A 49,763-nucleotide genomic window follows, 5' to 3' on the forward strand; every position below is an offset into this window, starting at 1 on the left:
GCTGAGTGCTCCGCGGCCGTCCGCCGTGCGGAGGGACCGTCAGGTGACGCCGGGCGTCAGGCGGCCGGCGGCCGGGTCGGACCTTCGCCCCGCGGGCCGTCGTCCTTGTGGGCGATCCGGTCAAGGGCGTCCTTGGCCTTGCCGGTGCCCGATTCGATCTTGGCGCTGTACTTGCCCTTGGTCTTCTCGTCGACCAGCTTCGCGGCCTTGTCGACGCCGTGCTCGATCTTCTCCCCGTGCTGCTGCGCGAGATCGGAGACCTTGTCCTTGGCCGGGACGAGCTTGGCCTTCAGTGAATCCAGGAGACCCATGGGTCACCTTCCCTCCGGTGAGTCCGTATGCCGTGCCCTGTCTCCAGGAACTACTTCCGGGCGCCTTCGCCCGCCTTGTTGTCCGCGGCCGCCTCGGCCGACTGCTGCTTCGGGATCTCCACCGACTCGACCGCATCCACGACTGCGGCCGTCTCCGCGGTCTCGCCGGGCCGGACACCCTCCGGCGCCTCGGTCTCGGAGTCCCCGGCGGCGGGCGTGGCCACCTCGGCCTTCTCCGCCTCCTCCGGCGCCTCCGTCAGAGCGACGGCCTGGGCCTCCTCCGTTGACGCCTCGGCAGCTCCCTTGCCCTTACGGCGAAACATTGCAAAAACGCCCATTACCACTCCATAGCGTACTCGTGTGGGAGAAGCCCCGCGGCGCCTGGGGCGCCCCATCGCGCCACCCGGCGCAGCCGGTACGGAAACCGGCGGTCGGAACCTCGCAACTGGCAACGAACCCGGATGCGGGCCGTCACGTCGCTCATTCGGGGACTCGCCGAGAGGTTTGCGAGACTGGGGCGGTGAGAAGTGCAGCTCCCGCCCCGCGGGTCATCGCCGTCGTCGGTCCCACAGCGGCCGGAAAGTCCGATCTGGGTGTATTTCTGGCCCAGCAGCTCGGCGGCGAGGTCGTCAACGCCGACTCGATGCAGCTCTACCGAGGGATGGACATCGGTACCGCCAAGCTGACGCTCGAGGAGCGTGGGGGCATCCCGCACCACCTCCTCGACATCTGGGACGTGACCGAGGCCGCCAGCGTCGCCGAGTACCAGCGCCTCGCGCGCGCGGAGATCGACCGGCTGCTCGCCGCGGGCCGTACCCCCGTCCTGGTCGGCGGCTCCGGCCTGTACGTGCGCGGCGCCATCGACGCCCTCGAGTTCCCGGGCACCGACCCGGCCGTACGGGCCCGTCTGGAGGCGGAGCTGGAGGAGCGGGGCTCCGGCGCGCTGCACCTCCGCCTCGCCGCGGCCGACCCCGAGGCAGGGCGCGCGATCCTGCCCAGCAACGGCCGCCGCATCGTCCGGGCGCTCGAGGTGATCGAGATCACCGGCAAGCCCTTCACGGCCAACCTGCCCGGCCCCGACTCGGTCTACGACACCGTGCAGATCGGCGTCGACGTGGAGCGCCCCGAGCTCGACGAGCGGATCACCACGCGCGTGGACCGGATGTGGGAGGCCGGGCTCGTGGCGGAGGTGCGCACGTTGGAGGCGCAGGGGTTGCGGGAGGGGCGCACGGCCGCACGCGCGCTCGGCTACCAGCAGGTGCTCGCGGCGCTCGCGGGGGAGTGCACCGAGGACGAGGCGCGCGCCGAGACCGTGCGCGCCACCAAGCGCTTCGCGCGCCGTCAGGATTCGTGGTTCCGGCGCGACCCGCGGGTTCACTGGCTGAGCGGGGCGGCGGAACACCGGCGGGAACTCCCGCGAGAGGCGCTGGCGTTGGTCGAACGAGCGGTTACAGCCTGATCACGTGATGGCATCGGGACGCCATGCCCGTCATTCCCGCGGTCTTCGGCGTGCCATCATCGAGCATCGATCGACCAAGTGGAGTCCGAGTGGGAGGGCGCGTGGCGATGGAGGCCGGCCCTCGCGACAGAGAACAGCACGACGCGATCCGGGGCGAAGCCCCGGGTGACGCGCCCGGTTTGAGCCCGGACGGTCCGGACGACGCCGAGGGCACGGCCGTCGAGGTCGACGCCGACGAGGTCGAGGTCGAACTGCGGCCCCAGCCCCGGCTGCGGATCTGGCAGCTCGCCCCCATCGTCGGCCTCGCCGCCGTCGGCTCGCTGATGTTCGCCTTCCCCCTTGCCTTCGGTTCCGGTGAGGGCGGCGCCGTCGTCGCCATGCTCGGACTGCTGATCAGTTCCTGCGCGGCCGGCTGGGGCATGATGGCCGCCCGCAAGGTGGGCCACACCTGGCCGGGTCTTCCGGCCCGCGGCTCCGGCGAGCGGCCGAACTGGCGGGTGATCGCCCTGTACGTGTTCTTCAGCGCGCTCCTCGTCGTGCTGGCCGTCTGGCGCGTGGCCCGCCTCCGCTGACTCCGACGCCCGGGCGCCCCGCGCCCGGCCGCAGTCGCTCCGCGCCCCGGCCGCGGGTCGCTCCGTGTGCCCGGCACGCCGAGGCCCGCTGCGTGGACCGTCGAGGACCTTGTCCGACCCGACCCGTACAGTTGATCCCGTGACCACCACGCAGACCTCGCCGCTCGCATTCCTCAAGGGCCACGGGACCGAGAACGACTTCGTGATCGTCCCCGACGCCGACAACGCCGTCGAGCTGCCCGCCGGGGCCGTCGCGCGGCTGTGCGACCGACGGGCCGGTATCGGTGGCGACGGGCTGCTGCACGTGGTCCGCAGCGCGGCCCACCCCGAGGCCAGGGCCATGGCCGACGAGGCCGAGTGGTTCATGGACTACCGAAATGCGGACGGGTCGGTCGCCGAGATGTGCGGCAACGGCGTCCGCGTCTTCGCCCGCTATCTGCAGCACGCCGGGCACGTCACGGCCGGCGAGGTCGCCGTCGCCACCCGCGGCGGAATCAAGCGGGTCCATCTCGACAAGGACGGCTCCGTCACCGTCGCCATGGGGCGCGCCCGCCTTCCCGAGGACGGCGTCACCGTCACCGTCGACGGCCGCAGCTGGCCCGCCCGCAACGTGAACATGGGCAATCCGCACGCCGTCGCCTTCGTCGACAGCCTCGACCACGCCGGCAATCTGTTCACCGAGCCGCCGTACGCCCCCGCCGAGGTCTACCCGGACGGCGTGAACATCGAGTTCGTCGCCGACCGCGGCCCCCGCCACGTCGCGATGCGCGTGCACGAGCGCGGTGCCGCCGAGACCCGTTCCTGCGGCACGGGCGCGTGCGCCGTCGCCGTGGCCACCGCCCGCCGGGACGGCGCCGACCCCGCCGTGATCGGGACGCCCGTCACGTACACCGTGGACGTCCTCGGCGGCACGCTGATCATCACCGAGCACCCCGACGGCGAGATCGAGATGACCGGCCCGGCCGTCATCGTCGCCGAGGGCACGATCGACCCGTCCTGGCTCGGCGCCGGAGAATTCGAAACAGTCAACGACTGATCCGTCGCTCGAATGGGTGATCCGCTTCACGCTGGGCGAGAGCGAGACTGCGCCGCGTGGTGGGGTCGGTAGCATCAAGCACCGGCCCGGCAGGCATGCCTTGCCCGCCCACCGCCGGTCGACGCCGCCGGAGGTGCCCCATGAGCGCAGAGGCCACCAATCCCGTGAGCGCAGCGGAGGCCACCGGCCCCGACGCTCCCAGCCGCAGGCGCGCCCGTCCGAGGATCGACCTCCGCCGGCTGGGCCGCGCCGCTCTCCTCGGTCCCGCCACCAGGGACCGGCTGCCCGACGCCATCGGGCATGTCGCCGAGGCTCATCGCGCCCACCACCCCGATGCCGACCTCGCCGTGCTGCGCCGGGCGTACGTCCTCGCGGAGCACTCGCACCGCGGGCAGTTCCGCAAGAGCGGCGAGCCGTACATCACCCATCCGCTCGCCGTCACCCTGATCCTCGCCGAACTGGGCGCCGAGACCACGACCTTGACCGCCGCCCTGCTCCACGACACCGTCGAGGACACGGAGGTGACACTCGATCAGGTCCGTGCGCAGTTCGGCGACGAGGTCGCCTATCTCGTCGACGGCGTCACCAAGTTGGAGAAGGTCGACTACGGCGCCGCGGCCGAGCCCGAGACCTTCCGCAAGATGCTCGTCGCCACCGGCAACGACGTCCGGGTCATGTCGATCAAGCTCGCCGACCGGCTCCACAACATGCGCACCCTCGGCGTGATGCGACCCGAGAAGCAGGTCCGGATCGCCAAGGTCACCCGCGACGTCCTCATCCCGCTGGCCGAACGGCTCGGTGTCCAGGCGCTCAAGACCGAGCTGGAGGACCTCGTCTTCGCGATCCTCCACCCCGAGGAGTACGAGGCGACCCGCGCGCTCATCGCCGAGAACACCGGCGCGGGCGACGCGCTCGCCGCCATCGCCGACAGCGTCTCCGCCGTGCTGCGCGACGCCGACATCACCGCCGAAGTCCTCGTCCGGCCACGGCACTTCGTCTCCGTCCATCGTGTCCGCCTCAAGCGCGGTGACCTGCGAGGCAGTGATTTCGGGCGGCTTCTGGTCCTCGTGGGCGAGGACGCCGACTGTTACGCCGTCCTCGGCGAACTCCACACGTGTTTCACCCCGGTGATCTCCGAGTTCAAGGACTTCATCGCCGCCCCCAAGTTCAACCTGTACCAGTCGCTGCACACCGCCGTCGCGGCCCCCGACGGGGCCGTGGCCGAAGTCCTCATCCGTACGCACCAGATGCATCAGGTCGCCGAGGCCGGCGTCGTCGCGCTCGGGAACCCGTACACCCCTCCGACGGGCAGCGACGGCCCCGAGCCGGCCGAGGACGGCGAGCGAGTCGACCCCACCCGCCCCGGCTGGCTCTCCCGGCTCCTCGACTGGCAGCAGGCCACCCCCGACCCCGACACCTTCTGGACCTCGCTGCGCGCGGACCTCGCGGAGGACCAGGAGATCACCGTCTTCCGCGCCGATGGCGGCACCCTCGGCCTGCCCGCCGGGGCGAGCTGTGTCGACGCCGCCTACGCGCAGCACGGCGACGCCGCCCACGGCTGCCTCGGCGCCCGCGTCAACGGGCGTCTGGCGACGCTCAGTACGGTCCTGAACGACGGCGACACCGTCCAGCCGCTGCTCGCCCAGGACACCGCCTCCGGGCCGTCGCCCGAGTGGCTGGAGCACGCCCGTACCCCCGCCGCGCGCATCGCGATCACCGCCTGGCTCCAGGCCCACCCGGAGGCCGTGGGAGCACCCGAGGCCGACCCTCGGCCGCCGGTCTCCTTCACCGCCGACCGGCGCTCGGGCGCCAAGCTCCAGGCCGACCTGCCGGAGGCCACCGCCACCGACGCCGTCGTACGGCCCGCCGGCTGCTGTACCCCCGTACCGCCCGACGAGATCACCGGCTTCCAGGTCCGCGGCGGATCCGTCACCGTCCACCGCACCGGCTGCGCGGTCGTCGACACCATGAGACGGCTCGGGCGCGCTCCCGTCACCGTCCACTGGGGCGACACCGCCGAGTGCCGTGTGACGCTCGTCGCCGAGTCCTTCGGTCGCCCCCGCCTCCTCGCGGACCTCACCGAAGCCATCGCCACCGCGGGCGTCGCGGTCGTCGCCGCGACGATCGAGCCGCCCAGCGAGCAGCGGGTCCGGCACACGTACACCCTGCAGCTCCCCGACGCGGCCGGGCTGCCCGCGCTGATGCGGGCCATGCGGGACGTGCCCGGGGTGTACGACGTCAGCCGCGCCCGGCACCCCGACTCGCACGGAGAGTGACATCGCCGCGCGTGCTGACAGCACAGGGGTGATGTCAGCACAGCCGTGACCCCTTCGAGTGGCGGGCGAGCGCGCCGCACGGGGGAGCGGCGCGGGCACTGGTAGCCGTAGCCCATGCCGCTCACACCCCGAAATCGCTCCCCACGCGCGCGTTGGCTGCGTTCCGCCGTCCTGGTCGCCGCGTCGGCCGGGCTCGTCGCCGCAGCGCTGCCCGCACCCGCGCCCCTCGGGATCGGAGACCCGCTCTTCCCTCACCTCGGCAACCCGGGCTACGACGTCCTCTCGTACGACATCGACCTCACCTATCAGGGCAAGAACACGGAGCCGCTCGCAGCGGTGACCCGGATCGACGCCCTCGCCACCGCCGACCTGGAGCGGATCAACCTCGACTTCACGCACGGCACGGTCGCCTCGGTGACGGTCGACGGCGAACCGGCCGACTTCGTGAGCAGCGGCGAGGACCTGGTGATCACTCCCGCCGAGCCGACCGAGGACGGCGACCCGCTGACCATCGCCGTCACCCACACCAGTGATCCCCGTGGCCCCGCCGACAACGGCGGCTGGGTGCGTACCGGCGACGGTCTCGCCATGGCCAACCAGGCCGACGCCGCTCACCGGGTCTTCCCCTCCAACGACCACCCCGCCGACAAGGCGTACTTCACCTTCCGGATCACGGCCCCCAGTTCGCTCACGGCCGTCGCCAACGGCCTTCCGGTCGACCGGACCACCGAGGGGTCCACCACGACCTGGACCTACCGCACGACCCACCCCATGGCCACGGAGCTCGCGCAGGTCTCCATCGGCCGCACCACCGTCGTCCACCGGACCGGGCCCCACGGGCTCCCCCTGCGGGACGTGGTGCGCACCGCCGACCGCGAGCTCATGGAGCCCTGGCTGAAGCGCACCCCCGGTCACATCGAGTGGATGGAGCGCCAGGTCGGCCCGTATCCCTTGGAGACGTACGGACTCCTGGTGGCCGACGCCGAGACCGGATTCGAGCTGGAGACCCAGACCCTGTCTCTCTTCGAGAGAAGGCTCTTCACCGAGCCCGCGTACCCGGAGTGGTACGTCGACTCGATCATGGTCCATGAGCTGGCCCACCACTGGTTCGGCAACAGCGTCTCGCCCCGTACCTGGTCCGACCTGTGGCTCAACGAAGGGCACGCGAGCTGGTACGAGGCGCTGTACGCCGAGGAGACCGCCAAGCAGTCCCTGGAGCGGCGCATGAAGGCCGCCTACGCGGCCTCCGACGCCTGGCGTGCCGACGGGGGACCGCCCGCCGCCCCCGAGCCGCCCACGCCCGGACAGAAGATCAGCCTTTTCCGGCCCGTCGTCTACGACGGCAGCGCCCTGGTCCTCTACGCCCTGCGCGAGGAGATCGGCAAGGACGCCTTCCAGAGCCTGGAACGCCGCTGGGTCAGCGAGCACGCGGACTCCACCGCCACCACCGCCGACTTCACGGCGCTCGCCTCCGAGATCGCGGGGCGTGACCTCACGTCGTTCTTCGCGGGCTGGCTGTACGCGGAGAAGACCCCGCCGATGCCCGGGCACCCGGACTGGCGCTCCCGCACCTCCGCCGAGGCCCGCGGAGCCGTGAAACCCGGGTGACGGGCCACGGCCGACCGTGTCACCATCGTCAGGTCGACGACGCGGCCGGCCCGGGAATCTTTCCGTGCCGTCACACGTTGTGATCGACGCAACGACTTTCCATCGACGTAAGGATCAAATGACCTCCTCTTCATCCCCTTCCCAGGACGAGCAGAGCTTCGCGGAGACGAGCCGCACCGAGAGCCTTCGGGCCGATGCCCTGATGGAAGAGGACGTCGCCTGGAGCCACGAGATCGACGGAGAGCGGGACGGCGATCAGTTCGACCGCTCCGAGCGCGCGGCCCTGCGGCGCGTGGCGGGCCTCTCCACCGAGCTCGAGGACGTCACCGAGGTCGAGTACCGGCAGCTGCGCCTGGAGCGCGTCGTGCTGGTCGGCGTATGGACCTCGGGGACCGTCCAGGACGCGGAGAACTCCCTGGCGGAGCTCGCGGCCCTCGCCGAGACGGCGGGCGCCCTGGTGCTCGACGGCGTGATCCAGCGCCGTGACAAGCCCGACCCGGCCACCTTCATCGGTTCCGGCAAGGCCCGTGAGCTGCGGGACATCGTGCTCGAATCCGGTGCTGACACCGTCGTCTGCGACGGCGAGCTCAGCCCCGGCCAGCTCATCGCCCTCGAAGACGTCGTCAAGGTGAAGGTGGTCGACCGGACCGCCCTCATCCTGGACATCTTCGCCCAGCACGCCAAGTCCCGAGAGGGCAAGGCGCAGGTCGCGCTCGCGCAGATGCAGTACATGCTGCCGCGACTGCGAGGCTGGGGTCAGTCGCTCTCCCGTCAGATGGGTGGCGGCGGCGGTGGCGGCATGGCCACCCGTGGTCCCGGTGAGACCAAGATCGAGACCGACCGGCGTCGGATCCGCGAGAAGATGGCGAAGATGCGCCGGGAGATCGCCGAGATGAAGACCGGCCGCGACATCAAGCGGCAGGAGCGGCGCCGTCACAAGGTTCCCTCGGTCGCCATCGCCGGTTACACCAACGCAGGCAAGTCCTCGCTCCTCAACCGGCTGACCGGTGCGGGTGTGCTGGTGGAGAACGCCCTGTTCGCCACCCTCGACCCGACCGTGCGCCGGGCCGAGACGCCCAGCGGCCGGGTCTACACCCTGGCCGACACCGTCGGGTTCGTACGGCATCTGCCGCACCACCTGGTCGAGGCGTTCCGCTCCACGATGGAGGAGGTCGGTGACTCCGATCTGATCCTGCACGTGGTCGACGGTTCGCACCCGGCTCCGGAGGAGCAGCTCGCCGCGGTGCGCGAGGTGTTCCGTGACGTCGGCGCGGTGAACGTGCCGGAGGTCGTGGTCGTCAACAAGGCGGACGCGGCCGACCCCCTCGTCCTGCAGCGCCTGATGCGGGCCGAGCGCCACGCGATCGCGGTCTCCGCCCGTACGGGCCAGGGCATCGAGGAGCTGCTCGCGCTCATCGACGCCGAACTGCCGCGGCCGCAGGTCGAGATCGAGGCACTCGTGCCGTACACGGAAGGCGGTCTCGTCTCCCGGGTGCATGCCGAGGGTGAGCTGCTCTCCGAGGAGCACACCCCGGAGGGCACGCTGCTCAAGGCGCGTGTGCACGAGGAGCTGGCGGCGTTCCTGACGCCGTACGTACCGGCCGCGCACTGACCGGTTCGCTCACATGTGGAAGGCCCCGCCCCCTCATCGAGGGGGCGGGGCCTTCCGCATGTCGTACGCCGGTGTCCGCCGGCGTGGGCATCAGCGCCGTCGGGTCAGCGGGCGAACTTCTTGCTCACCATCTCGTGCGCGTTCTTCGCGCCGCGGCCCAGCAGCGGTCCCGCCAGCCAGCCGTTGCCGCCGGCCGGGCCGATCGAGGTGTTCGACACCAGCGCGGTCGTCCCGTTGGGCAGCGCGTGGAACCAGCCGCCGCCGGACGAGCCGCCGGTCATCGTGCAGCCGATGCGGTACATGGTCGGCGTGGCGGGTGCCGTGGTGACCCGGGTGGCCCGGTCCAGGCACTTGTGCATGATCAGACCGTTGTACGGCGGCGCCGCCGGGTAGCCCCAGGCTCCCACCGTGCCGGCCTGCGCGGGCGTGGGCGCCGAGAAGTCGATCGGCAGCGCGGCGCCGACGGTCTCCTCCAGGGACTTCTTCCCACGGGCCGGCTGCACGTGCAGCACGGCGTAGTCGTACGGCCAGGCGGCCTGCGACCCGCCGCGCTGGATCCACTCGCCCGAGGTCACGGCCCAGTCGGCCCAGTACTGGCCGTACGGCGCCTCCTCGTGCGGCTTGGCGTTGCGCAGCGCCGCCGGGGACTTGCCGAGGTCGTTGTAGGCGGGGACGAAGGTGATGTTGCGGTACCAACCGCCTCGCTGCCCGGCGTGGACGCAGTGGCCCGCGGTCCACACCATGTTGGACTTCCCGGGCCGGCGCGGGTCCTTCACGATCGTGCCGGAGCAGACCATGTGCCCCTGGGGCGAGTCGAAGAAGATCTTGCCGACCGGCGCTGCGTTGCGGTGGTACGGCGTCTTCTCCCGCTGGGCCTGGACCGGTCGCGGCGTGGGGTCGCTGCCCCCGGAGCCCGCCGTCGTGGCCATCGTCTGGTCCGGGCTCTTCGCGGACTGCATCCGCTGGGAGTCCCAGAGCCCTTCGATCACCGGGTTGACGAAGTCCTCGGCCTCACGGAGCCAGGTGTCCGTGTTCCAGTTCTTCCACTCGCCGTTCTTCCACTTGTCCGGGTCGACGCCGTGCTTCTTCAGCTTGTCGGCGAGATCTTTGGGAAGAGCGGCATCGCCGCCACCGGTGGCGGGAGCGCTCGTCTCCGCCGAGGGCTTGTCGGCCGCCGGTGTCTCGGTGGGGCCGCAGGCGGTGGCGGTCAGCGCGAGCGCCGAGGCCAGCGCGGCGAAGGCCGGTATGAGTCGTGTGGAACGCATGAGTTGAGATCCCCCAGATGATGTTTCCCGCGTCCGGGCGACGCCACGGACCGAAGACCACGGTGGTGTTGCCATGGACGCGTCACTTTCGGTGCACAGTATGCCCGTAGGAAAGGGGCGGGACCCCGCAGGGCCCCGCCCCTCGGCCGCCGCCTAGCGGCCGGCGAACTTCTTGCTGACCTCGTCGTAGATGCCCTTGGCCTCGGCGCCCAGGCGCGGACCGGCCAGCCAGCCGGCCGTCACCGGGCCGATCGAGGTGTTGGACACCAGCGCCGGCTGACCGTCCTTGCCCGTGGCCACCCAGCCGCCACCGGACGAACCACCGGTCATGGTGCAGCCGATGCGGTACATCGTCGGCTGCTCCGCCTTCACCGAGAGACGGCCCGGCTTGTCCTTGCACTGGTACATCTTCTGGCCGTCGAACGGCGGGCCCGCGGGGTAGCCGGTCGCCTGCATGTTCGCGATCTTCGACACCACGGGGGCGTTGAAGTCCACCGGGAGCGCCGAACCGACCGTCTCCTCCAGCGACTTGCCCGTGCTGCCCTTCTCCGGCGTCACATGGATCACCGCGAAGTCGTAGGGAGCGCCCTGACCGCCGGTCGCCGCGCCCTCGGAGATCCACTGCTCGGAGGTCTGGGCCCAGTCGCCCCACCACACGCCGTACGGCGCGACCTGTTCGCGGGTCGCGTTCTCCAGCTGCGCGGTCGGCAGGGCCTTGTCGTTGTACGACGGCACGAAGGCGATGTTGCGGTACCAGCCGCCCTTCTTGCCCGCGTGCACACAGTGGCCGGCCGTCCAGACCATGTTGGACTTGCCGGGGTTGGCCGGGTCCTTCACGACCGTGGCCGAGCACACCATCGAACCCTCGGGGCCGTCGAAGAACACCTTGCCCGCCTCGGGGGCGTTGGAGTGGTACGGCGCCTGCACGCCCTTCGCCCTGACCGGCGCGGGGGTCGGGTCGGTGACACCCTCGTCGCCCGAGATGTCCTCCTCCTCGACCGGCTTGTCGGGCCGCTGCGCGTCCCGCATCCGGTCCGGGTCCCAGAGGTCCTCGATGATCGGGTTGACGTAGTCCTTCGCCTCACGAAGCCACTTGTCGCGGTCCCAGTTCTTCCACTCGCCGTTTCTCCACTTGTCCAGATCGATCCCGTGCTCCTTGAGCCGGTCCTTGAGATCGTCCGGAATCGTGATCTTGTCGCCGGTGGACGGGCTCGCGGAAGCGCTGGGCTTGTCTCCCGCGTTCTCCTCGGTCGGGCCGCAGGCCGTCGCCGTCAGCGTCAACGCCGCGACGGCGGCTGCCGCGGCCAGCAGCGGACGAATCGATCGCATCTCGTGATCCCCCTGGGACTACGTCAACTTGTGCATGAGTGAACTGTGGTGGCGCCGTGACCGGCGCCGATGTGCGCCCCCACTATGCCGGTGCCCGGTGGGACGGCATGCGGCAGGTCCGCGGTTCCGGCCTCCGCCCGGCCGTTGCCGGGTCGTGATCCCCACCGTCTCAAGGATCTTGGGATTCTGCCGTGATCCTTGGCAGCCCTCGTCGTTGGTACGTACGGGGGACACAGAGGAAGCGTTCAGCGACACCGTTCGCGCGGCGGAGCAACGTACCGATGTGCAACGCAACTGTTACAGCGGGAGGACACCGAGCCGTGGCCGTGACCGAACCAGCTCCGGCCGTACCGTCGGCCGCGCAGGCGCACCAGCGGGAGCGGAGAGCGGGTGAAGGGGGCGCACTTGAGGGCATCCTGCGTCGCCAGTCGCTGCGCGAATCGGCGGCGCGCACCTATGCGCGTTCACTGCCGATCGTTCCCGTACGGGCCCGGGGACTGACCATCGAGGGCGCGGACGGCCGGCGCTATCTGGACTGCCTGTCCGGCGCGGGGACCCTGGCCCTCGGGCACAACCACCCGGTGGTCCTCGAAGCCATCAAGAAGGTCCTCGACTCCGGAGCCCCGCTGCACGTCCTCGACCTCGCCACCCCGGTCAAGGACGCCTTCACCACGGAGCTGTTCGCCACGCTGCCGCCCGGACTCGCCCACGACGCGCGCATCCAGTTCTGCGGACCCGCGGGCACGGACGCCGTCGAGGCCGCCCTCAAGCTCGTGCGCACGGCCACCGGCCGCCGTAGCCTGCTCAGCTTCACCGGCGCCTACCACGGCATGACGGCCGGAGCCCTCGACGCCTCCGGGGGAGCGACCGACGTACGAGTCACCCGGCTGCCCTATCCGCAGAACTACCGCTGCCCCTTCGGGGTCGGCGGCGAGCGCGGGGCCGAACTCGCCGCGCGCTGGACGGAGAACCTCCTCGACGACCCCAAGAGCGGGGTCCCCACGCCCGCCGCCATGATCCTCGAACCGGTCCAGGGCGAGGGCGGTGTCATCCCCGCCCCCGACGCCTGGCTGCGCCGGATGCGGGAGATCACCGCGGCCCGCTCCATCCCGCTCATCGCCGACGAGGTCCAGACGGGCGTCGGACGCACCGGCGCCTTCTGGGCCGTGGAGCACAGCGGCATCGTGCCCGACGTCATGGTCCTCTCCAAGGCCATCGGCGGCTCCCTCCCGCTCGCGGTCATCGTCTACAGGTCGGAGCTCGACGCCTGGGAACCCGGCGCCCACGCGGGCACCTTCCGGGGCAACCAGCTCGCCATGGCCGCCGGTGCCGCCACCCTCGCCTACGTACGGGAGAACCGGCTCGCCGACCGCGCGGCCACCCTCGGCGCCCGGATGCTCGGACGGCTCCAGGGCCTGGCCGCGGCCCACCCCTGCATCGGCGATGTGCGCGGCCGGGGGCTGATGATCGGCGTCGAGCTGGTGGACCCGGACGCCACGGATCCAGGCGACTTGGGGGCCACCGCCCCGCCGGCCGACCCCGCGCTCGCCACGGCCGTCCAGCGCGAATGCCTCGACCGCGGGCTCATCGTCGAACTCGGCGGCCGCCACTCGGGCGTCGTACGCCTTCTCCCCCCGCTCACCCTCACCGACGAACAGGCCGAGGCCGTCCTCGACCGCTTCGCCGACGCCCTGGCCGCCGCCGAACGTGCCCACCGCCCGGCGCCGCCCGCCCGCAGCACGCGTCTGCGGAACGACACCGGACCGACCGGACCGTCCCACTGATCCCGGGCCGAACCCGGAAACCCTCACAAGGAAGCCCCCGTGAACGCCAGCCCCGCACCCGAAGCGTCCGACACCGGCAGCGCCGCACGCGGCCCTCTCGCCGTCGAACAGGCCACCGTCCCCCGGCAGCACTCCGGCCCGTACGACCCCCGGCCCACCTCCGCACCGCAAGCGTCCGTCAAGGTCGCCGCGGCCGTGGGGAGTACGGCGCCCCGGGAGGATCACCTCGACGACCCGGACGCACAACGCGCGGCCGACGCGGCGACCATCGAGAACCTGCTGCGCTGCTGGGTACGCGAGAAGAACCTTCCGGCCCCCGAGTCCACGACCCTCCGCATCCCCCTCGATGCCAGCGGCACCGCCCTCCTCGTCCCCGTCCACTACTGGTCGCCGACGGGATGGCACCGCTTCGGGCCCCCCGCCCTCGAAGGACTGCACCCCACCGCTCCCACCGCCGACGCCGTCACCGTCGCCGCACTCATCAGCCGCGAGACCGGCCGCCCCGAAGGAACCGAACTCGTCGGCCGCGTCGCCGACTCGTCCCGCCGCACCGCAGAGTTCATCACCGAGCGGCGCCGTCGCCCCAACCCCGGCCCCGAAGCCGACCTCTTCCTCACCGCCGAGCAGTCCCTGCTGCTCGGCCACCCTCTCCATCCCACCCCGAAGAGCCGCGAAGGGCTCTCCGAGGCCGAGGCCCGGGCCTACTCACCCGAGCTCCACGGTTCCTTCCCGCTGCACTGGATGGCCGTCGACCCCACGGTCCTCGCAGCCGACTCCGCGTGGACCGAACAGGGCCGGCCGGTCACAGCCGCCCAACTCGCCGCCGGCCTCGCCGAGGGTCTCGAACTGCCCGCCGGGACCGTGCCATTGCCCCTGCACCCCTGGCAGGCGCGAGAACTGCCGCACCGCCCCGACGTCGCCGCCCTCCTGGACGCCGGCCTCCTCCATGACCTCGGCCCCCACGGGGCCACCTGGCACCCCACCTCCTCCGTCCGTACCGTGCACCGACCCGGCGCCCGGACGATGCTCAAGCTCTCCCTCGGCGTACGCATCACCAACTCCCGTCGCGAGAACCTCCGCAAGGAACTCCACCGCGGCGTGGAGGTCCACCGGCTGCTCCGAACCGGGCTCGTCGACCAGTGGCAGGCCTCCCACCCCAACTTCGACATCGTCCGCGACCCCGCCTGGCTTGCGGTCGACACCCTGGCCGGCGAGCCGATCCCCGGACTCGACGTCATGGTCCGACACAACCCCTTCACCGCCGGGGACGACGCCGTCTGCATCGCCGCCCTCACCGCCCCGCGCCCCTGGCCCGGCACCACGCGGATGTGCTCCCGACTCGCCGACATCGTCCACCGCCTCGCCGCCCGGACCGGCCGCCCGATCACGGCCGTCGCCGCGGAGTGGTTCCTGCGCTACCTCGACCAGGTCGTCCGCCCGGTGCTCTGGCTCGACGGCCACGCGGGCGTCGCCCTCGAAGCCCACCAGCAGAACACCCTGGTGCTCCTCGACACCGACGGCTGGCCCATCGGCGGCCGCTACCGCGACAACCAGGGCTACTACTTCCGCGAGTCCCGCCGCGACGAGCTGGAGAAGCGACTCCCCGGCATCGGCGCAGCCAGCGACACGTTCGTCTCCGACCAGGTCACCGACGAGCGCTTCGCCTACTACCTCGGCATCAACAACGTCCTCGGCCTCATCGGAGCCTTCGGCGCCCAGCGCCTCGCCGACGAACGCGTGCTGCTCGCAGGCTTCCGCCAGTTCCTCACCTCAGCCACCGGTCTCGGCTCACCGCTGCCGCACCGGCTCCTGGAAGCCGAGACCCTGCGCTGCAAGGCCAACCTCCTCACCCGCCTGCACGGCCTCGACGAACTCGTCGGCCCCGTCGACACCCAGTCCGTCTACGTCGCCATCACCAACCCCCTCCGTTCCTGAGGACACATCCGCCCTCATCCCGACCCCACGCCTACCGCCCCGCCGAAAGCCACGATCCGACCGAACAGCCGAGAGGAGCACCCACCATGTCCCCCACCGATGCGAGCACCGACTCGGGCACCGACCCCGGAGCCGGACCCCGACCACCGGCCGACACGGGCGGCGAGGACACCCTGGACCTGCACCTCGCGGACGAACTCGTCGCCCTGCTCGCCACCCCCGACGGCGCGGCGAGCACGTTCGGCGACCTCCTCGACGACGTCGCCACCTGGGGTGGGGCCACCACCCCCGCCGGCTCCTTCCACCTCGTACCCGTGCGGATCGAACGGGACCTGGCGCTCGTCACCCGCTGGATGAACGACCCGGCCGTGGCCGCCTTCTGGGAGCTCGCCGGCCCGGAAACGGTGACCGAGTCCCACATCCGCACCCAACTCGACGGTGACGGCCGCAGCGTGCCCTGCCTCGGCGTCCTCGACTCCACCCCCATGAGCTACTTCGAGATCTACCGCGCCGACCTCGACCCGCTCGCCCGGCACTATCCCGCCCGGCCTCACGACACCGGCATCCACCTCCTCCTCGGCAGCGTCGCCGACCGCGGCCGCGGAGTCGGCACCACGCTGCTGCGAGCAGTCGCCGATCTCGTACTCGACCACCGACCTCGCTGCACCCGCGTCATCGCAGAACCCGACCTTCGCAACACCCCCTCCGTCTCGGCCTTCCTGAGCGCCGGCTTCCGTCTCTCCGCGGAAGTCGACCTCCCCGACAAACGAGCCGCGCTCATGGTCCGTGACCGCGCCCTTCGTCACGTCCTGTGAACGCCTCCCTGCCTTACATACACCGCTCGACCCACAGCGGTTCCCACCCAGAGGAGTCCCCGTGCCGTCGTCCCCTGTCACCCATGACTCCGCACTGCTCACACCCCCCGAGCTGACTGCCGCGGCCTGGACCAGGGCCTCCGCGCGCCTGCTCGCCAAGACCATCGGCGAGTTCGCGTACGAGGAGATCGTCGAGCCCGTCCCCGTCCCCGCCGACCCCGCGACCGACACCCCCGGCGACCCCGACCGGTACCTCCTGCGGCTCGACAACGGCTCGCCACTGACCTTCGCGGCCCGCCGCGGCGCGTACGGAAGCTGGCGGGTCGCACCCGACTCCCTCGCCCTCGACGGGCAGCCCCTCACCGACCCCCTCGACTTCCTCGTCCGGGCCCGCCGGCTCCTCCGCCTCGACGGCGCCACCCTCGGCCATCTCATCCGCGAGCTCACCACCACCCTCGCCGCCGACGCCCACCTCGACCGGACGGCGCTGACGGCCGACCGGCTGGCCGATCTCGGATACGCCGAACTCGAAGGTCACCAGACCGGCCACCCGTGGCTCGTCCTCAACAAGGGCCGGATCGGCTTCTCCGCGACCGACGCGGCCCGCTGGGCGCCCGAGGCCCGCCGCGCCACCCGGCTCCCCTGGATCGCCGTGAGCACCGACCTCGCCGCCTACCGCGGAGTCCCCGGCCTCGACACCCCTGACCGGCTCTACGCCGGCGAGCTCGGCCCCGGCGTCCGCGAGACGTTCCACAGCACGCTGCGGGCCCGTGGGCTCGACCCCGAGACGTACCTCTTCCTGCCCGTCCACCCCTGGCAGTGGGACGAGATCGTCCTCCCGCTCTACGCCCCCGCCGTCGCCTCCGGAGCCATCGTGCCGCTGCCGGCCGACGGGGACCTTCGGCTGCCGCAGCAGTCCATCCGCACGTTCCTCAATACGAGCCGGCCCGACCGGCACACCGTGAAGCTCCCGCTGTCGGTCCTCAACACCCTCGTCTGGCGCGGTCTCCCCACGGAACGGACCCTCGCCGCCCCGGCCGTCACCTCATGGGTCCACGGGCTGCGGGACGGCGACCCGTTCCTGCGCGACGAGTGCGGGGTGATCCTGCTCGGCGAAGTAGCCTCCGTCACGGTCGAGCACCCTCTCTACGACCGGCTGCCCGAGGTCCCGTACCAGTACAAGGAACTCCTCGGCGCGATCTGGCGCGAACCCCTCAGGCTCCCGCCCGGCGAGCGCGCCCGCACGCTCGCCTCCCTGCTCCACACCGATCCGGACGGCCGGGCGTTCGTCGCCGAACTGGTCGAGCGCTCCGGGCTCGCCCCGAGGACCTGGCTCCAGCGCCTCTTCACGGCCATGCTGCCGCCGCTGCTGCACTTCCTCTACCAGTACGGCACGGTGTTCTCCCCGCACGGCGAGAACGCCATCGTCGTCTACGACGACCAGGACGTCCCCGTACGCCTGGCGATCAAGGACTTCGTCGACGACGTGAACATCAGCGCGCGGCCGCTGCCCGAGCACGACGCGATGCCGGACGACGTCCGGGCCGTCCTGCTCACCGAGGAGCCCGACTTCCTCACCCAGTTCATCCATTCAGGGCTCTTCGTCGGCGTCTTCCGCTACCTGGCCCCTCTGTGCGAGGAACAACTCGCCGTGCCGGAGCGAGACTTCTGGGCGCTGGTGCGCTCCGAGATCCTGCGCCACCAGGCGCGCTTTCCCGAGCTGAAGGAACGGTTCGAGCTCTTCGATCTCCTCACGCCCCGGATCGAGCGACTCTGCCTCAACCGCAACCGTCTGCACCTGGACGGCTACCGCGACCGCCCCGAGCGGCCCCATGCCGCCGTCCACGGGACGGTCCCGAATCCGCTCGCGTGATCCGACTGTCAGTGCCGCGCCGTAGGCTGGACGCGCTATGACGAAGCCATCCCTCCCCGACCTCCTCCACGCCGCAGTCTCCGCCGTCGGCGGTGTGGAGCGCCCCGGCCAGGTCACCATGGCCGAAGCGGTGGCCGAGGCCATCGACGACAGCTCCCACCTCCTCGTCCAGGCCGGCACCGGCACCGGAAAGTCCCTCGGCTATCTGGTGCCTGCGCTGGCGCACGGGGAGCGCGTCGTGGTGGCCACGGCCACCCTCGCGCTCCAGCGCCAGCTGGTCGAGCGTGATCTTCCGCGGACGGTCGACGCACTGCACCCGCAGCTGCGTCGGCGCCCGGAGTTCGCGATGCTCAAGGGGCGGTCGAACTATCTCTGCCTGCACCGCCTCCATGAGGGCGTGCCGCAGGAAGAGGAGGACGGCCTCTTCGATCCCTTCGAGGCCGCCGCCCCCACGAGCAAGCTGGGACAGGACCTGCTGCGGCTCCGCGACTGGTCGGACGAGACGGAGACCGGGGACCGGGACGATCTGACGCCGGGCGTCTCCGACCGGGCCTGGGCGCAGGTGTCGGTCTCCTCCCGGGAGTGCCTGGGCGCGAGCAAGTGCGCGTACGGCGCGGAGTGCTTCGCCGAGGCGGCCCGCGAGCGCGCCAAGCTCGCCGAGGTCGTCGTCACCAACCACGCCCTGCTGGCCATCGACGCCATCGAGGGCGCCCCGGTGCTGCCCCAGCACGAGGTGCTGATCGTCGACGAGGCCCACGAGCTCGTCTCCCGGGTCACCGGCGTCGCCACCGGCGAACTCACCCCCGGCCAGGTCAACCGGGCGGTCCGCCGCTCCGCGAAGCTGGTCGACGAGAAGGTCGCCGATCAGCTCCAGACCGCGGCCGAGGGCTTCGAGCGGCTGATGGAGCTGGCGCTGCCGGGCCGCCTGGAGGAGATTCCGGAAGACCTCGCGTACGCGCTGATGGCGCTGCGCGACGCCTCTCGCGCCGTCATCACGGCGCTGGGCTCCACGCGCGACAAGTCCGTCCAGGACGAGGACGCCGTCCGTAAGCAGGCGATGGCGTCCGTGGAGACCGTTCACGGTGTCGCCGAGCGGATCACGCAGGGCTCCGAGTACGACGTGGTCTGGTACGAGCGCCACGACCGCTTCGGTGCCTCCCTGCGGGTGGCGCCGCTCTCCGTCTCCGGGCTGCTGCGCGAGAAGCTGTTCGCGGACCGGTCCGTGGTGCTCACCTCGGCCACGCTCAAGCTCGGCGGTGACTTCAACGGCGTGGGAGCCTCCCTGGGGCTGGCCCCCGAGGGCACGCAGGGCGATGACATTCCGGTGTGGAAGGGCATCGACGTCGGTTCGCCGTTCGACTACCCCAAGCAGGGCATCCTGTACGTCGCCAAGCATCTGTCCCGCCCCGCGCGGGACGGCGATCGCGTCGACATGCTCGACGAGCTGACGGAGCTGATGCAGGCCGCCGGCGGCCGCACGCTCGGTCTGTTCTCCTCGATGCGCGCCGCCCAGCTGGCCGCCGAGGAGCTGCGCTCCCGTATCCCGGAATTCCCGATCCTGCTCCAGGGCGAGGACACGCTCGGCGAGCTGATCAAGAACTTCTCGGCCGAACCGCAGACCTGTCTCTTCGGCACGCTCTCGCTCTGGCAGGGAGTGGATGTTCCGGGCGCCAGCTGCCAGCTGGTCGTGATGGACAAGATTCCCTTCCCGCGCCCCGACGACCCGCTGATGAGCGCCCGCCAGAAGGCGGTGGAGGACGCCGGGGGCAACGGCTTCATGGCTGTCGCGGCCACGCATGCGGCGCTGCTGATGGCCCAGGGCGCCGGACGTCTCGTGCGGGCGACCGGGGACCGTGGCGTCGTCGCCGTGCTCGATCCGCGGCTCGCCACCGCTCGGTACGGCAGCTACCTGAAGGCTTCACTGCCCGACTTCTGGTACACCACGGACCGTAATCAGGTGCGCAAGTCGCTGGCGGCGATCGACGCCGCGTCCAAGGCGGCGGAGGGCTGAGAGAGCCGACCGGGGCCTGCCCCATCGGCCGGGCCGCGGAAGGGACACAGCAGGGCCCCGGGACCGGCGCAGTGGGTCCCGGGGCCCGGTCGGAGCCGGCGTGGTGGTGTCACACCCGCCGCAGTACCGCGACGACCTTGCCGAGGATCGTGGCCTCGTCACCGGGGATCGGCTGGTACGCCGCGTTGTGTGGCAGCAGCCAGACATGGCCGTCCTCGCGCTTGAAGCGCTTGACCGTGGCCTCGCCGTCGAGCATGGCCGCCACGATGTCGCCGTTCTCCGCGACCGGCTGACGGCGCACGGTGACCCAGTCGCCGTCGCAGATCGCCGCTTCGATCATCGAGTCTCCGACGACCTTCAGGACGAACAGCTCACCGTCGCCGACCAGCTGCCGGGGCAGCGGGAAGACGTCCTCGACGGACTCCTCCGCGAGGATCGGGCCACCGGCGGCGATCCGGCCGACGAGCGGCACGTACGACGCGGCGGGCTTGCCGGTCGTGTCCGTCGGCTGCGTGCTGGGCTGGTCGGAGCCGCGCACCTCGTACGCCCGGGGCCGGTGCGGGTCCCGGCGCAGGAAGCCCTTGCGCTCCAGGGCCATCAGCTGGTGGGCCACGGAGGAGGTGCTGGAGAGGCCGACCGCCTGGCCGATCTCGCGCATCGACGGCGGGTAGCCGCGCCGCTGGACCGAGTCCCGGATGACCTCGATGACCCTCCGCTGGCGGTCCGTGAGGCCCGAGCTGTCCGCCCTGATGCCTGGAGGTCGCCCGGGCAGGGAGCGCGTAGGTCGGCCTGGCTCCCCGTCCCCGTTCATGACTGCGTCATTCATGGCATGCACCGGCTCGAGTCGGCCCTGGGAGCGGTCCTGGGCAGTGATGGTGGCACTGTCTGCGGTGGTGGTCACGTCGGCGGCCCCTCTCGAATGGTCTCCCTGGCTGGCACAACGGTAGTGGCTTTCGAAAGGTTGCGCCAAACACACGTTCGAGTGAAAAATCGCAGATTGCCTTACGTGTACGTGCAGGTGGGTGTATATGCAGACCCCGGTTGCGGTGGCAATTCGGTCATTACGGTAGCGTTCCCCGCCGGGCCGCCTGGGAGCGGGGGTGCCTTCCCAGTGTGGCACCCATGGGGCCGGAATCGGCGGAGACGCGCGCCTCCCGTACCCTCGTGGCCGGTCGCGGGGGCGCCTGGCGTGCGACACGCGCGAAGTGCCGGAAACGCGACCCAACCCCAGATCTAGTGGTTGCATGGCATCAGCCACCTACAAGTTGTGGTCCCCCGTCTGTCGGTGGTGCCCGCATCGCCTATGCTGGGGGTCGCTTCGAGGGGCCTTGACGGGCTCGGCGAGGCTATTCAGTCGTGCCGTGAGGGAGGGTCGGAACCATGCATTGCCCCTTCTGCAGGCACCCCGACAGCCGTGTCGTCGACAGTCGCACCACCGACGACGGGACGTCGATCCGACGCCGCCGCCAGTGCCCCGACTGCTCCCGTCGTTTCACGACGGTTGAGACCGCATCGCTGATGGTGATCAAGCGGTCCGGCGTGACCGAACCCTTCAGCCGTACCAAGGTCATCTCCGGCGTCCGCAAGGCATGCCAGGGGCGACCCGTGACCGAGGACGCCCTCGCCAAGCTCGGCCAGCGGGTCGAGGAGGCGGTGCGCGCCACCGGGAGCGCCGAGCTGACCACCCACGACGTGGGCCTGGCCATCCTCGGCCCCTTGCAGGAGCTCGACCTCGTCGCGTACCTGCGCTTCGCATCCGTTTACAAGGCTTTCGACAGCCTCGACGACTTCGAGGCCGCCATCGCGGAACTCCGTGAGCAGCGGCCTCCCGCAGTGGACTGCGGGACCGGGGCGACCCCAGAGGTCCCCGTTCCCGCCACCGCCGCCGACTGACCGGCGGGCCGGACCAGGGGTCCGGCCGAGGCCGGCCGCGCGCGGCCGAAAAAGACGTGTCACGGGTGCCCGGAGCGGTGCTCGCGACAGCAGACAAGAAGACGGTGCCCTGGGACTATCTGGGCACTTAAAGGTGTTTTGCCCGTATATGGGAGGCGGCATGACAGAGACGGCGAGCGGTCCGGCGCGAGGTTCCCGAGTCAAGGGAGCCAAGGCGAGCAAGGGCCTGCGTATCGAGCGCATCCACACCACCCCGGGCGTGCATCCGTACGACGAGGTGATCTGGGAGCGTCGTGACGTCGTCATGACCAACTGGCGCGACGGCTCGGTCAACTTCGAGCAGCGTGGCGTCGAGTTCCCCGACTTCTGGTCGGTGAACGCGGTCAACATCGTCACCAGCAAGTACTTCCGCGGGGCCGTCGGCACCCCGCAGCGCGAGACCGGTCTCAAGCAGCTCATCGACCGGATCGTGAAGACGTACACCAAGGCCGGCGAGGACTACGGCTACTTCGCCTCGCCCGCCGACGCCGAGATCTTCGAGCACGAGCTGGCGTACGCCCTCCTGCACCAGATCTTCAGCTTCAACTCCCCGGTGTGGTTCAACGTCGGCACGCCGCAGCCCCAGCAGGTCTCCGCCTGCTTCATCCTGTCCGTCGACGACTCCATGGAGTCGATCCTCGACTGGTACAAGGAAGAGGGCATGATCTTCAAGGGCGGCTCCGGCGCCGGCCTGAACCTCTCCCGTATCCGCTCCTCCAAGGAGCTGCTCTCCTCCGGCGGCAACGCCTCCGGCCCGGTCTCCTTCATGCGCGGCGCCGACGCGTCCGCAGGAACGATCAAGTCGGGCGGCGCCACCCGCCGCGCGGCCAAGATGGTCATCCTCGACGTCGACCACCCCGACATCGAGGACTTCATCGAGACCAAGGTCAAGGAGGAGGAGAAGATCCGCGCCCTGCGCGACGCGGGCTTCGACATGGACCTGGGCGGCGACGACATCACGTCCGTCCAGTACCAGAACGCCAACAACTCGGTCCGCGTGAACGACACGTTCATGAAGGCGGTCGAGGACGGCGGCAAGTTCGGCCTGACGTCCCGTATGACCGGCGAGGTCATCGAGGAGGTCGACGCCAAGACGCTGTTCCGCAAGATGGCCGAGGCCGCCTGGGCCTGCGCCGACCCGGGCATCCAGTACGACGACACGATCAACCACTGGCACACCTGCCCCGAGTCCGGCCGTATCAACGGCTCGAACCCGTGCAGCGAGTACATGCACCTGGACAACACGTCCTGCAACCTCGCCTCGCTGAACCTGATGAAGTTCCTCAAGGACGACGGCAAGGGCAACCAGTCGTTCGACTCCGAGCGCTTCGCCAAGGTCGTCGAGCTGGTCATCACGGCGATGGACATCTCCATCTGCTTCGCGGACTTCCCGACCCAGAAGATCGGCGAGAACACCCGCGCCTTCCGTCAGCTCGGCATCGGTTACGCCAACCTCGGCGCCCTGCTCATGGCCACCGGTCACGCGTACGACTCCGACGGCGGCCGCGCCCTGGCGGGTGCCATCACCTCGCTGATGACCGGCACCTCGTACAAGCGCTCCGCCGAGCTCGCCGCGGTCGTCGGCCCGTACGACGGCTACGCCCGGAACGCCGAGCCGCACCAGCGCGTCATGAAGCAGCACGCCGACGCCAACACCGCGGCCGTCCGCATGGACGACCTCGACTCGCCGATCTGGGCCGCCGCCACGGAGGCCTGGCAGGACGTGATCCGCCTCGGCGCCAAGAACGGCTTCCGCAACGCCCAGGCGTCGGTCATCGCCCCGACCGGCACCATCGGTCTCGCGATGTCCTGCGACACCACCGGCCTCGAGCCCGACCTCGCCCTGGTCAAGTTCAAGAAGCTGGTCGGCGGCGGCTCGATGCAGATCGTCAACGGCACCGTCCCGCAGGCCCTGCGCCGCCTGGGTTACCAGGAGGAGCAGATCGAGGCGATCGTCGCCCACATCGCCGAGCACGGCAACGTGATCGACGCCCCCGGCCTGAAGACCGAGCACTACGAGGTCTTCGACTGCGCCATGGGCGAGCGTTCCATCTCCGCGATGGGCCACGTCCGCATGATGGCCGCCATCCAGCCGTGGATCTCCGGCGCCCTCTCCAAGACCGTGAACCTGCCGGAGACGGCCACGGTCGAGGACGTCGAGGAGGTCTACTTCGAGGCCTGGAAGATGGGCGTCAAGGCGCTCGCGATCTACCGCGACAACTGCAAGGTCGGCCAGCCCCTCTCCGCCAAGAAGAAGGAGGAGGAGAAGGTCGAGGTCACCGCGAAGTCCGAGGCGACGATCCGCGAGGCCGTCGAGAAGGTCGTCGAGTACCGCCCGGTCCGCAAGCGCCTCCCCAAGGGCCGCCCGGGGATCACCACCTCCTTCACGGTCGGTGGCGCCGAGGGTTACATGACCGCCAACTCCTACCCGGACGACGGTCTCGGCGAGGTCTTCCTGAAGATGTCCAAGCAGGGTTCGACGCTCGCGGGCATGATGGACGCCTTCTCCATCGCCGTCTCCGTCGGCCTGCAGTACGGCGTCCCGCTGGAGACGTACGTCTCGAAGTTCACCAACATGCGCTTCGAGCCGGCCGGCATGACGGACGACCCGGACGTGCGGATGGCGCAGTCGATCGTCGACTACATCTTCCGCCGCCTGGCGCTGGACTTCCTGCCCTTCGAGACCCGCTCCGCGCTCGGCATCCACTCGGCCGAGGAGCGTCAGCGTCACCTGGAGACGGGGTCCTACGAGCCCACCGACGACGAGATGGACGTCGAGGGCCTGGCCCAGTCAGCCCCGCGCCAGACGGAGACCCTGAAGGCCGTCGCCCCGGCCGCCAAGGCGGAGGTCCCGGCGCCCAAGCAGGCGCACACCTCGGCGGAGCTCGTCGAGATGCAGCTGGGCATCAGCGCGGACGCCCCGCTCTGCTTCTCCTGCGGTACGAAGATGCAGCGGGCGGGCTCCTGCTACATCTGCGAGGGCTGCGGCTCGACCAGCGGCTGCAGCTGAACCGCTGAGCAGTGACTGACGAAGGGGACCGGCCCGTGGCCGGTCCCCTTCGTGGTCGTCCGCATCGGTGCGGACGGCTCAGGAGTGCCGGGCGCCCATCAGCGTCGCGAACGTCTGCGGGTCCGCGTCGAACCCACGTCGAATGGACTTGTACGACCAGCCTTCCGCGCCGTCCCGGGTGAACTCCACGACCGTCACGGCCGTCGCCTCGGCGACGTCCTCGAAGCCGTGCGCGGCGAGGTCCGTGTAGCCCTCGCGGACCCGTACCCCGGTGTTGGCGATGTCGCCGAAGGTCAGTCGGCCGCCGCCCTGCTGTATGGCCACGCCCACCACCACGCGCGCGTACCGGGGCGCGAGGCGGTTCAGCTCCAGGGTCATGGCCTCGTCGTATCCGAAGCCCTGTCCCGTACGGCTGTCACGGCTGAGGGTGATCGTGCCGTCGGGGGAGCGACTGCCGAAGTGCACCAGATAGTCGGGCGAGCCGTAGGGATCGTCCGTCGTGTACACCCCGGCGATGATGTCCAGGTCGTGCGCCGAGGCGCCGATCGGACTCGGATCCCACTTGAGCGTCACCTCGACCTTGCCGACCCCCTTGTTGAGTCCGCTCACCGTGAATCCCCTCTCCGTGTACGACTTGCGTCGCCGGTCAGACCAACTGCCCGTGGTCGCGGGCAGGTTGTTCATGGTGTCATGCGCGGTCGATGGGGTGTGGGGTGCCGAGGAGCCGGCCGTACCTGCGGCAGTGCACTCCTCCGTAGTCTGACGGCGGCCCTGTCCCGCCCCGTACGATGGCGCGGTGCTGGTCAAGTGGATTCGCTGCACCGTGGTGGACCGTAGGGGGTTCGAGCGGGGACAGCGGAAATGGGCGGGGCTGCTCGGTGAGCCGGGATTCCGGGGACAGGGCGGAGGATGGAGCCGGGCACGGCCGGATGTCGCCCATGTCTTCGCCTTCTGGGAGAGCCGCGCGTTCTACGACTCCTTCATGGCGCGCTCGCACGACCGGCTCGCCACCGCGCAGTCGGGCACGTTCAGGAACGCCCAGGTCAAGCTCTTCGACCACCGCTTCGACGTGAAGACGGGATTCGAGCCGAAGTTCACCGACGCCGATGTGGCGAGGGTGGCGCACTGCCGGGTCCACGAGGACCGGGTCGAGCACTTCGCGTTGATGCAGGAGAAGGTGTGGAATCCGGCGATGGCCGGTTCCCCCGGGATGCTGCGCGGCGTGTTCGGCGAGGCGCCGGGCAACGAGTTCGTGGTGCTGTCGATGTGGCGTTCCGCCGCCGAGCACGGCAAGTACCGGGTCGAGCGCGTCGAACGGCTCGGGCTGCGGGCCCAGACCGAGGCCGACGTGGCGGCGCTCAGCGGCGACGTGGTGCAGCTCGAGCCGTCCTGGACGGTCTGATCACTCCCCGGCGGCCTGCTCCTGGCCGCCGGCTTCCGTTCGCCGTACGAACGCGCCCGCGGTGACCGCGGCGACTGCCGCCCGGGCCGCCTGGTCGGCCGTGGCGGTGTCTGGCGGCTCGCGGGTGACGAACAGGCGCAGGAACAGCGGCGCGGAGACGGCGCGGACGACCGCGCCGGCGTCCGTGCCCACGGGCGCCTCGCCACGGGCCGATGCCCGCTCGACGACCGCCTCGCAGCGGGTGAACCGCTCGGTGTAGAAGGCCCGCAGCGCTTCGGCGGCGCGCTCGGACTGGAAGGCGGCGCCGACGAACGCGGTGGGGGCCGCCGCGGCGCCTTGGTCGGCGAAGGCATCGACCACCTCGCGGGCGAGCGCCCGCAGATCGCCGTCGAGGCTTCCGGTGTCGGGGGGCGTCCAGCTGTCCTCGCCCGCGAGGTCGAGGGCGTCCGCGAGCAGCCCTTCGACGCTGCCCCAGCGGCGGTAGAGCGTCGTCTTGTGCACGCCGGAGTGCTCCGCCACGTACTCGACGGTCAGGGCCGGATAGCCGTGCTCGGCCAGGCCCGTGAGAACCGCGTCGCGCACGGCGGCCCGGGTGCGTGCCGTGCGGCCGCCGGGGCGCCTGCTGCCCGGGGCGGGCGCCTGCTCCCCTTCGATCGGTGCATTCAATTGCTACTCCCGTTGCGTTAGTGGGTCGAGTGTGCCACACTCCTCGTAACGCGACTCCGGTTGCGTTTGTTGGCCGGGGGTGCGTGCCGCTCTGTCCCGGCCTGTTCCGTTCGTTCCAGCTCATCACCGGAGGCGCCCTTGCCCACACAGCTCTCTCTGCATGACGTGACCGTGTCCCGCGGCGAACGGCTGCTGCTCGACCGGATCTCGCTCACCGTGCGCCCTGGTGAACGGATCGGGATCGTGGGGGAGAACGGGGCGGGGAAGACCACCCTGCTCCGCCTGCTCGCCGGACTCGAAGCGCCCGACGAGGGCGAGGTCGTCACCGTGGCCGACGGCGGTACGGGACTGCTGGCACAGACACCGCGGCTGTCCGGGGACCACACCGTCGCCGACGCGATCGACGACTCCCTGGCGGAGCTCCGCACCATGGAGCGGCGACTCAGGGAGTTCGAGGCGGAGCTCGGCACCGCCGACGGAAGCGCGCTCGACGCATACGGGGAACTGCTGACCAGGTATGAACTGCGAGGCGGGTACGAAGCGGACGCTCGGGTCGACAAGGCCATGCACGGCCTCGGGCTCGCCACCATAGGCAGGGAACGCCGGCTCGGCAGCCTGTCGGGCGGTGAGCAGGCCCGGCTGGGCATCGCCTGCGCGGTCGCCGCCGCACCCGAGGTGCTGCTTCTCGACGAGCCGACCAACCACCTCGACGAACAGGCCCTCGGCTGGCTGGAGGAGGCACTGTCGGCGCACCGGGGCACCGTCGTGGCCGTCTCCCACGACAGGGTCTTCCTGGAGAGGGTGGCCACCGCCGTCCTCGAGGTGGACGCCGAGCGCCGCACGGTCGTCCGGTACGGCGACGGCTACGCCGGATTCAGGTCCGGGCGGGCGGCCGCGCGACAGCGCTGGGAGCAGGCGTACGAGGAGTGGAGCGAGGAGACGGCGCGGCTCGAGGCGTACGCCACGACCACCGCGCACGGCGTCGCCGCCGGACGCTCCATCAAGGACAACAACAAGATGGCCTACGACCGGGCGGGCGGCCGGGTCCAGGCGTCCGTCTCCGGGCGGGTGCGCAATGCCCAGGAGCGCCTGCGCCGCCTCCGGGCCGAACCGGTGGCCAAGCCTCCGCGCCCGCTCACGTTCGCCGCGCGGCCGGTCGCCGGGGGCGCCCAGGGAGACCTGGTCACGCTGACCGGTGTGCGCGTCGCCGACCCGCTGACCATCGACCGGCTGACCGTACGGGCGGGGGAGAAGCTCCTGATCCACGGAGGCAACGGCGCGGGCAAGTCCACGCTGCTCCGTGTCATGGCGGGATTGGCCGAGCCGGAGGCTGGGGAGGTGCGCCGAAGTGGGCGCATCGGGTACCTCGCCCAGGAGATACCCGCCCACCGGCCGGCGGAGCGGGTCCTCACCGCCTTCGGGCGAGGGCTGGCGCTCACCGAGGACGAGCAGGCCGAACTGCTCCTGTCGTACGGCCTGTTCCGCCCGGCGGACCTCCTGGTGCCCGTCGGCAGCCTCTCCGCGGGGCAGCGTCGCAGACTCGCCCTCGCCCGCCTGCTGGCCCGCCCGGCCGACCTGCTGCTCCTCGACGAGCCGGCCAACCATCTCGCCCTCGGCCTCGTCGAAGAGTTGGAGGAGGCGCTGGAGCAGTGGACCGGGGCTCTGGTCGTGGTCTCCCACGACCGGCAGTCGCGCCGTCGGTTCACCGGCCGGATACGCCGGATGGACTCCGGACGCCTCCTCGGCTGAGCCCGTCCGGAGCGGGCGATCTAGGGTCATGGCATGGCACGACCGCGGCGCATCGTTCTCGTACGGCACGGAGAGTCCGAGGGCAATGCCGACGACACGGTGTACGAACGGGAACCGGACCATGCGCTCAGGCTCACCGAGACCGGTCTACGGCAGGCGGAGGAGACGGGGGAGCGGCTTCGGGAACTCTTCGGGGAGGAGCAGATCAGCGTCTATGTGTCGCCGTACCGCCGGACCCACGAGACGTTCAGGGCCTTCCGCCTCGATCCCGGGCAGGTGCGCGTACGCGAGGAGCCGCGGCTGCGGGAACAGGACTGGGGAAACTGGCAGGACAGGGACGACGTACGGCTGCAGAAGGCGTACCGCGACGCCTACGGCCACTTCTTCTACCGCTTCGCCCAGGGCGAGTCGGGGGCAGATGTGTACGACCGGGTCGGAGCGTTCCTGGAGAGTCTGTACCGCAGCTTCGAGGCGCCCGACCATCCGCCCAACGTGCTGCTGGTGACCCACGGACTGACCATGCGCCTGTTCTGTATGCGCTGGTTCCATTGGACGGTCGCCGATTTCGAGTCCTTGTCCAACCCGGGCAACGCCGAGACGCGGACCCTGCTGCTCGGCGAGGACGGCCGATACCGCCTGGACCGGCCGTTCGAACGCTGGCGTACCCCGGAACCGTACGGCCACACCGGATAGAGTGGCAGGGCGATGACCGCTGACTCCTCTCTCGACCGGCGCTTCGACCGCGCCCTGGCCAGCCTTCGAGGGCTGGCCGTGGGAGACGCCCTGGGCTCCCAGTACTTCGTCCCCGCCAACTATCCGCTGCTCAAACGACGTGAAGTGCCGTCGGGACCGTGGCAGTGGACCGACGACACCGAGATGGCCTGCTCCGTTCTGGCCGTGCTCGCGCACCACAACCGGATCGACCAGGACGCGCTCGCGCAGGCGTTCGCCGAGCACCATGACTTCGACCGGGGCTACGGACCCGCGGTCAACCGGATGCTCCGGCTGATCAGGGAGGGCGGCGACTGGCGTGAGCTGGCCGCGGCGCTCTTCAACGGTCAGGGGTCGTGGGGGAACGGGGCCGCGATGAGGATCGCCCCGCTCGGCGCCTGGTACGCCGACGACCCCGAGCAGGCGACCCATCAGGCCGAGATCTCCGCGTACACCACGCACCAGCACCGCGAGGCCGTGGTCGGCGCGATGGCCGTGGCCGCCGCTGCCGCGCTCGCCGCGGATCCGGCCGGGCCGCCCACCCCCACCGCCCTCCTGGTCGGCGTGATCGCGCTCGTCCCGCGCAGTGCCGTCGGCGCGGGGCTGCGCCGGGCCCGCGACATGCTCGACTACGGCGACGCGGCGACGGTGGCCGCTGTCCTGGGCAGCGGTCGCCGTACCAGCGCGCACGACACCGTGCCGTACGCGCTCTGGTCGGCCGCCCGTGGCCTCGACGACTACGAGCGGGTCTTCTGGACGACCGCGCAGGTGGGCGGCGATGTCGACACCACCTGTGCGATCGCCGGCGGTGTCGTGGCCTCCGCCACGACCGGCATGCCTCCCGCCGCCTGGCTGGACCAGACCGAGGAGCTGCCCGACTGGCTTCCGGCCGCCGTCAGCCCCTGACGACGGTCCGCCCTGCCCGGCGAGGAGCATCCGCCGAGTCGCCGGGCAGGCGGATCTGAAGCCTCGGCCAGGACGAGTGTCACGGTCCTGCCACAGCACCGACTCGCTGGGGTCGAATACCCGAGGGCACGGTTAGAGTCAGCCACTCCCAAGCGCTGATCATGAAGAGAGAGCGCCCACGAGACACCCGGACGCAGGCCCTCCGCCCCCATGGCCCCGTTTGCGGACCGGGTCGGGAGGGGGTCCCGTGTCCGACACATCGTCCGCACCACCACCGAAGGACAGCACTCCTTCACCAGAGGGCAGCGCTCCTCCACCGAAGAGCGGTGCCGCGTCCGAGCCGGCGCCCGCCGCACCGGCGGCCTCGCCCGGCGCCGTACCACCCGTACCACCACAACCCCGCGCCCAGGCGTCCGCCGGGCGGCCGGGAGGGCAGAGGCCCCAGCATCCCTGGGCGCCACCGACGCCTCCGAGCGACAGTTGGTCGACCGGACTGCGTCCCGCCGCGCCGGCCCGGGCCACCACCACGACCCTGGCGGCCATCGCGGCCACCGCGCTTCTCAGCGCCCTGCTGCTCGGCGACGGCCTGGGCCTGAATCTGGTGCTCGTCGCCGTTCCGGCCGTGGCCGCCGCGTCCTTCGCGGCGCGGGCGGCGGGCCGCCGCCTTCGCCCCTGGACGCTGATCTGGGCGATCGGGGGACTCGCCCTCCTCGGCATCCCCGCGCTGCGGGACGCCGGCTGGCCGACCTTCCTCGCGATCGTCACCGCGCTGGTGCTGACCTCCTTCGCCCTGCACGGCGGCCGCGGCTGGCCGAGCATGCTGTTCGGCCCCATCGGTCTGATCGACTCGCTGGGCTCCGGCACCACCTGGGCCTGGCGAGGGCTGCGTGACCGGGCCGATGGTTCCCGCGGCCGATGGGGACCGGTCGTGCGTACGGTCGGAGTGGCCGTCGCCCTTCTCGTCGTCTTCGGCGCGCTGTTCGCGGGCGCCGACGCGGCCTTCGCCGATCTGCTCGGCTCGCTGATCCCCGACTTCTCGCCGGCCCAGGTGCCGTGGCGGCTCTCGTTCTTCCTACTCGGTCTCTTCGGCGCGATCGCCCTCGCCCGTACCGCCGCCGCTCCGCTGCGCTGGGACCGTATGGTCATCCGTCCCGGCCGGGCGCGGGCGCGCATGGAGTGGGCCGCTCCGCTCATCGTCCTGAACCTGCTCTTCGCGGCCTTCAACGCGGTGCAACTCACGGTCCTCTTCGGCGGATACGACAAGGTGCTGGAAGAGACCAGCCTGACCTACTCCCAGTACGCGCGAGAGGGCTTCTGGCAGCTCCTGACGGCCACTCTGCTCACCCTCGTGGTCATCGGGCTCGCCCTGCGGTGGGCGCCGCGCGCGGGGGCCCGCGACCGGACCCTCGTGCGCGCCGTGCTCGGCACCCTGTGTGTCCTCACGCTGGTCGTGGTCGCCTCCGCACTGCGCAGGATGGACCTGTACGTGGACGCGTACGGGCTCACCCGGCTGCGCATCTCGGTGGCCGCGATGGAGATCTGGCTGGGTCTGGCCATCGTGTTGATCATGGCCGCGGGGATCTTCGGCGCGCGCCTGCTGCCGCGGGCGCTGGCGGCGAGTGCCGCGGCGGCCGTGCTGGCCTTCGGCCTGGCCTCGCCCGACGCGATCGTCGCCGAGAACAACGTCGAGCGGTACGACCGCCTCGACAAGATCGATGTCCCCTACCTCGCAGGGCTCTCCGCCGACGCCGTGCCCGCGCTCGATCGGCTGCCCGAGCCGCAACGTTCCTGCGCCCTGATGGACATCGAGAAGCGACTGCGCGCCGACGACGGAGGGTGGTTCGCCACCAGCTGGTCGGAGGCGACGGCCCGCTCGATCCTGGCGGAGCGCGGGGTCGAGCGGTCCTCGGCGGAGTGCGACGGGCCGAGCAGGGAAGAGGACTACGACCCGGACGCGGACGACGATCCGTACAGCATCCCCTGAGTCCGCTCGCCCCTCCATCGGACCAACCACTGGCTCTGCCCCCTCCCCCCGGCGGCGCGCGGGGGGAGGGGGCAGAGCACGAACGTCCCGAGGTGCTCTAGGCGACCGGGCCCGCGGCCTCGGCCTTGCCGCTGAGCGCCTCCAGATCGCTCTTGCGCACCCGGATCACCGCTACCGCCGTGATCAGCGCGAGCGCCACCATGCCGACCGCTGCCGTGAAGGCGGTCGAGATGCCGGAGGTCAGCACTTCGTGGCCCCAGGGGGCCGGCAGCTCCTTCGTCGCCGCGAACTCCGCCTGCTGCTGCGGAGACGCGCCGGCGAGGAAGGACGGCACCTGCTTCTCGGCTTCGTTGCGGCTGGCGGTGCCGAACACCGTGACAAGGATGGAGAGCCCCAGCGAACCACCCACCTGCTGCGTCGCGTTGAGCAGCCCGGATGCCGCGCCGGCCTCGTGCTGCGCCACACCGGAGACGGCGGTGAGTGTGAGGGTCACGAAGTTCAGGCCCATGCCGAAGCCGAACAGCACCATCGGGCCGAGAACACCGCTGACGTACGAACTGTCCGGAGTGATGAACGTCTGCCAGAACAGCCCGAGCCCGGTGATCGCGGAGCCCGCCACCATGAAGGGCTTCGGGCCGAGGACCGGCAGCAGGCGCTGGGAGAGCCCCGCACCCGTCACGATCGCGACCGTCACCGGGAGGAAGGCGAGTCCCGACCGGATCGGGCTGTAGCCCAGGACGTTCTGCACGAAGAGAACGATGAAGAAGAACATCCCGAACATGGCCGCGGCCAGGCTGAGCATGATGACGTAAGTGCCCGAACGGTTGCGGTCGGCGAACATCCGCAGCGGAGTGATGGGCTCCCGCGCCCTCGACTCGACGATCGCGAAGGCCGCGAGCAGGATCACCGCCGCGACGAAGGAGCCGATCGTGAGCGGATCGCGCCAGCCCTCCTCGGATGCACGGATGAAGCCGTACACCAGCGAGGCCATGCCGAGGGTCGAGGTCAGGGCGCCCGCGATGTCGAACCGGCCGGGGTGCCGCTCGGACTCGTTGATGTACCGCGGTGTCAGGAAGGCGATCAGCAGGCCGATCGGCACGTTCACGAACAGGACCCAGCGCCAGTCGAGCCACTCGGTGAGCATGCCGCCGGCCAGCAGACCGATCGCGCCGCCACCGGCGGAGACCGCGGCGAAGACCCCGAGCGCCCGGTTCCGCTCCGGACCTTCGGGGAAGGTCGTCGTGATCAGCGCGAGCGAGGTCGGCGAGGCGATCGCGCCGCCGACGCCCTGGAGCGCCCGTGCGGCGAGGAGATGCCAGGGCTCCTGGGCGAAGCCGCCGAGCAGCGAGGCGAAGGTGAAGAGCAGGATGCCGGCGAGAAAGACGCGGCGGCGACCCAGGATGTCGCCGGCCCTGCCGCCGAGCAGGAGAAGGCCACCGAAGGTGAGCGTGTAGGCGCTGAGAACCCACGACAGATCGGTGGTGGAGAAGGAGAGCGCGTCCTGGATGTGTGGCAGTGCGATGTTCACGATCGTGGCGTCGAGCACGACCATCAGCTGGCAGGCGGCGATCACGGTGAGGGCGATTCCCGGTCGCCCCTGCCGGGCCGAGCCCGGCGTGGTCCGCGTGTCCACTGGAGATGTTGTCACTATGGATCCCCCCACGGAGAATTAGTGAACGCACCCGTTCACTGTCTTCAACGGTAGTGAGTCCCCCTCAGTGAACGCAACCGTTCACTGTGCGCTGCCGGCAGCCTCAATCCGCCCCAAGGAAGAGTCCCCGATGGTTACTTCGCGCTCCGCGGCCGCCGCTCGGTCGCAGGGGGCGTCGCCGCGACGCCGTGGTCCGGTACTGGAACGAGCCATTCTGGAGGCCGCGCTCGATCAGCTGAGTACGGTCGGCTGGAACGGCCTGACCATGGAGGGCGTCGCGGTCGGCGCCCAGACGGGCAAGGCCGCCGTGTACCGGCGCTGGCCGTCGAAGGAGGATCTGGTCGCCGACGCGCTCCAGGCCGGACTGCCGACGCTCGACGAGGCGCCGGACCACGGGAGCGTGCGTGAGGATCTCTACCAGTTGTGCCGGCGGATCCGGGCTGCGATGTACTCGAAGCCCGGATTCGCCCTGCGATCCGTCATTCACGAATGCGACAGCGAGACCGCCGAGCGTCTGCACGGGCTGATCGTGACCGGCGTGATCGAGCCCTCCGCCCGTCTCCTCCGGGAGGTGGTACGGCGGGGGATCCGGCGCGGTGACGTGCGGGCCGACGCCACTGGTGACCTGCTCTTCGACGTCATTCCGGCGATGATGATGTACCGCTCGAAGATGTGCGCCAGCGAATGGACGGACGCCGAGATCGCCGCGATGATCGATCAGATCATGGTGCCGCTCCTTCGCTCGCCGAGCTCGTGAACCGCCTTTCCGTGGCGGCTTCGGACATCCGATGGGAATCCGGGTATCGCGGGCGGTCCCCATCGGCGTAATCTGTCTGGCGCCATGCCGTACGAACCACCCACCCACAGCGTCGAGCGATCGCTCCGAGCCACCACCGGCGCCAAGATCGTTGCCGGGGTCGACGAGGTCGGACGCGGGGCATGGGCCGGCCCGGTCACGGTCTGCGCGGCCGTCACGGGTCTGCGCCGGCCCCCCGAGGGGCTCACCGACTCCAAGCTCATCACCCCCAAGCGCCGAACGGCCCTGGCCGCGGAACTGGAGAAGTGGGTCACCGCCTACGCGCTCGGGCACGCCTCTCCCCAGGAGATCGACGAGCTCGGGATGACCGCGGCGCTCCGGCTGGCGGCCGTGCGCGCGCTGGACGCCCTGCCCGTACGGCCGGACGCGGTGATACTCGACGGCAAGCACGACTACCTCGGCAGCCCGTGGAAGGTGCGCACGGTGATCAAGGGCGACCAGTCCTGCATCGCCGTCGCGGCGGCCTCGGTCATCGCCAAGGTCCGGCGCGACGCGATGATGGCCGAGCTGGAGAGCGAGGCCCAGGAGTGCGCGGTCTTCGGCTTCGGCGCCAACGCGGGCTACCCTTCGCCGGTCCACAAGGCTGCCCTGGAGGAGCGGGGGCCCACCCCGTACCACCGGCTCTCCTGGTCGTATCTCGACGCGCTGCCCCAGTGGCGGCACCTCAAGAAGGTCCGCATCTCCGCCGAGGCGGTCGCACTGGAAAGCGGGGGCCAACTCGGCTTCGACTTCTGAACTTCCCGGCAGCGCCGTCTCGGCAGCCGGGTCGCACGATTGTGCCCACCCGCCGGAGCCTCGCGCACCGGCGTTTGATAGACATCCACCCATGCCTCTCATCCCCGAGGAGCCTCAGATTCACGAGAGTGCCCAGGGTCCCCGCGCCATGGCCGCCGGCCACCCCGCGCCGACCCCTCGTCCCGTACCCGGTCCGCGCTCGGCGGCCTCGCCGCGTCCAGGGCGTCCCGGCCCCGCACCGGCCAGGCCCGCGCCGCCGGCGCAGCGCCCGCACCCCGGTGCCGGGCAGTCCCCGTCACCCCGTCCGGAGAATCGTTCCGAACAGCGGTCCGGCCCGCAGATCCAGCTGATCCCCGCTCCGGTCGACGGCGCGCTCGACGCCGCCGAAGAGGCCGTGGATCTGCTTCTGGATACCGGCCGCCCGCCCGGCGACATCCTCGTCCTCACCACCGGTGAGCAGCACCCGTGGGCGGCGCACGAGCTGTCCTTCGGCGATGCCGCCTACTGGGCCCAGCAGGACGCCCGCGACGACGTGTTCTTCGCGGACGCCGCCGCTGTGGAGCGAGCCGCCGCGCGACCCGTGGTCGTCGTGGCGGTCAACGGCGGAGCCGATGACGCCGCCGCACGCGCCCTGCCCCTGGCGATGGGACGCGCGACCGCGCTGCTCGTCGTCTGCGGTGACCCGCAGCGCATCAACGCCGTGCTCGGCGCGGGTGTCTGAGGCGGAGTACTTCTCGCGGTCCTGACCCGGCTGCCCCGTGCGGGCGGCCGGGCCGTGGTCCCGCGGGTCCCGCGCACCGGCGCGGGGGCCGTCGCGTCAGCGTGCCGCCGTCCTGCGCAGCAGCTCGGAGGCTCCGCCCGCGGTACGCGGAGTCAGGACGCCGAACTCGGAGACGTCGCCCAAGGCGGTCGGACGTGAATCGGAGCCGGGTTGCCGTCCACCGCGGCCCTCGCCGAGCACCTGCCAACCACCGCGGGTCAGCGTGATGTACGCGCCACAGCGCAGCCCGTGGAGCGTGCAGGCATCGCGCAGTCCCCACATCCAGGCGCCGTCCTCCTCGGTCCATCGCTCGTCGCCGTCACGGCAGTAGAGCAGTACGGCCGTCCGCACGGGGGTCCGGCGCCGCAGGTCGTGCGGGATGACCCGGCGCAGATGCGCGAGGAGGGCGTTCCGGAACTCCCAGCCGTCCGCGGGGACGGCGCGACGGGTGAACGACGCACTGGCGGCGAGCCGTTCCTCGTGGTCGAGGACGGCGACGACGGCGGTCGAGGGCGCCGGCCGATGGCGGGTGTGCAGACCGCTCACGACTTCGCGAGGATTGCGGAGCAGCGGGATCCCGGCGGCGGCCCACTCGGACGGTTCCAGTATCCGGGCGAGGCGGCTGGCGGACTCGGACGGCGAGTTGATCGAGGTGGCTGCGGACGGAGCGAATCCGAAGGTCACGGTCCTCCCTTCGGATACGCGCCCGCTGGCGGGCAGGGTCGAGTGAGGGCGCGCCACAGCACAGTCCTTCCGGACCACGTACAAGGGCTGTGCGGGGCGGGGTCTCAATTCTTGCGGGCCTGTGCGCGGGCGGCAACGAGCAATTGAGGCAGCTGACTGGAATGCGCCGGTATGACACTCATATCCCTGCCCAGCCACCCAGTGTTCACTCCCCGTTTCACCCCTGGACGGCAAGCACCAGCGGAAACACGCCTTCCGCTCCCGCCCGGCGCAGCAGCCGGGCCGAGACGGCGAGGGTCCAGCCGCTGTCCGACAGGTCGTCAACCAACAGCACCGGACCACCGGCCGAGGCCAGCCGCTCGGCCAGTGCCGGGGGAACCGTCAGTGCCTGATGGAGCCCCACCACCCGCTGGGCGCTGTTCGTTCGTGAGATCCGCAGATCCTCCGCCTCCGGCACGTACTCGACCGCTCCCAGCAGCGGCATCCTGCCGATCTCCGCGATCCGCCGACCCAGCGAGCCGACCAGGTTCGGCCTGTTGCGCGAGGCGATCGTGACCACGCCGGCGGGCCGGGAGGGAGCGTCCGGCGCACCGGAGGCCCAACCCCCCGGGCCCTTGGCCCAGTCGGCGAGCACGCGGACCACCGCCTGCACCACATCGTCCGGAACCGGACCATCGGGCGCGCGCTCCGAGAACATCGGACGCAGCCGGTTTCCCCAGCCGATGTCCGACAGCCGTCCGAGCGCCCGCCCGGCGGACGACTGCTCGCCCGCCGGGATACGGCCCTTCAGATCGACACCGACCGCCGTGAGTCCGGTCGGCCACATCTTGCGCGGCTCCACGTCCACACCCGGCCGGCCCAGCTCGCCCTTGGCGGCATCGAGCGCGGCATCGGTCACCTTCGGGTCGAACCGGGACCCCGAGCAGTTGTCGCAGCGGCCGCACGGGGCGGCCTCCTCGTCGTCCAACTGGCGTCGCAGGAACTCCATCCGACAGCCCGTCGCCGCCACGTACTCACGCATCGCCTGCTGCTCGGCCGCCCGCTGACGGGCTACCCAGGCATACCGCTCGGAGTCGTACACCCACGGCTGTCCCGTGCTCGTCCAGCCGCCCTTCACCCGGTGCACGGCACCGTCCACGTCCAGGACCTTGAGCATCGTCTCCAGTCGGGTCCGCCGCAGTTCGACCAGGGGCTCAAGAGCCGGCAGGGAGAGCGGTCGCTCCGCATGCGCCAGTACGTCCAGAGTGCGGCGCACCTGCTCCTCCGGCGGGAAGGCGACCGACGCGAAGTACTGCCAGATCGCCTCGTCCTCCTTGCCCGGCAGCAGCAGCACCTCCGCGTGCTCCACCCCGCGCCCGGCACGGCCCACCTGCTGGTAGTACGCGATCGGCGAGGACGGCGAACCGAGGTGCACCACGAAGCCCAGGTCCGGCTTGTCGAACCCCATGCCCAGGGCGGATGTCGCCACCAGCGCCTTGACCCGGTTCGCCTGCAGGTCCTCCTCCGCCTGCTGCCGGTCCGCGTTCTCCGTACGGCCCGTGTACGAGGACACCGTGTGCCCGCACTGGCGGAGATAGGTGGTGACCTCCTCGGCGGCCGCGACCGTGAGCGTGTAGATGATCCCGGATCCGGGAAGATCGCCGAGGTGGTCGGCCAGCCAGGCCAGCCGGTGCGCGGCGTCGGGCAGTTGGACCACACCGAGGCTCAGGCTCTCCCGGTCGAGCGGGCCACGCAGCACCAGCGCGTCCGTCCCCGCTCCCGTTCCGAGCTGCTCGGCGACGTCCGCCGTCACACGGGCGTTGGCCGTCGCCGTCGTGGCGAGCACCGGGACGCCGGCGGGCAGCTCCGCCAGCATCGTGCGCAGACGGCGGTAGTCGGGCCGGAAGTCGTGGCCCCAGTCGGAGATGCAGTGTGCCTCGTCGACCACGAGCAGACCCGTGGCGGCGGCGAGCCGGGGAAGGACCTCGTCGCGGAAGTCCGGGTTGTTGAGCCGCTCGGGGCTGACCAGCAGCACGTCCACCTCGCCGGCGGCCACCTCCCGCTGGACGGTCTCCCACTCCTCCGTGTTCGACGAGTTGATCGTGCGGGCACGGATACCGGCGCGGGCCGCGGCCTCCACCTGGTTGCGCATCAGCGCGAGGAGCGGGGAGACGATCACCGTGGGACCGCTGCCGGCCTCGCGCAGCAGGGACGTCGCCACGAAGTACACCGCGGACTTGCCCCACCCGGTCCGCTGGACCACCAGCGCCCGTCGCTTGTCCGCGACGAGCGCCTCGATGGCCCGCCACTGGTCCTCCCGCAGTCTCGCCGCGCCGGTCGGGTCCCCGACGAGACGGGCGAGTACGGCATCGGCGGTGGTTCGGAGGCCCGCGCGGTCGGCGAGACGGTCTGCGTTGGTCATGCCCCCATGCAACCCGATGGGTAGGACATTGCGCGAACGAGCCGCGAAACCTGTGGACAACCCGGATTCGACGCCCGCCGGGAGTTATCCACAGGGGTTTCGCGGTCGGGGCCGACCGCGAGACCGTCGTGACCATGAACACGAACCCGCACGAATCCCGTGGATCGACCGAATCGCAGCAGATCACCCTGCGCGGCCCAGCCGAACTGGCCGACGCCCTCCCCTTCATGCTGGGCTTCCATCCCACCGACTCCGTCGTCCTCGTGGCCCTCCACGGCGAGCACGGCCGCTTCGGCGGCAGGGTCAGGCTCGGCATCCCGCGCTCGGCGAAGGAGTGGCCCTCGACGGCGGAACACCTCGCGGAGTGCCTCGTCGAGGGCTGCACCCGGCGCGGGACCCGCCCGGACGGCATCGTCGTCTTCCTCTGCCAGGACCCCGCGCCCGGTGAGACCGGCCGCCACGTGATGGAGCGACTGCGTCCCTTCGCCCAGCGGCTGCGTACGGCCTGCGGCGAGCTCGACATTCCCGTCTACGAAGTCCTCTGCATCTCCGACGGTCTCTACTTCTCGTACGTCTGTCCCGACACCCGCTGCTGCCCGCCCGACGGCACTCCGCTCGCCCTGACCGGTACGTCGGTCATGGCGGCATCGGCCGCCTACGCCGGGATCCAGGTGAGGGGATCCCTGCGTGACATGGAGGCGCGGCTCAAGCCGCGGGCGTCGCTCGATGACGAGCGGCAGCGCAAGGCCCTGAACGAGGCCGCGTCCGTGATCGTCCCCAGGATCCTCGACGACCCGCCGGGCCCGGGCAGGGAAGACGTCAGGGACAAGACGCTCACGCTCGCCCGGGAGATGCTGAGGCGGTACGGCGGGCAGTCCGGGGCGACCGAAGGACCGGCACCGGCATCCGTGGCCGACCGGGCGCGCGGCACGGGAGCCATGGAGCGGGACGCGGCCGACGACGCACTGATCGACCCCGACGAGGCCGCGGCACTGATTCTCGGGCTGCAGGACCGTGACACCCGGGACCGGGCCGCCGAGTGGATGGAAGGCCCGGAGGGCGCGGCGGCCCTGCGGCTCTGGGGGGTGCTGGCCCGGCGGTGCGTGGAGCCCTTCGGCGACTACGCGGCGGCGCCGCTGACCCTCGCCGGCTGGGTGGCCTGGTCCACCGGCGACGAACCGGCCGCCCGGGTCGCCCTGGGCCTCGCTCTGGACGCCGATCCCGACTATGTCTTCGCCCGCCTGCTGCACCAGGCATGCAACGACGGGCTCGATCCCGAGTCGCTGCGCAGCTGTCTGCGCCAGGAGCGGGAGTCGAGGGCGGCGGCGGCCGTCGAGGCCCGCGTCGGGGCGCGCCGGGCCAATTCGCGGGGCGCCCGTCCGCAGGCGGCCAGGAAGGGCGGACGCACCGCCGGAACCCGCCCCGGCAAGTCCTCCCCGAAGCCGTCGCGGGACGCCGCGGCCAGGCGCACCGGACAGCGGGGGACGAGGAGCGGCCGATGACGCCCGTGACCAGGCCGCCCGCGGCGGCGTTCAGCTCTGTGGCGGAGCCCGACGACCCGTCCCGCCGACCGCATACCGGCAGTCCGGATCGCACAGAGAGCACCGCACACCACCCATGGCCTCCAGTTCCGTACCGGCCCCCGGACCCCCGGCCGGACCCGCGACCCTCGCCGGCCTCACCCTCCCGGGTGCCCCGCGGCCGAGTGAACTGCCCTCGGTGCACAGCGCGCTCATCTGCGTCGCCCTGCCCGCCCTCGTCATCTGTGCCGACCACGGACAGCTCACCGGACGCGGCCTCGAAGGGGTCTATCTGTCCGGGCGCAGACTCCTCTCCCGCTGTGTGCTGCGGGTGGCCGGACGCGAACCCATCGCGCTCCAGGGCAGGCGAGCCGCCGCCGACCGGGCCGTGTTCCTCGGAGCCCTGCGGACGTCGGGGGACAACGGACCCGACCCCGGGATCACCGTCGAGCGTTCGCGCGGCGCCGACGGAACCGAGCGGATCACTCTGCGCAGCTCCGTCACCCGGCCGTTGCGACTCCCGGTGGAGATCGCTCTCGGGACGGATCTCGCGGATCTGGGCGCGGTGGCGTCCGGGCGGCCGGGGCCCGAAATCTTCCCCAGCGTCCACGGCACCGGAATGCGCTGGACGGCGGACGACGGACGGTACGCGGCCGTCACCGCGGAACCGCCGCCCATGGACGCGCTGGCCGCTGCCGGGCTCCTGCGGTGGGAGATCGAGTTGGGCCCCGGAGCCACCAGCACCATCGAACTCAGGGTGCGCGCGGACCGGGCACCCCGGACCGCCCCCCTCCCGGCGCAGGGCGCGGCGCGGCCCGGCGGCGCCGTCCTCGCCGAGGCTCGTGCCGAGGGGGACGATCCTCGGATCGCGGAGCTGCTGCGGACTTCCGTGGACGATCTGCGGGCCCTCCTCCAACGCGACGCGGCCCACCCGGCGGACGTCCATCTCGCTGCCGGAGTGCCCTGGCGGTGCGGACCCGCCACCTCCGAAGCGCTCTGGGCAGCGCGCATGGCCCTGCCCCTCGGTACCCGGCTCGCCGCCACCACGCTCCGAACGCTGGCCCGGAGCCAGATCGGCGGAACCGGCCCGGTCGCGGGGCGCATCCCCGGCCCCCTCAGGGACGCGGGCCCCTACCTGCCGCCCCGCTGCACCGGCATCGAGGCCACCCTCGCCTTCCCCGCGGCCTTGGCCGAGGCCAGACGATGGGGGCTGCCCGAACAGGACCTCGAAGAACTGCTTCCCGCGGCGGAACGGTGCCTCCAGTGGCTGCGATCCGCCGCCGACCGGCACGGGTTCGTCCCGGACCCGGGGCCCTCCGGTCCCTGGCGGGCCGAGACTCAGGCCCATGCCCACCGAGCGGCCTTGCTCGGCGCCGACCTCCTCGACGCCTGCGGCCGACCGGGCGGGGATGCCTGGCGGGAGTGGGCGAGCACCCTGCGCGGGCGCTTCCGCGCGGAGTTCTGGCTCGACGACAGGTCCGGCGGCAGACCCGCCGCCGCCCGGGCGCCGGGCGGCGGGCCATGGACCCAGCTCGGAGGATGGGCGGCGCACCTCCTCGACACCGGCCTCCTGGGTGGCGGCCGGTACGGGCCAGGCCTGCTGGACCGGGCCGAGACCGAACAGCTGGCCCGGTTGCTCGGCACCCCGGCACTGGACTCCGGTTGGGGGCTGCGCAGCCTCGGTGCCAAGGAACCCGGCCACAACCCCTTCGGGCACAGGGCAGGAGCCGTACGCGTCCATGAAACGGCGGTCGCCGTGGCCGGGCTCGCCGCGGCGGGATACGAAAGGGAGGCCACGTCCCTGCTCCGTGGCGCCCTCGACGCGGCGGAGGCGTTCGGCCACCGCCTGCCCGAGATGTACGCGGGCGACCAGCGGACGGCCGGTGCTGTTCCGGTGCCGCACCCGGCGGCGTGCCGGCCGGCCGCCGTGGCCGCGGCCGCCGGAGTCCATCTGTTGGCGACCCTCGCCGGGATCCGGCCCGACGCGCCGGGCCGGACCGTGGCCCTGCACCCCGTCCGGTCGGCTCCGCTCGGCGCGGTACGACTGTCGGGGCTGCGGGTCGCGGGGGAGCCGTTCACCGTGAGGGTGAGCCGGCTCGGGCTCGGCATGGTCGAGGAGGCCGCCGACGGCCTCCAGCTGGGGGGCTGACCATGCGGGGCGGCAGCGCGAGGGAAGCCTTACGGGAGGGACAAGAAGTCATTGCCGATGCAGCGGAGGGGAGTGTTTATCGTCAGGAAGACGACTATGATCGCGGCATGTCTCCCTACGACCCGTCGGCCTTTCCGCCCTTTGCCGTCACCGTCGATCTGGTCGTGCTCACCGTGCGGCGCCACGCTCTGTGCGCCCTGGTCGTGAGACGGGGAGAAGCTCCGTTCCAGGGCCGGTGGGCGCTGCCCGGTGGATTCGTCCGGGCGGACGAGGACCTCGGCGCCGCGGCGGCGCGCGAGTTGGTGGAGGAGACGGGACTCTGCGTCCACGACCCGGGTGCCCCGGCGCCCATGCCGAGCAACGGCGCCCACCTCGAGCAGCTGGCCACCTATGGGGACCCGCAGCGTGACCCCCGGATGAGAGTGGTCAGCGTCGCCCATCTGGCGCTCGCCCCCGATCTGCCGGCGCCGCGCGCGGGCGGTGACGCGAACAGCGCACGCTGGGCCCCTGTCGAGGAAGTGCTCGGCAAGGACGGCTCCGTCGAGCGTGAGGAGGGGCAAGGGGAGCCGCTCGCGTTCGACCACGCGCAGATCCTCGCCGACGGAGTGGAGCGGGCCCGTTCCAAGATCGAGTACTCCTCGCTGGCCACTGCCTTCTGTCCGCCGGAGTTCACGGTCGGCGAGCTCAGGCGGGTGTACGAGGCCGTGTGGGGTGTCGTGCTCGACCCGCGCAACTTCCACCGGAAGGTGACGGGTACCCCCGGATTCCTCGTCCCCGCGGGGGGCACCACCACGCGCCAGGGCGGCCGTCCCGCGCAGCTCTTCCGTGCGGGTGGGGCGACTCTGCTCAACCCGCCCATGCTGCGTCCCGAGGTCTGACGAGCGGACTCGGGGACGACCCGAGACCCCAACCCTGCGCCAAAAGTCCGAAATGTAGCGTTATCTTGCTTCGATAGCCGCCCTGCCGCGGAGCGGTGTCACCTACCGCGAGAGAAGCGATGCTCCAGGCCATCGGACTCACCAGCAGCCCCCGCCGCGACCTCCCGCCCGCCGTGGACGATCTCACCTTCGACGCCAGGCCGGGGCAGGTCACCGCCCTTCTGGGCCCCGCCGGATCAGGCAAGACCACCACCTTGCGGCTGATGCTCGAACTCGAGCCCGGCCGCGGCGTCACGTACTTCCGCGGCCGCCCCCTCCATCGCATCGCGCACCCCGCCGGTGAGGTCGGCGTGCTGCTGGGGGACGTCCCGGGACACCCCTCGCGAACCATGCGCAGCCAGTTGCGGATGCTGTGCGCGGCGAGTGGTGTTCCCGCCTCCAGGGCCGACGAGATGCTCCGGGCCGTAGGACTCACCGGCCTCCCCGACCAGCGCATCGGCACCCTGCCGCGCGCGATGGACCGCCGACTCGGCCTCGCCTCCGCCCTGTTGGCCGATCCGCACGCACTCCTGCTCGACGAGCCCGGCGCCGGCCTCTCCGTACGGGACAAGGCCTGGCTGCATGAACTCCTGCGTGCCCACGCCGTGGAGGGCGGCACCGTCCTCTACACCACCGACGACCCGAAGGACGCGGCCCGCAACGCCGACCGGGTCGTCACCGTCGCCCACGGCCGCCTCGTCGCCGAGCAGGAGGTCGTCGACTTCGCCCGAACCCGGCTGCGGCCGCGGGTGGCCGTACGTACGCCCCATGCCGCACGGCTCGCCTCGGTCGTCACGCAGGAGGCGCGCGCCGCGCGCCGCACCGTCGAGGTGGTCACCGAGAAGGGCAATCGGCTCTCCGTCTACGGCAGCGACTGCGCCGCGATCGGCGAGACCGCGTTCCGGCACGGCGTGCTCATCCATCAACTCTCCGACGAGGTGGGCGACGCAGGTCCGCGCGACTCGTCCGAGCTCTCAGGCGACCCTTCGGTGGACGGCCGTGACCCCGGAACCGAAGGCCTCGCCGCCGTGCGTGAGTCCGAGCCGCCGGCGGAGCGGCGGCCGACCCGATCGCCGCTGCGCCCGCTCCGGTACGAGATCCGCAGACTGCTCGGCGTTCCGGCCACCCCACTCGTCGCGGCCGCGGTCCTGATCGCCTCCGTCGTGATCTCGGTGGTGCTCGCACGCAGCGGCCGGACACCGGTGCCTACCCTGCTCGCCGGCTGGCCCACGTTCTCCCCGCTGCCGCCCGCCGCCATCGGGGCGGGGCTGCTCGGCGCCTTCTCGTTCGCGGACGAGTACCGCTATCCGGCGCTCACCACCGGCCGCGGCGCGGTTCCCCGCCGTCTCGGACTGCTGCTCGCCAAGCTCACGGTCGCGGCCGCCGTCGCCGTGGTGCTGGCCGTGCTCGTCGTGGCCGCCGACCTGCAGACCCTTCGCCTCGTCTATGGCGGCGAGTTGGTTCCCGTACCGAAAAACTGGCCGACACTGTGTGCGAGTTGGCTCGGGCTGACCGTCGGCTGCGCCTGGGCCGGTGTGCTCGGGGCCGGGGTCTTCCGCGTCGCCGCGGCGGGTGTGGCGGCGGTCCTCGCGGTGCCGGTGATCCTCGCGCCCCTGCTGCAGAAGGCGACCTCCGGGCCCTCGGGCCGTCCGTTCTCGGGGCTCCCCGCCCGGCTGCGGGGTTTCGTCAGCATGGAGTGGCCGGCAGCGGCCGACCGCCGGCTGGAGGGGGTGTTGCGGGTGGTCGCCCAGCCCGTGGGGGTGGCGCTGGCGTTGTCGTTGACCGCCCTGCTCTGCGCCTATCTGTTCACCGGCCTGCGCCGCAAAGCGCGTTGGTGATCACTTCCGGATCGAAAGCTTCCGCTTCCTCGGCAACTCCCTTGAAAATGGCCAGCTATGTCCGATTAATCGTCAATTGTGTAGGGGGTGCCGATCACCCTTTCGTGTGCTTTTCACCAAAGACCTCAAGGGTCACGGGGGGCACGCCGACAAAGGATGCGTGAGTACCCTTGCGCACACCATGATGACCGCCGCCCGCCCCGTCGACTCCGGCCTCGGCGCCCCGGGCGATCTCGACCGCTACCCGTACGCGGAGGCGCCCGTCGCCGACCGTGTGGGGCCCTCCTCCTGGGAAGGGGTGGAGACGGACCTCGGCCGGGTCGGTCGTCGCACGGCCGGCAGCCGCGGCCGCGGCCTGCACGGCCAGCTCGTCCAGCAGCTGGGGCAGATGATCGTCTCCGGCGACCTCGGCGCCGACCGCCCGCTCGTTCCGGAGGAGATCGGTCAGCGCTTCGAGGTCTCCCGCACCGTCGTACGCGAGTCGCTGCGCGTCCTGGAGGCCAAGGGCCTGGTCAGTGCCCGCCCCAACGTCGGCACCAGGGTCAGGCCCGTCAGCGACTGGAACCTGCTGGACCCCGACATCATCGAGTGGCGCGCCTTCGGCCCGCAGCGCGACGACCAGCGCCGCGAGCTGAACGAGCTGCGCTGGACGATCGAACCGCTGGCCGCCCGGCTCGCCGCCGGTCACGGACGCGAGGACGTCCAGCAGCGGCTGGCCGACATGGTCGAGATCATGGGTCACGCCTACGCCCAGGGTGACGGCATCACCTTCTCCCGGGCCGACGTCGAGTTCCACTCCCTGCTGATCCAGCTCGCCGGGAACCGGATGCTGGAGCACCTCTCCGGCATCGTCGCCGCCGCACTCCAGGTCTCCGGCGGTCCGGTCACCGGCTGTGACCGTCCCGGCGAGCCCTGCCTGGCGCACCACGCGCGTATCGTCGACTGCCTCGCGACCGGGGACGCGCTGGGCGCCGAGACGGCCATGCGTCAGCTGCTGACCGTCCACCCCGAGGTGGAGCGCGTGGTGCCCGCCCCGCGTGAGCACTGACCCGCGGGCCACGGCCACGGGCGCGGAGCCGTACGCACCGCGTGTCGCCGACGCCGTGCGGAACCCGGGGATCACGACGTGTCCCCAGGGTTCCGCGGGGGCTGGGGCGGCGCGAATGTGCGACGAACGCCCGTTCTGGCCGCTTCGTCGCAAATGAGGTGTGACTCGGGCCACGCGGATTGGGCGTAACACTCCTCGAAGCCGTGCGATGACTTAAGAGGTGACAGCCGAGGAAGGAATACAGCAGCCGCGTGAGGCGCTGTGCAGTTCCCCGGTCCAGCCCGCGCCGTCGGCACATTCCCAGCCGATGGTCGTCGGCTCCGGCCCGATCCTGGGCGGGGCCGGAAGCCGTTTTCCATCGTTCCGAGAGGTTGTTCGTGTCGGCCAGCACATCCCGTACGCTCCCGCCGGAGATCGCCGAGTCCGAGTCTGTGATGGCGCTCATCGAGCGGGGAAAGGCTGATGGGCAGATCGCCGGCGATGACGTGCGTCGGGCCTTCGAGGCTGACCAGATTCCGCCAACCCAGTGGAAGAATGTTCTGCGCAGCCTCAACCAGATCCTCGAGGAAGAGGGTGTGACGCTGATGGTCAGTGCAGCGGAGTCGCCGAAGCGCGCCCGCAAGAGCGTCGCAGCGAAGAGCCCGGCCAAGCGCACCGCCACCAAGACCGTCACCGCCAAGACGACCGTGACGAAGACCGTCTCGGCCGCCACGGCGGCTCCGGCGGCCGAGAGCGCGGACCCGGCCGACGAGGCCGGAGCGCCGGCCAAGAAGGCGGCCGCGAAGAAGACCGCGGCCAAGAAGACGGTGGCGAAGAAGGCCACCGCCAAGAAGACGACGGCCAAGAAGACCGCTGCCAAGAAGGACGCCGACGAGGCCGTCGAGGGCGAGGAGCTCCTCGATGACGTCGCGCCCGGCAAGGGCGAGGACGAGGAGGCCGAAGGCGAGAACAAGGGCTTCGTCCTGTCCGACGAGGACGAGGACGACGCTCCGGCGCAGCAGGTCGCCGTCGCCGGTGCCACCGCCGACCCGGTCAAGGACTACCTGAAGCAGATCGGCAAGGTCCCGCTGCTCAACGCCGAGCAGGAGGTCGAGCTCGCCAAGCGCATCGAGGCCGGTCTGTTCGCCGAGGACAAGCTGGCCAACTCCGACAAGCTGGCGCCCAAGCTCAAGCGCGAGCTGGAGATCATCGCCGAGGACGGCCGCCGCGCCAAGAACCACCTCCTGGAGGCCAACCTCCGACTGGTGGTCTCGCTGGCCAAGCGCTACACCGGCCGCGGAATGCTCTTCCTGGACCTGATCCAGGAGGGCAACCTGGGTCTGATCCGCGCCGTCGAGAAGTTCGACTACACCAAGGGCTACAAGTTCTCCACGTACGCCACCTGGTGGATCCGTCAGGCGATCACCCGCGCCATGGCCGACCAGGCCCGCACCATCCGTATCCCGGTGCACATGGTCGAGGTCATCAACAAGCTCGCGCGCGTCCAGCGCCAGATGCTCCAGGACCTGGGCCGTGAGCCCACCCCGGAGGAGCTGGCCAAAGAACTCGACATGACCCCGGAGAAGGTCATCGAGGTCCAGAAGTACGGCCGCGAGCCGATCTCCCTCCACACCCCGCTGGGTGAGGACGGAGACAGCGAGTTCGGTGACCTCATCGAGGACTCCGAGGCGGTCGTCCCGGCCGACGCGGTCAGCTTCACGCTCCTCCAGGAGCAGCTGCACTCCGTTCTCGACACGCTCTCCGAGCGTGAGGCCGGCGTGGTCTCCATGCGCTTCGGTCTCACCGACGGCCAGCCGAAGACGCTGGACGAGATCGGCAAGGTCTACGGCGTCACGCGTGAGCGGATCCGCCAGATCGAGTCGAAGACGATGTCGAAGCTCCGCCACCCGTCCCGTTCGCAGGTCCTGCGCGACTACCTCGACTAGTCCGCGGTCGTACACACGCCGAAGGGCCCGGTTCCCCGAGAAGGGGGCCGGGCCCTTCGGCGTGCGGGGGTGCAGTACGGCGCCACCTGGACCACGCTGGGTGAACCGACATCTTCGGAGAGTCAGGAGGCTCTATGCGTCGCCCCATCGCCCGAGCAGTGACCACTGCCCTGGGCCTGATCTCGGCGGCGGCAGGCCCGTTCGCCGCCGCCGCTCCCGCGGCCGCCGACAGTGTCGTCGTCGGAGGGCAGGCCGCGAAGATCGCGGAGGCCCCGTGGGTCGTGGCGCTCTCCAGCCGTGACCGGTTCGGAGGTACGCGCGCGGGGCAGTTCTGCGGAGGCGTGGTGGTCGCGCCGACCCAGGTGCTCACCGCGGCCCACTGCCTCGGCAGGGAGGTCCTGGGCGGCGAGCCCTCGGACCTTCCCGACCTCAAGGTCATCGCGGGCCGCAGCGCCCTCAGTGGTCAGGGTGGACACGAGGTCCGGATCTCCGGTACCTGGACCAGTCCGGAGTACAACCCCACGACCAACGGCAACGATCTGGCCGTGCTGACGCTGGCGACCGCGCTGCCGCAGTCCTATGTGATCGAGGTGGCCCGCCCGGGCGACGAGGCCGAGACCCCCGGGACGGCGGCGGACGTCTACGGATGGGGGGACACGACGGGCAACGGCACCTATGCCTCGACGCTGCGCTCGGCGCGCGTGCAGGTGCTGCCCGACGCGTCATGCGAGCGGGCCTATCCGGGCGGCTTCGCAGCCGCGTACCGGGGCGAGACGATGCTGTGCGCCGGTGACCCGCAGGGCGGCAAGGACGCCTGCCAGGGGGACAGCGGAGGGCCGCTGGTGGCCGCTGGGCGGCTCATCGGGCTGGTGTCCTGGGGCAGTGGCTGCGGTCAGGCCGAGAATCCGGGCGTCTACACCCGGGTCTCGGCGGTGCTGCCGAAGAACCTCTGAGCGGCACAGACGAGGCCCGAGCGGGACTCGGGCCTCGCGCGCGAGGACGGGGGGGGGGCCGCCCCCCCCGCGGGGGGGGGGGGGGGCCGGGCGCGCGGGCGTGCGCCCGCGCGCGCGCG

Annotated in this window: 38 protein-coding genes; 28 read left to right on the forward strand and 10 right to left on the reverse strand. The window is 71.4% G+C overall.

Annotation, left to right across the window (positions count from 1 at the left end):
* Window positions 1-56: 56 nt before the first annotated feature.
* Complete coding sequence (locus ACFVZW_RS22950) at window positions 57-311, reverse strand: antitoxin (RefSeq protein WP_384524140.1); 255 nt, start codon at window positions 309-311, stop codon at window positions 57-59.
* Window positions 312-361: 50 nt separating this feature from the next.
* Complete coding sequence (locus tag ACFVZW_RS22955) at window positions 362-634, reverse strand: hypothetical protein (protein ID WP_384524143.1); 273 nt, start codon at window positions 632-634, stop codon at window positions 362-364.
* Between the two features lie 197 nt (window positions 635-831).
* Here ACFVZW_RS22955 and miaA point away from each other — a divergent pair, with 197 nt between their 5' ends.
* The 6 genes from miaA to hflX all read left to right on the forward strand — a co-directional run bounded on the left by miaA (window position 832) and on the right by hflX (window position 8,874).
* Complete coding sequence (gene miaA, locus ACFVZW_RS22960; RefSeq protein WP_329115101.1) at window positions 832-1,770, forward strand: tRNA (adenosine(37)-N6)-dimethylallyltransferase MiaA; 939 nt, start codon at window positions 832-834, stop codon at window positions 1,768-1,770.
* A gap of 107 nt (window positions 1,771-1,877) precedes the next feature.
* Entirely contained in the window at window positions 1,878-2,342 is a 465-nt protein-coding gene (locus ACFVZW_RS22965) for a hypothetical protein (protein ID WP_384524241.1), read from the forward strand.
* A 139-nt stretch (window positions 2,343-2,481) separates the two neighbouring features.
* On the forward strand, window positions 2,482-3,378 hold the full coding sequence (gene dapF, locus ACFVZW_RS22970; RefSeq protein ID WP_384524146.1) for a diaminopimelate epimerase: 897 nt from the start codon (window positions 2,482-2,484) through the stop codon (window positions 3,376-3,378).
* Between the two features lie 140 nt (window positions 3,379-3,518).
* On the forward strand, window positions 3,519-5,654 hold the full coding sequence (locus tag ACFVZW_RS22975) for a RelA/SpoT family protein (protein ID WP_384524149.1): 2,136 nt from the start codon (window positions 3,519-3,521) through the stop codon (window positions 5,652-5,654).
* 114 nt (window positions 5,655-5,768) lie between these two features.
* Entirely contained in the window at window positions 5,769-7,262 is a 1,494-nt protein-coding gene (locus ACFVZW_RS22980; protein ID WP_384524152.1) for a M1 family metallopeptidase, read from the forward strand.
* A gap of 118 nt (window positions 7,263-7,380) precedes the next feature.
* The gene (gene hflX / locus ACFVZW_RS22985) at window positions 7,381-8,874 is read left to right on the forward strand and encodes a GTPase HflX (protein WP_384524155.1); all 1,494 of its coding nucleotides are present in this window, start codon (window positions 7,381-7,383) and stop codon (window positions 8,872-8,874) included.
* A gap of 104 nt (window positions 8,875-8,978) precedes the next feature.
* On the opposite strand, the gene ACFVZW_RS22990 is transcribed toward hflX, so the two are convergent.
* Both ACFVZW_RS22990 and ACFVZW_RS22995 read right to left on the reverse strand, forming a co-directional pair.
* Window positions 8,979-10,139, reverse strand: coding sequence for a trypsin-like serine peptidase (locus tag ACFVZW_RS22990; RefSeq protein WP_384524159.1), 1,161 nt, complete (start codon window positions 10,137-10,139; stop codon window positions 8,979-8,981).
* Window positions 10,140-10,292: 153 nt separating this feature from the next.
* Window positions 10,293-11,468, reverse strand: coding sequence for a trypsin-like serine peptidase (locus ACFVZW_RS22995; protein ID WP_384524162.1), 1,176 nt, complete (start codon window positions 11,466-11,468; stop codon window positions 10,293-10,295).
* 320 nt (window positions 11,469-11,788) lie between these two features.
* On the opposite strand from ACFVZW_RS22995, the gene ACFVZW_RS23000 reads away from it, so the two are divergent.
* The 5 genes from ACFVZW_RS23000 (at window position 11,789) to ACFVZW_RS23020 (ending at window position 19,886) form a co-directional block, all read left to right on the forward strand.
* On the forward strand, window positions 11,789-13,252 hold the full coding sequence (locus ACFVZW_RS23000; protein ID WP_384524165.1) for a diaminobutyrate--2-oxoglutarate transaminase family protein: 1,464 nt from the start codon (window positions 11,789-11,791) through the stop codon (window positions 13,250-13,252).
* Between the two features lie 39 nt (window positions 13,253-13,291).
* Window positions 13,292-15,187 carry an IucA/IucC family protein gene (locus ACFVZW_RS23005; protein WP_384524168.1) on the forward strand — a complete coding sequence of 632 codons (1,896 nt, stop codon included), beginning with the start codon at window positions 13,292-13,294 and terminating at the stop codon, window positions 15,185-15,187.
* Window positions 15,188-15,273: 86 nt separating this feature from the next.
* Entirely contained in the window at window positions 15,274-16,002 is a 729-nt protein-coding gene (locus ACFVZW_RS23010) for a GNAT family N-acetyltransferase (RefSeq protein WP_384524171.1), read from the forward strand.
* Window positions 16,003-16,063: 61 nt separating this feature from the next.
* The gene (locus tag ACFVZW_RS23015; protein WP_384524174.1) at window positions 16,064-17,875 is read left to right on the forward strand and encodes an IucA/IucC family protein; all 1,812 of its coding nucleotides are present in this window, start codon (window positions 16,064-16,066) and stop codon (window positions 17,873-17,875) included.
* 37 nt (window positions 17,876-17,912) lie between these two features.
* Window positions 17,913-19,886 carry an ATP-dependent DNA helicase gene (locus ACFVZW_RS23020; protein WP_384524177.1) on the forward strand — a complete coding sequence of 658 codons (1,974 nt, stop codon included), beginning with the start codon at window positions 17,913-17,915 and terminating at the stop codon, window positions 19,884-19,886.
* A gap of 109 nt (window positions 19,887-19,995) precedes the next feature.
* Here ACFVZW_RS23020 and lexA read toward each other — a convergent pair whose 3' ends face one another.
* Window positions 19,996-20,787: a transcriptional repressor LexA gene (gene lexA, locus ACFVZW_RS23025; protein ID WP_384524180.1), complete on the reverse strand. Its 792-nt coding sequence runs from the start codon at window positions 20,785-20,787 to the stop codon at window positions 19,996-19,998.
* 479 nt (window positions 20,788-21,266) lie between these two features.
* Between lexA and nrdR the strand changes: the two genes are divergently transcribed.
* Both nrdR and ACFVZW_RS23035 read left to right on the forward strand, forming a co-directional pair.
* Window positions 21,267-21,779 (forward strand): transcriptional regulator NrdR, encoded by a 513-nt coding sequence (nrdR, locus tag ACFVZW_RS23030; RefSeq protein WP_376440652.1) that lies wholly within the window; start codon window positions 21,267-21,269, stop codon window positions 21,777-21,779.
* Between the two features lie 160 nt (window positions 21,780-21,939).
* Complete coding sequence (locus tag ACFVZW_RS23035) at window positions 21,940-24,828, forward strand: vitamin B12-dependent ribonucleotide reductase (protein ID WP_384524183.1); 2,889 nt, start codon at window positions 21,940-21,942, stop codon at window positions 24,826-24,828.
* Window positions 24,829-24,906: 78 nt separating this feature from the next.
* Here ACFVZW_RS23035 and ACFVZW_RS23040 read toward each other — a convergent pair whose 3' ends face one another.
* Window positions 24,907-25,437: a TerD family protein gene (locus ACFVZW_RS23040; RefSeq protein ID WP_384524186.1), complete on the reverse strand. Its 531-nt coding sequence runs from the start codon at window positions 25,435-25,437 to the stop codon at window positions 24,907-24,909.
* Between the two features lie 187 nt (window positions 25,438-25,624).
* On the opposite strand from ACFVZW_RS23040, the gene ACFVZW_RS23045 reads away from it, so the two are divergent.
* Complete coding sequence (locus ACFVZW_RS23045) at window positions 25,625-26,230, forward strand: YdbC family protein (RefSeq protein ID WP_384524189.1); 606 nt, start codon at window positions 25,625-25,627, stop codon at window positions 26,228-26,230.
* Here ACFVZW_RS23045 and ACFVZW_RS23050 read toward each other — a convergent pair whose 3' ends face one another.
* Window positions 26,231-26,896 (reverse strand): TetR/AcrR family transcriptional regulator, encoded by a 666-nt coding sequence (locus ACFVZW_RS23050; protein WP_384524192.1) that lies wholly within the window; start codon window positions 26,894-26,896, stop codon window positions 26,231-26,233. It lies immediately after the preceding gene.
* Between the two features lie 138 nt (window positions 26,897-27,034).
* On the opposite strand from ACFVZW_RS23050, the gene ACFVZW_RS23055 reads away from it, so the two are divergent.
* From ACFVZW_RS23055 to ACFVZW_RS23070, 4 genes are all read left to right on the forward strand, one after another.
* Window positions 27,035-28,645: an ABC-F family ATP-binding cassette domain-containing protein gene (locus ACFVZW_RS23055; protein WP_384524195.1), complete on the forward strand. Its 1,611-nt coding sequence runs from the start codon at window positions 27,035-27,037 to the stop codon at window positions 28,643-28,645.
* 33 nt (window positions 28,646-28,678) lie between these two features.
* Window positions 28,679-29,338, forward strand: a complete 660-nt coding sequence (locus ACFVZW_RS23060; protein WP_384524198.1) for a histidine phosphatase family protein — start codon at window positions 28,679-28,681, stop codon at window positions 29,336-29,338.
* Window positions 29,339-29,350: 12 nt separating this feature from the next.
* Complete coding sequence (locus tag ACFVZW_RS23065; protein ID WP_384524201.1) at window positions 29,351-30,262, forward strand: ADP-ribosylglycohydrolase family protein; 912 nt, start codon at window positions 29,351-29,353, stop codon at window positions 30,260-30,262.
* Between the two features lie 247 nt (window positions 30,263-30,509).
* On the forward strand, window positions 30,510-32,246 hold the full coding sequence (locus ACFVZW_RS23070; RefSeq protein ID WP_384524204.1) for a DUF4153 domain-containing protein: 1,737 nt from the start codon (window positions 30,510-30,512) through the stop codon (window positions 32,244-32,246).
* Window positions 32,247-32,343: 97 nt separating this feature from the next.
* Here ACFVZW_RS23070 and ACFVZW_RS23075 read toward each other — a convergent pair whose 3' ends face one another.
* On the reverse strand, window positions 32,344-33,894 hold the full coding sequence (locus tag ACFVZW_RS23075; RefSeq protein WP_384524207.1) for an MFS transporter: 1,551 nt from the start codon (window positions 33,892-33,894) through the stop codon (window positions 32,344-32,346).
* A gap of 133 nt (window positions 33,895-34,027) precedes the next feature.
* Between ACFVZW_RS23075 and ACFVZW_RS23080 the strand changes: the two genes are divergently transcribed.
* The 3 genes from ACFVZW_RS23080 to ACFVZW_RS23090 all read left to right on the forward strand — a co-directional run bounded on the left by ACFVZW_RS23080 (window position 34,028) and on the right by ACFVZW_RS23090 (window position 36,170).
* Entirely contained in the window at window positions 34,028-34,654 is a 627-nt protein-coding gene (locus tag ACFVZW_RS23080) for a TetR/AcrR family transcriptional regulator (protein WP_384524210.1), read from the forward strand.
* A gap of 84 nt (window positions 34,655-34,738) precedes the next feature.
* Window positions 34,739-35,449, forward strand: coding sequence for a ribonuclease HII (locus ACFVZW_RS23085; RefSeq protein WP_383551502.1), 711 nt, complete (start codon window positions 34,739-34,741; stop codon window positions 35,447-35,449).
* A gap of 91 nt (window positions 35,450-35,540) precedes the next feature.
* A complete protein-coding gene (locus ACFVZW_RS23090) occupies window positions 35,541-36,170 on the forward strand; it encodes a hypothetical protein (RefSeq protein ID WP_384524213.1) in 630 nt (209 codons plus the stop codon).
* 96 nt (window positions 36,171-36,266) lie between these two features.
* Here ACFVZW_RS23090 and ACFVZW_RS23095 read toward each other — a convergent pair whose 3' ends face one another.
* Complete coding sequence (locus ACFVZW_RS23095) at window positions 36,267-36,893, reverse strand: hypothetical protein (RefSeq protein WP_384524216.1); 627 nt, start codon at window positions 36,891-36,893, stop codon at window positions 36,267-36,269.
* Between the two features lie 217 nt (window positions 36,894-37,110).
* Window positions 37,111-39,294: a RecQ family ATP-dependent DNA helicase gene (locus ACFVZW_RS23100; protein WP_384524218.1), complete on the reverse strand. Its 2,184-nt coding sequence runs from the start codon at window positions 39,292-39,294 to the stop codon at window positions 37,111-37,113.
* A gap of 134 nt (window positions 39,295-39,428) precedes the next feature.
* Here ACFVZW_RS23100 and ACFVZW_RS23105 point away from each other — a divergent pair, with 134 nt between their 5' ends.
* The 7 genes from ACFVZW_RS23105 (at window position 39,429) to ACFVZW_RS23135 (ending at window position 49,644) form a co-directional block, all read left to right on the forward strand.
* Window positions 39,429-40,796: a DUF4192 domain-containing protein gene (locus ACFVZW_RS23105; RefSeq protein WP_384524221.1), complete on the forward strand. Its 1,368-nt coding sequence runs from the start codon at window positions 39,429-39,431 to the stop codon at window positions 40,794-40,796.
* A 115-nt stretch (window positions 40,797-40,911) separates the two neighbouring features.
* Window positions 40,912-42,963, forward strand: coding sequence for a glycogen debranching N-terminal domain-containing protein (locus ACFVZW_RS23110; protein WP_384524224.1), 2,052 nt, complete (start codon window positions 40,912-40,914; stop codon window positions 42,961-42,963).
* A 107-nt stretch (window positions 42,964-43,070) separates the two neighbouring features.
* Window positions 43,071-43,841, forward strand: coding sequence for an NUDIX domain-containing protein (locus ACFVZW_RS23115; RefSeq protein ID WP_384524227.1), 771 nt, complete (start codon window positions 43,071-43,073; stop codon window positions 43,839-43,841).
* 119 nt (window positions 43,842-43,960) lie between these two features.
* Window positions 43,961-45,718, forward strand: a complete 1,758-nt coding sequence (locus ACFVZW_RS23120) for an ATP-binding cassette domain-containing protein (RefSeq protein ID WP_384524230.1) — start codon at window positions 43,961-43,963, stop codon at window positions 45,716-45,718.
* Between the two features lie 160 nt (window positions 45,719-45,878).
* Window positions 45,879-46,766: a FadR/GntR family transcriptional regulator gene (locus tag ACFVZW_RS23125; RefSeq protein WP_384524233.1), complete on the forward strand. Its 888-nt coding sequence runs from the start codon at window positions 45,879-45,881 to the stop codon at window positions 46,764-46,766.
* 377 nt (window positions 46,767-47,143) lie between these two features.
* Window positions 47,144-48,691, forward strand: a complete 1,548-nt coding sequence (locus ACFVZW_RS23130) for an RNA polymerase sigma factor (protein ID WP_384524236.1) — start codon at window positions 47,144-47,146, stop codon at window positions 48,689-48,691.
* A gap of 134 nt (window positions 48,692-48,825) precedes the next feature.
* Entirely contained in the window at window positions 48,826-49,644 is an 819-nt protein-coding gene (locus ACFVZW_RS23135; RefSeq protein WP_384524238.1) for a S1 family serine peptidase, read from the forward strand.
* The last annotated feature ends 119 nt before the right edge of the window (window positions 49,645-49,763 follow it).

Source organism: Streptomyces sp. NPDC059567 (genome assembly GCF_042735655.1).
In the GTDB taxonomy this organism is placed as follows: Bacteria; Actinomycetota; Actinomycetes; order Streptomycetales; family Streptomycetaceae; genus Streptomyces.

Bases quoted from the DNA above. Each gene is read 5' to 3' on its own strand.
- ACFVZW_RS23010 (WP_384524171.1), top strand. From the start codon at position 15,274: ATGTCCCCCACCGATGCGAGCACCGACTCGGGCACCGACCCCGGAGCC.
- ACFVZW_RS23085 (WP_383551502.1), top strand. From the start codon at position 34,739: ATGCCGTACGAACCACCCACCCACAGCGTCGAGCGATCGCTCCGAGCC.
- ACFVZW_RS23135 (WP_384524238.1), top strand. From the start codon at position 48,826: ATGCGTCGCCCCATCGCCCGAGCAGTGACCACTGCCCTGGGCCTGATC.
- ACFVZW_RS23035 (WP_384524183.1), top strand. From the start codon at position 21,940: ATGACAGAGACGGCGAGCGGTCCGGCGCGAGGTTCCCGAGTCAAGGGA.
- ACFVZW_RS22965 (WP_384524241.1), top strand. From the start codon at position 1,878: ATGGAGGCCGGCCCTCGCGACAGAGAACAGCACGACGCGATCCGGGGC.
- ACFVZW_RS23120 (WP_384524230.1), top strand. From the start codon at position 43,961: ATGCTCCAGGCCATCGGACTCACCAGCAGCCCCCGCCGCGACCTCCCG.
- ACFVZW_RS22955 (WP_384524143.1), bottom strand. From the start codon at position 634: ATGTTTCGCCGTAAGGGCAAGGGAGCTGCCGAGGCGTCAACGGAGGAG.
- hflX (WP_384524155.1), top strand. From the start codon at position 7,381: ATGACCTCCTCTTCATCCCCTTCCCAGGACGAGCAGAGCTTCGCGGAG.
- ACFVZW_RS23080 (WP_384524210.1), top strand. From the start codon at position 34,028: ATGGTTACTTCGCGCTCCGCGGCCGCCGCTCGGTCGCAGGGGGCGTCG.
- ACFVZW_RS23110 (WP_384524224.1), top strand. From the start codon at position 40,912: ATGGCCTCCAGTTCCGTACCGGCCCCCGGACCCCCGGCCGGACCCGCG.
- nrdR (WP_376440652.1), top strand. From the start codon at position 21,267: ATGCATTGCCCCTTCTGCAGGCACCCCGACAGCCGTGTCGTCGACAGT.
- ACFVZW_RS23105 (WP_384524221.1), top strand. From the start codon at position 39,429: ATGAACACGAACCCGCACGAATCCCGTGGATCGACCGAATCGCAGCAG.
- ACFVZW_RS23060 (WP_384524198.1), top strand. From the start codon at position 28,679: ATGGCACGACCGCGGCGCATCGTTCTCGTACGGCACGGAGAGTCCGAG.
- ACFVZW_RS22975 (WP_384524149.1), top strand. From the start codon at position 3,519: ATGAGCGCAGAGGCCACCAATCCCGTGAGCGCAGCGGAGGCCACCGGC.
- ACFVZW_RS23065 (WP_384524201.1), top strand. From the start codon at position 29,351: ATGACCGCTGACTCCTCTCTCGACCGGCGCTTCGACCGCGCCCTGGCC.
- ACFVZW_RS23115 (WP_384524227.1), top strand. From the start codon at position 43,071: ATGTCTCCCTACGACCCGTCGGCCTTTCCGCCCTTTGCCGTCACCGTC.
- ACFVZW_RS22995 (WP_384524162.1), bottom strand. From the start codon at position 11,468: ATGCGATCGATTCGTCCGCTGCTGGCCGCGGCAGCCGCCGTCGCGGCG.
- ACFVZW_RS22980 (WP_384524152.1), top strand. From the start codon at position 5,769: ATGCCGCTCACACCCCGAAATCGCTCCCCACGCGCGCGTTGGCTGCGT.
- ACFVZW_RS22990 (WP_384524159.1), bottom strand. From the start codon at position 10,139: ATGCGTTCCACACGACTCATACCGGCCTTCGCCGCGCTGGCCTCGGCG.
- ACFVZW_RS23090 (WP_384524213.1), top strand. From the start codon at position 35,541: ATGCCTCTCATCCCCGAGGAGCCTCAGATTCACGAGAGTGCCCAGGGT.
- ACFVZW_RS23100 (WP_384524218.1), bottom strand. From the start codon at position 39,294: ATGACCAACGCAGACCGTCTCGCCGACCGCGCGGGCCTCCGAACCACC.
- ACFVZW_RS23020 (WP_384524177.1), top strand. From the start codon at position 17,913: ATGACGAAGCCATCCCTCCCCGACCTCCTCCACGCCGCAGTCTCCGCC.
- ACFVZW_RS22950 (WP_384524140.1), bottom strand. From the start codon at position 311: ATGGGTCTCCTGGATTCACTGAAGGCCAAGCTCGTCCCGGCCAAGGAC.